The sequence below is a fragment of the Alkalispirochaeta alkalica DSM 8900 genome, from assembly GCF_000373545.1.
GTDB classification, from domain to species: Bacteria; Spirochaetota; Spirochaetia; order DSM-27196; family Alkalispirochaetaceae; genus Alkalispirochaeta; species Alkalispirochaeta alkalica.
Map to the genome: position 1 here is coordinate 1 of NZ_KB891702.1, position 57671 is coordinate 57671.

The window sequence follows — 57671 nt, forward strand, 5'->3', positions numbered from 1 at the left end:
ATGGCCTCCTGCTGCTGTTGCCCTTCCGCAATTTCCTTAGCGGCTGCGGCCTCGTTCTTGCGCTTCTTTGAGGTGGCCAGGTTGGCAAAGGCAGTTTGTTCATCCAGCCGGGCGATGCGCTCCGGCGAGGCTTCAAAGTTCATGCGCAGGGGGCGCTCCACCGTAACTTTGAGGAAGCCGAACTCGCGGTTCTCGAAAATNCGNGAGACCACGCGGGTTTCACTGTCACCGTTGATTCTTACATCAGCGGTTTCACCGTCCTGGTAGTTGCCGTAGAGGCGGGTCAGGTGACGGATCTGGTCTTCTGTGATCTCGTTGCGTTTGTTGTTCAGGCTTTTCTTCATGCGCTGGAAAAAGCGCGTGCCGTCGATCAACTGGACCTTGCCGCGCCGCTCCGGGGCCTTGCGGTTGGTGACCAGCCAGACATAGGTGAAGATGCCGGTGTTGTAGAAAAGCTGGTCCGGTAGGGCGACAATGGCGTCAAGCCAGTCGTTTTCGATGATCCAGCGGCGGATGTTCGATGGGCCGGAACCGGCATCGCCGGAAAACAAGGGAGAGCCGTTGAAGACAATGGCGATCTTGGAACCTACCGCGTCCTCGTCCCCTTCCTTGTACGGATGCATCTTGGAAATCATGTGCTGCAGGAACAGCAGGGAACCATCGTTGATGGCGGGCAGCCCAGCGCCGAAGCGTCCGGCGAAGCCCATCTCCCTGTGCTCCTTCTCGACAACGGTTTTCTGATCCTTCCACTCCACGCCAAAGGGTGGATTGGCCAGCAGGTAATGAAACTGCTCGCCCTCGAACCCGTCGCGGGTCTTGCCGTCACCCAAGGTGTCGCCCAAGACGATGCTGCCAGTGTCCTCGTCCTTGATCAGCATGTCCGCACAGCAGATAGCCCAGGACTCATCGTTGTACTCCTGCCCGAACAGGGCCAGATTGGCCTGGCTGTTCTGGTCAAGGATAAATTTTTCCGACTCCGACAACATCCCTCCGGTGCCGCAGGCCGGGTCGTAAATGGTGCGATAGATGCCCGGCGTATAGACGTCCTGCTCACCGGTATAGACCAGATTGGCCATCAGACGGATGACCTCGCGCGGGGTGAAGTGATCCCCGGCCTCTTCGTTGGCCTGCTCGTTGAAGCACATCACCAGATGCTCGAAAAGGTAGCCCATTTGCAGGTTGTCGATCCGGTCCGGGTGCAGGTCTACCTCTGACATCGCCTTAATGATGGTGAACAGCCGGTTGCTGGCATCCAGCTTCTCAATCTGGTCCGAGAACTCGAAGCGCTCGAAAATAGCCCGAGCCGTGGGAGAAAATCCGTTGATGTAGGCCACCAGGTTAGGCGCGATATTCTCAGAATCGTCCAGCAGCTTTTCAAAGGTGAAGGGGCTGGTGTTGTAGAGCGGATGGGTTCGGTCAGGATCGGCCGCTTTGCCCAGCATCTTCTCCATAGCATTTTCCGCCATACCTTGAGCAGACAGCTTCTCGTATTGCTTCAGCACCGCGTCTTTGGTGGGCTCCAACACACAATCTAGTCTCCGCAGCACGACTATCGGCAGCATGACCAATCGGTACTGAGGTGGGCGGTAAGGGCCACGCAGACGTTTCGCGATTTCCCGAATGTGGCTTTTGAGCTCATCATGATGGTGCATATTCACTGTATCAATCTTCCTTCAGCTCTGCTTATTTCATCTTTATAATTCGGTTGCTACAGCGGTGTAGCGACATTCACTTCAGATAACAGGACCACAGTTTCCTGGCACGGAGTCTGCCTCAATACAGAGGCAAGATGCGTCCAGAATCCTACCACGATTCCCCCCTCGGGGCCAGATAAAACCCCCTCATGGAGAACAGTGCAGCCCCCCGCCGGATCATCCCACCTAATTATTGCAGGGAGAGCACGACAAAAACTGTACCACCCCCCGAAAGATGCCAGAAACGATTTCCTGTGTGTCCCCCTGCTCAGTCCCATAGTATGGGACGAGCCTGCAGAAAACCAGAGAGAGAACCCCGGGGAGGTCTTGATGTTCCAGGTTGATATTGGGGCAGACCAGCTTCTCCGGCACCCCGCTCCTGAACGCCGGCCTCACGGCACCGGAGGCGGGCGCGCATTGCGATGACGAGAAGCTTTCCGATTGGGCCGTTGGTGTCCGCTGGATCCACACCGTTTCCTGGGGCCAGGCCAGGACCTTTGCGGGGGCTTTCGCCAACCAGAATGTCGTGTGCAAGCTCCGGGACCGCCAGACGCTACCAGTCATCCTGCACGGCAGCAATCCGCGCGAGATCCTGGGCGTGGTAGTAGTTCATGGTCATCGCCTGGCTCTGGTGGCCAATCAGTGCCCGCACAGTCGCCTCAGGGATTCCAGCCTCGATCATCTGGGAGTTCGCAAAGTGCCGCCAGCTGTGAAAGGTGATCCCCGCAGCCTGCCGTTGCTCCTCTGACATCCCCACGTGCTCCAGGGCATGATATAGCCCCCGGGTGAGCTCCCGACCATCGTAGGGCGCGTGCGGGTTTGTGCCATGGTAGAAGACGTATCGGGAGCCCGGTGGAATCTCCCACCGGTACGGGCTGGATCGGAGCAGGTAGACTATCAAGCTGCGGATCCGACGGGAGATCGGCACGATCCTGGCCTCGCCCCCTTTGGTCGTCTCCTTGAGTTTCCAGGACACTGGCTCCCAGACGCGGGAGACATCGATGTAATCGCGGTGGCATCGGTCGGCCGTGAGCCCCAGCAGTTCGGATCTCCGGAGGCCTGTTCGAGCTGCAATCTCGGAGGCAATGCGCTCCAGATCATTCCGCCACGCTTCGGGAGTTCCCAGCAGGCTCTGGGCCTCTTCTCTTGTGAGGGAGCCCCTTTTCTTGCTTCCGCCACCAGCTCGGTAGATTCGGGGAATCGCCTGGATGATCTCGTCTTCCTCGGCTGCCTGAAGAATGACCGAAAGCGTGTTGATCACATGGTTGATCGTTGTCGCCGCCTTCCCTTCCTGGAAGAGCGTGTCCCGCAAGCGGCGGGTCTCTCGACGAGTAATCTCCGTGAGCAACATTTCCTCACCCAGGATGCGTAGCACGTGGTTCTTGCAGTCGATCCGGTGGGTTTGCGCTGATCGGTATGATACCCGGTGGCCCCCGGCTCGTCGGTCTGTGACATAACGCCCGTTAGGCCAGTCAAAAAACCCCGTGGTGTATGTGCCGAGGGAGATATCCTTTTCCTTTGTTGCTGCTGTGGTTGCTGTTGTTTTTTCTTGTTCGTCTTGCGATTTCTTGAGCTGGGCATCACACCACGCTGTCGCGTCGGCTTTGTTCCCACAGTTTGTTGATCGCAGAGGAGTCCATTTTCCATCCGGAAGTTTCCATCGGACGTACCACGTTCCGATCCATTTCTGCCCGGATTTCTTTTTTTCAAGTTCTTTTTTGTTTCGAGGTTGGCGGGTAAGGGAATAACGAAGAGTTTTCATTGTCGGATTCCTGTCGGATTTTCTCCGGCCGGCCAATGCCGGCATTTTCCAACTCATTGCATGAAAACAAAATAGGAATGAACACGGCGGGATTCGAACCCACGACCTTCGGCTCCGGAGGCCGACGCTCTATCCAGCTGAGCTACGTGTCCGTCTGGGCAGCATAGTACGCGCAGACTCAAAAAAAAGTCAACGCATGAAACGAAAATAATCCCCCGGAATCACAGTCCGTTTTCACCGGAGTACACAGGGGGACGGCAGCTCGCCTGGCCCCGCCCCTCCAGGACAAAATCTGTCTCCAGGCCTGAGNCTGCCTGCGAACCGGAAAGGGCCTGTATCCTGGGGCCGAAGCCTCCTCCGGTTGTTCTCCCCTGCTCCCTGTGGTAGCGTCCCTCCCATGAATCTTTCAATTCCCGACAATCTCTGCATAACCCTGGCCAGCGCAAGCCCCCGGCGGCAGGACCTGCTGCGACGCATCGGCGTAGAACCCCTGGTCTGTCCCGCCCAGGTTGACGAGGAATCCTGCGGCCCGGGAACGATCCGCCCCGACACCCCTCCCGACGAGGTTTGCCGCCAAATTGCCCTCGAACGGGCCAGACTCAAGGCAGCAGCCGTACACCCCCTGCCACCGACACGCCTTGCCCTGGCCTCGGACACCACCGTCGATGCCGGGGGGCGACTCCTGGACAAACCTCGCAGCCGCGAGGAGGCCCGCACGATGCTGGAACACCTCTCGGGTATCACTCACAGGGTCCATACGGCGATTATTGTGTACCAGGACCCGGCCGCTCCGGAGAGCTGGATGGAAGAGGTCGTCACAAGCCGGGTGACCTTTACCGCTCTCTCCGGGGACGAACTCGAATGGTACCTTGCCTGCGAGGAGTGGCGTGATGTCGCCGGGGGCTACCGCATCCAGGGGCGCGCCGGCGCCTTCGTGAGCCATCTCGAGGGCAGCTACGAGGCGGTAATGGGCTTGCCAATACACCAGGTATATTCTACTATCAAACGATTTTTTACCGTTTTTCGGGACGAGTCCCGGCTAATCCAGGCTAAAGAATCATAATCTTCCGGCGTGTTTTTCCCAGGGAAAACCGTACGAGACAAAAGCGAAGGGGTGGACCAGAGGTCCACAAGAGGAGGAATCGTGGCCGTAGTTACGATGAAGAACCTGTTGGAGTCGGGTGTACACTTTGGGCACCAGACCAAGCGTTGGGATCCCCGGATGAAGAAATTTATCTTCGCCGAGCGGAATGGAATTCACATCATTGACCTTCAGAAGACGATTGTGGCGATCAAGGATGCCTACGAGATGATCCGCCAGACCGTACTCGAAGGAAAAAGCGTGCTCTTCGTGGGCACAAAGAAGCAGGCGCAGCAGGCCATCGAGGCCGAAGCAACGGCCTGTGGCATGTACTATGTAAACAACCGCTGGCTGGGCGGTATGCTTACCAACTTCTCCACCATCAAGAAGTCCCTGCTCCGGCTCAAGAAGCTGGAAAAGATGGAGGTCGACGGCACCTTCGACAGCCTCACCAAAAAAGAGATCTCCCGCCTGAACAAGGAGCGCCAGAAGCTCGAGAAGAACCTGGGGGGGATCAAGGAAATGAAGGAGCTCCCGGGGGCGATCTTCATCATCGACACCCGGAACGAAGCGATCGCCATCGCCGAGGCAAAGCGCATGGGTATTCCCATCGTTGCTGTGGTAGACACCAACTGCGATCCCACCGATATTGACTACCCGATCCCCGGAAACGACGATGCAATTCGGGCGATCACCCTCTTTACCCAGATCATCTCCAAAGCGGTAATCGAGGCAGACAACGAGATCGGCCTCGAGGTCATCGAGAATCTCCAGGACGACGAGACCGAGGACGATTTCAGCGCGACNACCCAGGCAAAGGCCGAGGACGACGGCGAGGACAAGATTCGCCTGGCCGAAGCAGTGGGTTCCTCGGAGGGGGCCGACGAAGGCTTCACCACTGAAGACTACTCCGACTACGAACCTGGAAACGACCCGGAGCTTCCTGCCGACGAGACAACGCCCGAGGAAGCCGTGGCAAAAGAAGCTGGTCTGGACGAGGAAACCCTCTACCAGAGCTGATCTCCGCCGGGGGCGCCCGCCAGGGAGCCCCCCAGGAGGGGACCCGACACCGGGGGAGGGTCAACCGGGGCTTCCCCGCCTCCCCGGTCACCGAAGAAACAGACACGAACCATACCTTCAGGAGGAAGAAACAATAATGGCAATTACTGCAGCCGACGTAAAGAAGCTCCGCGACAAGACGGGAGCCGGCATGATGGATTGTAAGAACGCTCTCACCGAGGCCGAGGGAGACTTCGCCAAGGCTGAACGCATTCTCAAGGAGCTGGGCAAGGCAGCCGCGGCGAAGCGGAGCGGCCGGGCCACCAACGAGGGCCGGATTTTCACCCACACCTCAGGAAACACCGGCCTGGTGATGGAGCTTGCCTGCGAAACCGACTTCGTCGCCCGTAACGAGACCTTCGTCGCCCTGGGCGAGAGCCTGGCCCGGGAGATCCTCGAGCGGAACCTCACCGAGGCCGATGAGGCCCTGGAAAACCGCATCAAGGAAGCGATCAGCACCATCAAGGAAAACATGAGCCTTCGCCGCTTCAGCCGGATCGAGAAGAAGGACAACGAGATTTTTGCTTCCTACATTCACGGCGATTCCGGACGCCTGGGCTGCATCGTAGCCCTCGGAGCCGAGGACCCCGCCGCTCTCGAGCGCCAGGATGTGAAGGACTTCGCCTTCGACTGCGCCCTTCATGCCGTGGCCTTCCGGCCCTCCTACCTCTCGGAAGAGTCGGTGGACCCGNCCTATCTGACGGAGCAGAAAGAGATCTTCATGACCCAGGCCAAGAACATGGACAAGCCCGAGAAAGTGCTCCAGGGCATCGTCCAGGGGAAACTCAAGAAGCATATGGCCGAGATCTGTTTCCTCGATCAGGGTTTTGTAAAGGACGAGAAAAAGAGCGTCGCTGCCGTGGCACAGGAGCTCTCCAAAGCAGCAGGAACCACCCTCTCCCTGAGCGGATACGTGGTATACGCCGTAGGGGAAGAGGCCTAAATAGTCCCAGCCATTGCCAAGGAGGAACGAGCTATGGAAGCAATTATCACGAATGCACAGGAACGGATGAAAAAAAGCGTCAGCGCCCTGGAAGAGGAGCTGGCGGGATTGCGCACAGGCCGGGCCTCCGCCGCGATGTTTGACAAGATCAAGGTCCAGTACTACGGGACGCCCACGCCGCTGAATCAGGTGGCGAGCGTGAGCGTCCCCGAACCCAGGCTGGTAGTTATCCAGCCCTGGGACAAGGGAGCCCTGAGCGATATCGAAAAAGCGATCTACGCATCGGAGCTCTCCCTGAATCCCAGCAATGACGGCAAGGTGATCCGTATCAGCATCCCCCCCATGACGGAAGAGCGCCGCAAAGAGGTGGTCAAGCTCGCAAAGAACGCCGCAGAACAGGGTCGGGTTGCGGTGCGGAACATCCGCCGCGACGCCAACGACGAGCTCAAGAAGCTGGAGAAAAACGGCGAGATCAGCGAGGATGACCTCAAACGGGGCGAGGAAAAGATCCAGAAGCTGACCGATCAGCGCATCGAGGAGATAAACACGGTGCTGGCAGCCAAGGAGACCGAGATCCTGGAGATCTGATGGGCAGCGGAGCGAAACCCCTGGCGGCCGTACCGCGGCATATCGGCATCATCATGGACGGCAACGGTCGCTGGGCAACCCGCCGAAAACTTCGTCGCACCCTGGGTCACACCCGGGGGATCGAGGCGGCAAAGCGGATCGTCCGCGAGGCGATCGCCCAAAAGATCGAGTACCTCTCACTTTACGCCTTTTCCACCGAGAACTGGCGCCGAACCGAGGAGGAGGTCTCCTTCATTCTCGCTCTGGTGGCCAAGAACCTGCGCAGCCAGTATTCCTTTTACCGGGAAAACAACGTCTGCGTCAGGCACAGCGGGAACCTGGAAGGGCTCCCCAGCCAGGTCCGGGATGAAATCCACCGCGTTACCGAGGAAACCCGGGCAAATACAGCGATCACCGTAAACCTGGCGGTAAATTACGGGGGCCGGGACGAGATCGTCCGCGCGGCAAACCGGGCGTTACAATCCCGTCAGGCCTCGTGCGACAGGCCCCCGACACAGGATGACCTTCTCCTGACGGAGGAAACCATTCAAAGCCATCTGGATCTGCCGGACCTTCCCGATCCTGACCTGATCATCAGGACAGGGGGCCATCGGCGCCTGAGCAACTTCCTCATCTGGGAGAGCGCCTACGCAGAACTCTATTTCAGCAACCGTTTCTGGCCCGAGTGGACAGGAAAGGATCTCCGCAAGGCGATTCACGACTTTGGGTCGCGCAAACGAAACTTCGGCGGTACAGGATGACACAAAACACACTTTTTCGGCTTCTGGTCTTCTTTATTGGCATTCCCCTTCTGGTAGCGAGCGCCCTGGTCCTTCCCGAGGCGGGGCTCCCCGCCTTCGCTTTCCTGGCGATCGGAGCGTCGGCTCTGGGGGCCAGAGAGACGGCCGGCTTCTTCCCCGGCCATACCTGCTCCTATCGCTGCAACAGGCTGATCATTCCCCTCCTGGGAATTCTTGTGCCCGCAGCCGGATACGGCGCGTACTGGCTGCCCGGAGACTGCACCCCCTCCTTCGCCGTGATAGGCGCAATTCTTCTGGGGCTCTCCCTGGTTATGATCATTCAGGTCTTTCGGGATCATCGGGGCGATTTTTCGGGAATCATTCCCGCCATAACGACCCATACCTTCGTTATCCTCTACCCCGGGCTCTTTCTCTGGCACGCCCTCCGGCTGACAGAGCTTCCCAACCCGTCCCATCTGGTAATGCTCTTTCTCCTCTGCACCTATCTCAACGACAGCGCAGCCTGGTTTTTCGGCAGACTTCTGGGAAAGATCACCACCCCTGCCGGAACCGCTCCGCCCGTGGCAATCAGCCCGAACAAGTCCATGGCGGGCTTCGTGGGAGGGTTCTGCACCACCCCCGCCGTGGTGGCCGTGGCGGGAGCGATCTTCCCCGAGGTTTTCCCGGGCTCGTTTCTTGCCCACATCGCCTTCGGCGCCGTTATCGGGGCCGCCACGATCCTGGGCGACCTGGTAGAATCGGCCATGAAACGATCCGCCGAGATCAAGGACTCGGGGCAACTCATCCCAGGTCGCGGAGGACTCCTGGATTCGATTGACTCTCCCATCTTTGCAGCGCCATTTTTCTACTATGGCTATGTGCTGTTCTTTTTCGTCCCCTAGAAGCATCTCTTCCGGGGGGTATCCCACAGGGAAAATCTGCGAGGTTTCTTCATGATAAATGTACTTGTCGGTCTGCTGGGGCTCGGCCTGGTGGTCTTTGTCCACGAGCTCGGACACCTGATTGTTGCCAAGAAAATGGGCATAACTGTCGAGGCCTTCAGCGTTGGCTGGGGCAGGAAAATATGGTCCGTTACGCGGGGCGGGACGGAATACCGGGTGAGCTGGCTGCCCATTGGGGGCTACTGCAAAATGCAGGGAGAACACGCCCTGATGAAGGCCTGGCAGGAAAAGAGCTCCTCCATCACCGTGGAGAAGGGTGATTTCTACGCAGCCCGGCCCTGGCAGCGCATCCTGGTTCTCCTGGCGGGCCCGGTGGTCAATTTTGTCTTTGCCGTGATCGTCCTGGGAATCATTGCCATGATCGGCTACTCCTTTTTTACCTTTCCCAACAAAATTGTCCTGGTCGACGATTACCACCCCCACCGTCAGGGCCCTGCGGCCCAGGCGGGGCTCCAGACGGGCGACCGGATCGTGGAGATCAATTCCCAGGAGATTGGNTCNTTTCGCGACATCCAGTCCCTGGTGAGCCGATCACCCCGACAGGAACTGACACTGCGGTACACACGCCAGGAGGAGGAGTTCTCCGCCACCCTGACTCCCGGTCTGAATCCGTCCACGGGTGCCGGATACATAGGGATCTACCCCTGGATAGACCCGGTGGTCGCCCGGATCGTCCCCGGGTCGCCTGCCGATATAGCGGGCTTGCGACCGGGCGACAGGATCCTCTCGGTGAACGACGAAGCCATTCCCCACAGCATCGCCCTGGAGGCGATGCTCCAGGAAAGGCCCAGCGCGCCCGTGACGGCCGAGATCAGCCGCGAGGGGAGCACCATCACCCGCAGAATCGTTCCCGGCCAAACCCAGGAGGGAACCCCGACCCTGGGGATCGGTTACGAGGCTCTGGAGGTCTTCTCCGGAACCAGGGGACCCCTGGAGGGGCTCGCCACGGGCTTTGGCCAGTCTCTGGAGATTCTCCACCTCACTCTGCAGAGCATCGGCCTCCTCTTTTCCGGGATCGACCTGAATCAGGCCCTCATGGGGCCCGCCCGGATCACCTACATGGTTGGAGAGGTCGCCGCCGAGGGATTTCGGGCAGGAATAGGTGCGGGGCTCTTCTCGTTCTTTAACTTCCTCAGCCTTATCAGCATTACCCTCTTTTTCATGAATCTCCTGCCGATTCCGGCCCTCGACGGAGGCCAGATCCTCCTCTCAGGCCTGGAACTTCTTACCCGAAAGCCCCTGCACCCCCGACTGGTGTACCACTATCAGGTTGCAGGGAACATCATTATCATCGGCCTCATGTTTTTTGCCGTTTTTAATGATATCCTCTTCTTTGCCCGGAGCTAACCCATGAAGATGCACACAAAGAAATCCTGGTTGATCCTTCTCGCCCTCGCCCTGGTCCCCGCCCTCTTCCGGGCGGAGCGCCTTCAGGCCCAACCCCGTTCCCTGATCAGATCGGGCCATACCGGCGAGATCACCGCCATGGCGGCCCTTCCCGGAGAGGATCTGCTTTTCACGGCGGGGGAAGACGGAAAGCTCATGGTCTGGAACACCAGAACCGAGGCACTCCTTCAAAGCATCCGGGCCGACCGCTTTCCCGTTCAGGCCATCGCCCCCTTCCCCGACGGGAATAATGTGGCCCTCTACAGCTCCGACGGTAACCGGCTCCACCGGATATCCCTCTGGAACTGGAAGACCGGTCAGCGGCGCTATCTCCACAGCCCCGACGGGGAAGTACTCTGGATGGAGGCCTCACCCCGAGGGTCCTATCTGCTCTACTCTGTACCGGGGCTGAGGAGCATGCGAATCCTCAGGGCCTCCACGGGGAGACGCCTGCCCTTTCTCCAGCAGGCCACGAGCATCGTGAGCTGGTTTGTAACCGCCGGCAGCGAAGAGCGGGTTATGACTTACTCACCCTCGTCGGGGAATATCGTCTACCGCCACATCTCCAGCGGCAGGGCCGAGGGGGAGTTCGAGGCTCCTCCGGGGTTAACGAATCTGCACATCCTCTCGCAGCGGCGCTTNGCCGTCGCCGAGACTTCCACAGGGACCCTGGGTGTGGTGGACCTGCTCTCGGGAAATCTGGTCCACCAGACCGATGCGGGGGTTATCAGGAGGGTCCACTACGATTCCTCGCGTGACGAGATTCTGGTCCTCTCCCGCCCCTCGGGAAGAGCCCCCGAGGTACGGCGGTTCCGCTTTCACCAGGGGCGGCTCGAGGAGACCTCCCCCGTCACGAGATTCCCCCACCACGAGATCGTGAACATTGTGGCTCTGGGGAGCCAGCTCTACGGCTCTGACCCCAGGGGGAGAATCTTTCTCCTCCCCCACCACGGCGACGCCCCCCACCGGCCGGACTCGCCCCGCCCCGGCGACGACCCCCAGCTCTTTGCCGAGTCGATCATAGAACCCATCACAACGATCGCCACCACCAGTGACGAGAGACTCTGGATCTTCACGCAGGACGGGCTGATCACCCTGCCTGCAGGGTTCCTCGCCGATATGCGAAGAGCCCGGGCGGGGCACGCCATTTCTCCCCTGGGTGAGACGGAACTTCCCGCGTCCCTGGGGGACCAGGCCCTGATTGTGCCGGGAAACCCCGACGGTGAGGATCTGCTCATCTGGACACCCGATGATTCCCGGGCTCCCCTGAAGCAGGTTAATACCACCACGGGGGAGGTCACTGCGCTCTCGGTGCGTATTTCTCCGGGCATCCGTTCGGTATACGTCCAGGGCCGGGATATCCTGACGCTCTCGCGGGCGGGAGAGCTGGCTATGGTCAACCTGGACACCGGAATGGAGACCTTCTCTTACCGGGGAACGGGTTTCCAGACGACCCTCGGCACGGACCGCGATATCTTCCTGGGGAAGGCTTACACGGGTGGGTTCCTGGACTCGGCCCTCCTCCGAATCGATCCCCGCACGGGACAGACTGTACCGATGGAGACCGAGTCCCGGCTGATCTTCTCTCTTACCTACGACCCCCGCCGGGGGAGGCTCTTTGCCATCGGTATCAGCACCGACCGGAACGGGGATACCTCAACGGTGATCGAGATCTTCGATGGCCCTAACTATGGCCGTCGCCGAACGATCCTGGAGATTCCCGGAGAGTATCTCGATGCCCGTATAACGGTAGACCCCCTGCGAGGGGCCGTCTACACAACCCTGGACGATCGGGGGGGCGTGCTCCGCTGGGACGGCTCCCGGGTAAGCGAGCTTTCCCGAAATCAGGCCCATATGCCGCGTCGCCTGGTACTGAACGACCATTACGTCTTCTCGGTGAACTGGGATGGAACACTTTCGCTGATCAGTCGCTTCTCCGAAGAACCGGTCCTGGATATCACGGTGATCCGCACCGCCTCGGGGTCAGCCTGGATAGCCCAGCGACCGGACGGGATGTTCTACGCATCGAACCCCATTCTGGCCGACAGCTACGTGATCAGCGTGAACGATTCGAGAACAGACCTGGCGGGCCTCATGATCCTGGAGGAAGAGCCCGAAGAGGAGATCGAGGAATCTGCGGAAGAAGAGGGTGAAGAGAGTCGGTTCGAAAGCGGAGGATTCCACGACTCCCTGATCGACGAAGAAACGGACTCCTACGATCAGGAGTCGGGGGCGCCCGCCCCCTCGTCCTGATCCGGCTCCTGAGTAGCGGGTCAACTGATACCGGCCAGGTGCGGGGAAAAGATCCCCCAGCCTTTGCGCAGGTGTTTCAGGAGATGCGCTGTGTAGAGGGAAAAGTGAAACGATCCCTCCGGGAAGAACCCTGCCGCCCGGAGGGCCCTGTTGGCAAGAAACCCTGACTATCCCAGAATCTTTGCTATCGCTTCGGCCACGGCCTCGCGGATTGTCTCCCGGTGTTCGTCCTTCAGGGAATCAGCGTACAATCGACCGAGCAGATTTGCCCGATACAGAGGAGGAACCCTGTTCAGGGCGTAGGCGGCGATGTCCAGAACGACTCCCTCGGGGTCTTCTCCGAGGTCGGGTGCGTCGGGCCCTTCCAGCTGTCGCGCCAGCTCCTCAATCACAAGCCGCTCGGCTTCGTTCGTCAGCTCATCAAAGGCGTAGAGATCTCTGAAAGCCATGTTCGTCCCCTCTTCTCTCCTGTCGGTGCTGTGACGCGGAACCCCCTGCCCCGTCACCCTACTTCATATCATCGGCCAGATTTTCGAACTTGGTATAGCGGGGCACAAAGGCGATCTCTATGGTCCCGACGGGACCGTTTCGCTGCTTTGCCACGATCAGCTCCGTCTTGATCACGTTCATGTTCTCCGTGGAGGATTCCTCAAGATTCCTCTCGCGATGGAGAAAAATGACCACGTCGGCATCCTGCTCGATGCTCCCCGATTCACGAATGCTCGAAAGCATGGGCCGCTTCCCTTCAGTGTCGCGGGAAACCTGGGAAAGTGCAATAACCGGGACGTCCAGCTCGCGCGCCAGAGCCTTCAGGGAGCGCGAGATCTCGGCGATCTGCTCGTGCCGCGCCAGCTCCCGGTTNTCGTTGGTGATGAGGGTGATATAGTCCACGAAGATNGCCTTCACTCCGTGCTGCCCCACCATCCGTCGCGCCTGGGCCCGCAGATCGAGCAAACGCATACCNGGAGAGTCCGAAATCCATAACGGGGCATCGTAGAGCCGCCCCGCCGCGTGGGTAAGATTTGCAAAGTCCGAGGANCGAAGCATGCCCGTCCGGATAGTCTGGCTCCCGATACGAGCCTCGCTGGCCACAAGGCGCTGCATGAGCGCCATATCACTCATTTCGAGGGTAAAGAACCCCACGGGAATATTTTGGCCGATCGACATGTGGGCAGCCATGGAGAGGGCGAGAGCGGTCTTTCCCACCGAGGGGCGAGCGCCGATGACGATAAATTCGCTCGCCTGGAACCCGCTGGTCATGCTATCCAGATCGGAAAGGCCCGAGGGAATGCCCGTGTAGGCATCCTGATTGTGATAGAGCTTCTCGATCGCGCTGATCGTCCGGCGGACCACCTCTTTGGCGGGCTGAAAAGACTGGGTCTGGTTTGTCTCGGCAAGCTCGAAGATCCGCCGTTCTGCATCTTCAAGAAGCTGACGCGTAGGAATGGTATCGTCGAAACAGCTCTCGGTGAGTTCTGCCGCGATGGTGATGAGCCGTCGGCGCAACGCCGTCTGCCGAACGATTTGCGCGTAGTACTCGACGTTGGCGCTGGTAGGGACCGCTGTTGTCAGCGAGGAGATATACGAGGCCCCGCCCACGCGCTCGAGGATTCCCCCGGACTGGAGCTCGTTGGTGAGGGTAATGAGATCGATGCTCTCCCCGCGGTCCCACAGGCTCAGGACAGCGTCGAAGATAGAGCCGTGGGCCTTTCGATAAAAATCGTCGGGCCGGACGAACTCCATTACCTTGGGAACCGTCGAGGCATCGAGAAGAACCGAGCCGAGGGTTGCTACCTCGGCCTCGAGATTGTGCGGGGGCAAACGCCCTTCCATGNCAGGATTACTCCGGACTCGACCGGTCCGCGTCCTCCTGCTGTGCAGCCTCCTCTTCAAGAGCCTGCTGCATGGCGATCACCTCGGGATCAAGAGAGGTCTCGTCTGCACTCTCCTGGTCAGCATCGGAGGGGTCAGCCTGCTCTCCGGCTTGCTCCTGCTCATCCTGGGCGGGCGTGATCTGGGCTGCGGCCCCGACCAGACGTGACCGTTTTTCTTCCAGTTCCCGGGCGTTGCTCGCCACAACCTGAACCACCAGAAGCGCTTCTTCATCGGCGTAGAGCTTTACCCGGACCTTATAGGTTCCCACGGCCTTCAGGCTGTGCTCGGGGACATCGATACGCTTGCGCTCGACCTCGATTCCCTGGGCAGCCAGCTGCTCCGCGATGGTGGCATTTGTCACGGAACCAAAGAGCTTTCCGTTGATTCCTGCCGTCATGGAAACAACCAGGGGCTCCGCCTCGAGGCGCTCCTTGACTCCTGCTGCGTCCTTGCGCTTCTGCTCACGCCGNGCCTCGATCTCGGAACGCCGTTCCTCAATCTTCGCCAGGTTCTGCTTGTTGAACTCCATCACCAGCCCCTTGGGCAGGAGGTAGTTTCGGGCGTACCCCGGAGCTACGGTGCAGACATCACCTTCTTCACCAAGATTCGTAACATCACTGTTCAGTATGACCTTCATATCGATCTCCCCTTCTATAATCTATCCACAATTCACTCATGCCGAGCAAGGGCAATCCTCCCGCAACGAGTACATTCATTCCGGGAATAAAGAACGCGATCAGCGCGACCGTCAAAACCCAGCGCTCACCCTGGGGAGAGACCCCCCGCAGATGAAGCAGATGCTGAATCAAACCGATCCCCTGAATCGAATAGAGGAACCCCCCTACAAGGGCAAGGTTCCAGCCTGCCGGAGCGTAGGTACCGACACCAGACACCCAGGAAGCCACGATGATCGCNAGCCCGGTGATGACCATCCAGATCAGCCGGTCGGGAACGCGGGCGTAGCGCAGGGTCTGAACGGCCCCGGCCCCCCGCAAAACGATACCATTCCCCAACCACCAGTTTGCAGCGATTCCTGCCGTGAGAGCCAACCCTACCGAACTGAGAACAACCCGGGTGATCAGATCGACCCAGAGCTCCCAATCCTGATTCACCCCCATCATGGCAAACATCGAACGAAACTGCTCGCCCAACTCCCCCTCGCCGGCACCGGCCATCAGGAGCGCCCGAAGACCGGGAAGGGCTGCAACCAAGGCTATCCCCCCTCCAGCGATCAGACGCAACCACCAGGGGTAGCGTCGGGCAAGGTTAAAGAACGCGAGCCCCGCCAGCATCCCCACAGGAGTAAGGACGTCCAGCAAGACGTATCCTGCAGGACCGGAAAACCGCAGGGCCTGCACGGTATGAACCGCCAGAACGAGCAGCACCGTTATTCCCGCTGCCAGGAGACCACGTTCGGCCCCCCGCCGCGAAAACACCACCTGCACCGGCACGGCGAACAAAAAGGTGAAAAAGCCGGAGTAAAACAGCACCGCGCTCACCAGAGCTGCCGCGAGAAGGGNCAGCCATTGCTCCCGCTTGCCCCGGACGAGCATCGTCACGAAGGCGGATCAACCCATCTTCAGCATGCCCAGATAACGGGCACGCTGAATCTCGCGAACCAGCTTTCTCTGATTTTTTGCGGATGTACCGGTTATCCGCCTGGGCAGAATCTTTCCGTTTTCCGTCAGAAAACGACGCAGAACGTCGGGCCGCTTGTAGTCGACAACAAGGTTATGAACCTTGATCTTGTCGACCTTTTTCCGGAAATGGCTTCGCCCACGGGGGCGAAATCCCCGTCCTCCGTCGCGGTCATCCCGTCCGTCTCGTCCATCGCGACCTCTTCCGTCGCCGCTTCTTTTCATTTCGTCAGACACATGGTCCTCCTGGTTTCCTGTTTCACTCGTTCCCTGGCTCGATATACAAGCAGGATCGATCAAGAATACCCCCCGAGAGGGCTAAAAGGGAATATTATCAGGGAAATCATCGCCGCCGAAGCCGTCGTCCCCGCCTTGGGGAGCGCCTCCGCGAGACCCGCCGGGCCCGGAGGAACCGCCGCGGTCAGACCGGGAAGGACCAAATCCACCCCCGTCGCCCGCTCCGGCACCACCCAGAAGCATTACGTTATTGGCAATAACCACCACTTTGCTGCGGTTCTGCCCTTCCGGCGTCTGCCACCGATCCTGGCGAAGCTGGCCGTCAACACCGACCTGCTTTCCCTGCGTGAGATAGCGCTGAATCGCCTCACCCTGCCGACCGAACAACGTCACGTCAAAAAAACTGGGTTCGTCCACCCACTGCTCGCCCTGCTTCCGGCGATTATTGATAGCCAGAGAGAACTCGCAAATGGCAAGGCCCCCATTGGTATATTTCAGTTGAGCATCCCGAACAAGACGCCCCACCAGAACGACGTGGTTGATATCAGCCATGTTTCCTCAATCCCCTGGTTTGACCCTTTCGGGTCGATCCTTAATCGTCCCGCCGCACCATCAAAAACCGCAAAAGCTCATCGCGCAAGCGCATGGGGCGCTCGATCTGCCTGGCCTTGTCGGGCTCCATCTTGCAGACGTAATAGAAATAGTGCGCCTGAATCTGGTTCTTGATAGGATACGCCAAGGTTCTCAGGCCCATATCTTCTTCTTTCTCGATCTGGGCACCCAGCTTTTCCAACTCTTCCCGTACCGCCACGACCCCGGCATTGAATGTTTCCTGGTCGGAGCGGAACACACACATCGCTTCGTATGTTCGCAAATTATTCCTCCTTCTGGACTTGCGACTACCATTTTGATACCATCAAAGGCAGCAAGAAGGTCGAAGGACGTTACCACGCTCCACGGTCTGTGTCAACATCGGAGGAATACCTTGCCCGCAAAAATACATTACCAAGACAATCTCTTCTTTCTCCATTCTATCATCCGAACGATCGAGTCAGGCCTTCGCCTGGACATTGACCCCGAGTATTTCCGCGACAAAATCCTGGAGGACATTTTCTTTGTCCACGCCGTGCTCCAGCGCAAGCACCGCATGCTCAAGGAACAGGAGCAGCTCATACACCGGACAACCTATCTGCGCGCGCTCCGCAGGACTGCAGCTTTTTTCCGAACCTTCCTCTCCCGGCTTCTCGAGAGCGAGACCTCCTTCCAGGACGCTTTCACACCCTACCTGGAGCGGCTCAAGACGATAACGGCCGAGCAGGAGGCCCTGGTGCGCGACGTTGAGGCGATCCTGGACAGGGTAGAACCCGAAGAAGACACGGCTTCATCCATTGTTTCCTCCGAGGAGTTCAGTTTTCTCCTGGCAGAGGACAAGGAGGAACCCGACGGGGACGAAGGCGATCGCTGAAACAGAGCNACAACGAAGACATCGAGANTTCCTACAGGATTGTATCGAACATCCCGAAAAACCTCTCTTGTGTATAACCCTACAATGATGTAGGTTATTCGAGGGAGTATGCTATGAACACCACAGGCGCCGATAACCACGTACGGGGAAAGCTGGAAGAACTCTCGCTCTTCTTCGAAATAAGCCAGATCCTGGACCAGAGCCTCGACCTCAAGCAAGTGATCCAGCCCGTCCTTACGGCCGTGACCGATCACCTGGGGATGCTCCGCGGCACGATCACCCTCCTGAACCGCAAGAGCGGCGAAATTCTCATCGAGGCAGCCTACGGTCTCTCCCCGACGGAGCGGAAACGGGGCCGATACAAGCTCGGCGAAGGAATCACCGGAAAGGTTGTCCAGAGCGGACAATCGAAGGTCATCCCCCGAATCGACGAGGAACCGGAGTTTCTGAATCGCACCGGAGCCCGCCGGGGAAAGCCCTCCGAGGCGGTATCCTTCATCTGCGTCCCTGTAAAGATCGGCTCCGAGACGATCGGGGCCTTGAGCGTGGATCGCAGCTTCCCCGGTGAAGAAGCGCTCCAGGAGGACCTGCGCATTCTCACCGTTGTGGCCTCCCTGATCGCCCAGGCCGTGAAGATCCGTCAGACCGTGATGGAAGAGCGCGAGCAGCTTCTGGCAGAAAACTCCCGTCTCCACAAGGAGCTTGAGGAAAAGTTCCGCCCCTCCAATATCATCGGCAACAGTAAAGCCATGCAGCACGTTTTTGACATGATGGCCCAGGTCTCGCGCAGCGACGCCACCGTCCTGATTCGGGGAGAGAGCGGCACGGGCAAGGAACTGGTAGCCCAGGCGATTCACTACAACAGCGCCCGGGCAGCAAAACCCCTTATTAAGGTAAACTGTGCGGCCCTGCCCGAGACGGTGATCGAGAGCGAACTCTTTGGCCACGAAAAAGGAGCCTTCACCGGCGCCATCAGCACCCGGAAGGGGCGCTTCGAGATGGCAAACGGAGGAACGATCTTCCTCGACGAGATCGGCGACCTCTCGGCCATGACCCAGGTCAAGCTTCTGCGCGTACTCCAGGAAAAGGAGTTCGAACGCGTGGGAGGGAACGAGACGATCCGCACCAACGTACGCGTTATCGCAGCCACAAACCGCGATCTGGAACGGGCCATGGAGGAAGGCCTCTTTCGGGAGGACCTCTATTACCGCCTCAACGTCTTCCCCATCCACCTCCCGCCCCTGCGGGAGCGGCGAAACGATATCCTCCTTTTGGCGGATCACTTTATCGCCACATACCGGGAAGAGAACCACAAGCCGATCCAGCGCATCTCTACNCCGGCTATCGACCTGCTCAGCAACTACCACTGGCCCGGCAACGTGCGGGAGCTGGAAAACTGCATCGAACGAGCCGTCCTGCTGAGTGCCGACGGGGTGATCCACTCGCATCACCTTCCCCCGAGCCTTCAGTCCGCCGAGAGCACCAACACCCAGATTCACGGGTCGCTCCAGGATTCCCTGGACAACCTGGAGAGGGAGCTGCTTATGGACGCCCTGAAATCGACCAAAGGCAATATGGCCAAGGCAGCGCGTATGCTCGATATAACAGAGCGCATCATGGGACTCCGCGTCAAGAAACACGGCATCGACCCGAGAAATTACAGAACACGAATGTAGGATGATTCTTTAAAAATTACAAAAATGTAGCCCGAAACCAGAANATCCCCCAGTTTGTCACCAAACCCTCACCGATGAGGTATATTTCTATCTCCTTGCAAGGCCACGAGATCCTTCGGCCCACCTTCTTTTTCCCACAGGATGGCACGACTTTTGCTTTCAAAATACGTGACATACCCATCCTGTGAGGAGGAATACACTATGGGACGACGGATTTTTGTACTGGCTCTCTTGATGACTGCGGTCTCCCTGGGACAGGCAACAGCGCACGATGTGGAGGCGGTACTGGAACTGCACCGGCAGGCCTTCGACATGATCTGGCTTACCCTGGCTGGAGCTCTGGTCTTCCTGATGCAAGCCGGTTTCGCCATGGTTGAAACAGGGCTCACGCGCGCCAAGAACGCCGGAAATATCATCATGAAGAACCTGATGGATTTTTCCATGGGGGCGGTGGCCTACTTTGCTGTGGGCTGGGCGATCATGTACGGGGCCAGTGCCGCCGGCTTGGTGGGAACGGATCAGTTCTTTCTCGCTGGGGCAGATTCGGCAGACTTTCGGGACTGGTTTTTCCAGGTGGTCTTTGCCGCTACGGCAGCAACCATCGTGAGCGGGGCCATGGCGGAACGAACCAAATATTCAGGCTACCTTCTCTACTCGGCGGTTGTGTCGGGGCTGATATACCCTGTCAGCGGCCACTGGATCTGGGCTGACGCGGGGTGGCTGACCGAAATGGGGTTCCACGATTTTGCCGGATCTACCGTGGTCCATTCTGTAGGCGCCTGGGCAGCCCTGGCGGGGGCCGTGATGATCGGGGCCCGACGCGGGAAGTACGTCAAGGTTGGAGACACCGTCACAGTGAAGGCCATCCAGGGCCACAACATGCCCCTGGCGGCGCTGGGTGTCTTTATCCTCTGGTTTGGATGGTACGGGTTCAACGCGGGGAGCACGCTTTCCGGAACAGATCTTGATATTGCCTACGTGGCCACTACCACCACCCTGGCCGCCTCGGCCGGTGCCATCGCCGCCATGGCAACCAGCTGGAAGTGGTTCGGGAAACCCGATCCTTCCATGTCCCTCAACGGAGCCCTGGCGGGGCTTGTGGCGATCACCGCAGGAACCTGGGTGATAAGCCCCGGAATGTCGCTTCTGGTGGGTGCCGTGGGAGGAATAATTGTGGTCTTCTCGGTCGAGATAATCGATAAGATCCTCCACATAGACGATCCCGTGGGTGCAATCAGTGTCCACGGAATCACGGGGATATGGGGAACGCTGGCGGTGGGACTCTTCGGCGATCTTGAACTGATCGGGAGCGGCCTTACCCGGGGGGGCCAGATAGGGGTCCAGGCNATCGGCGTTGGGGCTGTCCTTGTGTGGGTCCTGGGCACCTCGTTCGCGCTCTTTTATCTGCTGAAAAAATTGGGACTCCTGCGGGTATCACCGGAAGAAGAACTCCTGGGACTCGATATTTCCGAGCACGGGAGCGAATCCTACGCNGGGTTCCAGGTTTTTTCCAACGTTTGAGTTCTGTGCTGCAGGGCTCCATGGCCCCGGATCACTCCATGGCCCCGGATTATATGACACCTAACTACCGCTATATCAGCGAAAGGAGATGAGGATCATGAAACTGATCGTTGCCTACATACAGCCTCACAAGCTGAACGATGTAAAGGAAGAGCTCTACAAAGCCAAGGTTTTTAAACTCTCCGTCACCAACGCCCTGGGAGCAGGCCAGCAAAAGGGGTATCACGAGGTCTATCGGGGGGTAGACATCGAGGTAAACCTCCTGAAAAAGGTCCGTCTGGAGATCGCCGTGAACGACGAGTTTGCCGAAACCACCATCGAAGCGATCCTGCGCGGCGCAGAAACGGGCAAAATAGGTGATGGCAAGATTTTTGTCGTTCCCCTGGATGAGGTAATTCGCATCCGCACCGGGGAGACGGGCAACCAGGCTATCGGGTGAGGTCTGCGGGGCCACCCCTCTGCAGAAGAAATCAGCAGAGGGGCNCCCGCACAACCCGACGGACCAGGCGGACCGGGCAGGCCCGGCAGGGCTGGTCCTCACCCGGTCAGCACTCTGCCAGCGCCTCCTGAAACCGCTGGAACCGCGCCTGGTACCGGTGATGTTGCTCGGCGTAGCGGAGNACACCGGCAGGATCGGGCTGATAGGTGTGAACAATATGTACGGTCCGCGCCGCCGCCTCTTCCAGAGAGGCGGCCTCTCCCAGCGCAACCATGCCGCAGCAGAGATTCCCGATTAACTCGGCGTCGGCCACGGCGGGAACACTCACGGGAACCCCCGTCATGTCGGCCTTCATCTGGGTCCATAGTCCGTTCCGGGCCTGCCCGCCGCACGCCACGAGCCCCTCCACGGAGCACCCTGCCCCTCCAAGCAGCTCCAGAGCCTCCCGCACGGCAAAGCCGATGGAGAGAACCACGGCCCGGCCCATCTCNGCNCGGCTGTGCTGCGCGCCCAGACCGATGAACATTCCCCGCCNAAACTGCCACGCCCCGGGTTGCTGGAGCGAGGGAAAAAACCAGGGCAGATCGGCATCGTCGGAGAGCCGCATGATCTCCAGCATCATGTCCCCGTAATCGCGTCCCCGCTGACCGCTGATCTCGCGAAACCACTCGAAGAGCAGCCCCGTGGAAGAGAGTATCCCCGCAACGTTATAGAGGCCGGGGATAACATGGGGCAGAGTCCTCAGGCGTTCCGCCTGCCGGGGCCGGTCCGAGCAGTAGTTGATACCCTCGGAGGTCCCGGCCCGGTCGCAGGTCATTCCCGGTTTCAGACAGTTCGTACCAATCAGGCTCATGAGAAAGTCCGACCCGGCCGCCACGACCGGGGTGCCTGCGGGGAGCCCCAGCTCNGCGCTGCGGTGACGCAGCACCTCCCCCACAACGGATCCCACNCCGGCGAAGGGAGGGAGCTTCCGGGGGTCGAGCCCCACCGNGGCGGCCTCGTCGGGCTCCCAGATGTAGGGACAGAATTCGCTCCCCGGAGTCACCGCCACGGCCCGGCCGGTAAGATAAAAGAGGAGATACTCCGGGAAGGGAAGGTACCACCGCACCTGTTCCGCGTGGGGGTCGTTNCGATGGAACCAGAGGATCTTGGGCAGGTAGAAGGAGCNACTTTCCGGGAGGGNCTCGGCCCGGGGGTCCAGCCAGAGCAGGGGTTGCCCCANGATTCGCCCNTCCTCGTCGCAGGCAACCACGGTGGGGCCGTTTCCGCTTATCACCACGGCGTCGATCCTGTACTGCCCGGCCACGACGGGAATGGTCTCGCGCAGCGCCTCGATCCAGCGGTATCCGTCAAAGGAGGCCGTTGAATCGGCGGGTCCCATGACGGGCCGCCGGATGGAGGAGAGCAACTCCCCCGTGCTGGTTACCACAGCCGCTTTCAGGCTGGAAGTTCCGATGTCTATTACCAGGTATCGTCTGTGATCCACCATCGCTGTTGCCATACACCCAGAAGCTACCAAGAGGATCACCGGCGGTCAACGGCACCCCCTTCCGTGGGGGCCGACACGACCCCGGAGGACTGACGCCACCCCCACCGGAAAGAAGGAAAGAAAGGAAAAGAAGGAACTGCCTCGAGCCGATTGAGAAAGGCCGGCCCTTCCCGGTAGAATGAATCCATGAAGTCCGTAAAAACCGTACAAGCCGCCCTCGCGGGAGCCCTGGTGCTCCTGATCCTGACAGGCCTCCTCTCCTGCGGAGGCGAATCATCGGGCGATTCCCGAAAACCCGACACCGGAGACTCCNCTTCCGAAGGCATGTCNATTGGCGTTTTTGTNCCCGGCGTGGTCGATGGGAGCCCNACCTACGAGATGCTCGTCGCGGGGGTTCGCAAAGCCGTNGCGGAGTTCCCCCAGGCCTCGGTCAGGGTGGTCGAGGGCGGATTCAACCAGGCGGGGTGGCTCGAGGGGGTTATNTCCATGGCCGCGTCGGNGCGCTACGATCTCATCGTGACCTCCAACCCCAGCATGCCCGAGATCGTTCTGGAGGTTGCCCGGGCGGTCCCCGATGTGCGGTTTCTTCTGATGGACGCCTATCTCCCCGACCACGAGCGGATTCACTCGATTCTCTTCAACCAGCGCGAACAGGCCTACCTCTCGGGATATTTTGCAGGGNTGGTCACTACCAGCGACCTTCCCGGNGCCACCCCCCGTCTGCGCCTGGGGCTTCTGGCCGGCCAGGAGTTTCCCATCATGAACGAGGTGATTCTCCCGGGGTATCGCGAGGGGGCTCACGGCGTCTCTCCCGAGATCACCGTGGATTTCCGCGTTCTGGGCAACTGGTTCGATGCGGGCAGGGCTCAGGAGATCGCTGCGGACATGATTCGCGGCGGAAGCGATACGATCCTGACCATCGCAGGGGGAGGGAACCAGGGTGTTCTCTCGGCAGCGCGGGAACGGGGCACCTACGTTCTCTGGTACGACGACTCCGGCTACGACGAGGGGCCGGGCGTGGTAGCGGGGTCCTCGCTGGTTCACCAGGACACCATGACCTACCAGGCCACCAGGGCCGCCCTCCGGGGAGAGACTCCCTGGGGGAGCGCCCTCATTCTGGGGGTCGCCGACGGGGCTGTGGGCTTCGATACGGAGCACCCCGCTTTCCGGGAAATGATTCCTCCGGAGCTGATCCAGGCTGTGGAGGCCAAGCTGGAGCGACTGCGTCAGGGAGATCTCCGCCTGGACATGATCCCTCCCGGGACCTGAATGTGAGGAACTGCGGGAAACCCGGCCCCGACACAGCAGATCAGACAGCGAACCACCAGCGACCGCCCCTGGAGCCGGTTCTCGTGGCGTCGCAGGTGGAGAAATACTACGGCGCGGTCCGGGCGTTGCAGGACGCATCGATAGCGCTCTTTCCGGGAGAGGTTCACGGCCTGGCAGGCGAAAACGGTGCGGGCAAGTCCACTCTCGTGAGGGTTCTGGCGGGAATCGAACCACCCGACCGGGGCACCGTCCGGGGAGACGACCCCCGATCCTGCGCGGTGGTACCCCAGTATCCCCGCATGGCCCCCTCCCTGACGGTGATGGAAAATCTCATCCTCGGCAGGGAACCGGCAGCGGGCAGATTTCCGGGAGCATCGCTCGTCCTGAACAGGCGCGAGGCGAAGCGGATCATCTCGCACCGGGCCAGCGCCTTCGACATCGATCTGGATACGGGGAAGTCGGCGGGCTCCCTGAACGGAACGGAGCTGCGCCTGGCCTCGCTCCTGGCTGCTCTTGCCCGGAATCCCCGGGCACTCATCCTGGACGAGCCCACGGTGGGGCTCGCGCGACCCGACCAGGAGCGAATCCTCCGGGCCGTGGGGGCGCTTCGGAAACAGGGGGTAGCCCTTCTCTACATCTCCCACGATCTGGGGGAGATCAGCCGACTGGCAGACCGGGTGACCCTGCTTCGCCAGGGCCGAACCGCCCCATCCTGCAGCCCCCCTCCCCCGGCGGAGGAACTGGCGGCACAGCTCTTCGACCACCATCGGGAGGCGGCTCCCCCGGCGCAGCATCACCAGGAAGAACCTCGCGATTCCGGATCGGCCGACCTGACGGGGCTGGTCTGCGAAGAGTTGCTCCTTCACGACCCTCTCACGGGACGAACCGTGGGCCCCCTCTCTTTCGACGCTCCCCGGGGGACGATAACGGCGCTCACGGGGGTACGCGAATCGGGGCTCGATCTTCTGGAGCAGTATCTGGGAGGGCAGACCGTCCTGGCCGCGGGGTCGCTCTCCACGGAGGGCCACCGCGTGCCGGCCCGAATTGTGCCGGGCCTCCTGCGGCAGCGGGGAATCGCCTTCGTTCCCTCGGACCGGTTCCAACGGGCCGCAGCCCTGGAGGGGAGCGTGGAGGAGAACGCCACGGTGATCGACAGAAACCAGGTGTACCAGCGGGGGTTCCGCACCCCCGGCGAGGCACGCCACGTGACGAACCGCCTCCTGAAGCGCTTCGACATCCGCACTAACCGGCATATGCCGCTGGGTTCGCTCTCGGGGGGGACGATCCAGAAGCTCATTCTGGCCAGGGAGCTCGATACGAATCCGCGGATATGCATCATCGCCGAACCCACGGCGGGGCTGGATCTCCAGAGCCAGCAAATTTTGCTGGCGTCACTGCGAGAGGTCGCGGCTGCAGGGGCAGCGGTGCTGTTGCTGAGTTCCAGCATCGATGCCGTGACATCCCTGGCGAGCCGGGTGGTGGTTCTCCACGACGGGCTGGTGCAGGGCTCGTTTCTGCCCCACCAGGAGGGCGCCATCGCCCGGGCCTTCGCGGGGATATCCTCGTGACCGGCGCGGCCCGGGCCTCCCGAAGGGGTCCCCTCCTGGCTGCTCTGGCAGCGGTAGCCACCGTTCTGGCGGTGATTCTCCTCTCCTCGCCCTACCCCGTCCGAACGGTCACGACCTTTCTGGTCGGCCCCTGGGCAAATTCCTACGCCCTGGGTAATACCCTGGCCCGGGCTTCGCTCCTGACCCTGACGGGAACGGGGGTTATCTGGGCGTTCCGGGCGGGGATCTTCAATCTGGGTGGCGAGGGGCAGACCTATCTGGGCGCGATCGTTCTGACCGCCGTTCTCACGGCAACCCCGCTCTCGGGCTGGGCCGGGGAGCCCGGTCTTTCCGCCGGTGTGGCGGCCCTGGCGGGGGTAGGCGCCGCAGCCGCTGCCGCAGGGGCGTTGGCGGGCCTCTCGGGATGGCTGCGCCACCGNACCGGTGCCGATGAGTTGATCACCACCTTTCTCCTGGCCTCGGCGGTTGTGCCCGTGGGGGATTATCTGATTCTTGGCCCGCTGAGAGACCAGACGAGCAATCTTCTGGCCACGCCCTTCGTGCCGGCCCCGGTGCGGCTGACAGGACTTCTNCCCCCATCGATGCTCAATACCAGCACGGNCTGGGCGATCCTGGCAGCGGCGATCCTGGCGGTTGTCCTGCGATGGACCCTCTTCGGGTACGAGATGCGTATTACCTCCTACAACCGGGATCTGGCGAGGTACGCAGGCATACCGGTTGGACGGTACACGGTGATCCCCCTGGCGATCTCGGGGGCGCTCCACGGGGTCGCCGGGAGCGCCCTGGTCNTGGGNCTTCACGGCAGGAGTATCATCGGGTTCTCGGGGAACTTGGGGTGGAACGGGATAGCCGTGGCCCTGATCGCCCGGAACAATCCCCTCCTGGTGGTCCCGGCAGCGCTCTTTTTTGCCTTTCTCGACGGGGGCGCCCGGGCTGCGGTGCTGCAGGATCAGACAACNTGGGAGCTGGGGTCCCTCNTCCAGGGGGTTATCTTCCTCTTTGTAACGGCCCGGATCGCCGGTTTCACCCGAAACAGGCCCGGGCGNGANAACTCTCCCGGGAATCAGGGGAAGACACCATGATCGCACACCTTCTTCAAAGCAGCTCCTTCCTCCTGATAGCGGCNCTGGGGGGGCTTGTGGCCGAGCGGAGCGGCATCCTGAATATCGGCCTTGAGGGAATGATCGCCCTGGGGGCCTTCACGGCCGTGGCGGCGCGCCTGGCCGGGCTCTCTCCCACGGGGGCCATCGTGGCGGCTGCCCTGGCGGGGGTGGTGCCGGCCCTGATCTTCGGCCAGTTTGTCCTCCGCTGGCGGGCAAATCCCTTCATCGTGGGCCTTGCCATCAACCTTCTCTCGGCGGGCACGATCCCCTTTCTGGCCGAGACGATTCTGGGGACGCGCGGGTCGGTCCGGCTCCCCCCCGGGAGCGGCGTACCAATCCAGGCGGTGCCCTTCTGGGCCCTGGGGGTTCTCCTTCTTGTCTGGGGAGGCCTGTTCCACACCATTCCCGGTTTGCGTTTACGCGTGGCCGGAGAAGAGCCCCGCTGGCTCCAGGAAAACCACGTCGCCGTGGCTCCCTACCGGCTCCTGGGGCTGCTCGCCAGCGGAATCTTCTGTGGTCTCGCCGGGGCTCTGCTGGCGCTGCGGATCGGGGCCTACCTTCCGGGGATCAGCGCCGGTCGGGGATGGATCGCCCTGGTAATCATCTATCTGGGATACCGGCGCCCCTGGGGGCTGGCCGTGGCGGCCCTTTTCTTCGGGCTTGTGGAAGCCCTGGCGGTGCGGGCCCAGGCGACGGCGGTGATCTCCCCTACCATCATTCTGGCCCTGCCCTATCTTCTGACGGTGATCGCCTTCGTGGCCTACTCCGCCCTGTTCCGGCGTCGGGCCTGAGACCCCGGGAGGAGCACCCCCGGCCTTACCGGGGGGCTTCCCGCGAGGAATCTTCCCCTGGGGGATCCTGCCGGCCCAGAAGGGAGATTTCCTCGCCCAGGAGGTTCTTCAACGCCTGCTGATGCCGCGCGAAGCCATCACCGACACGCTTCCGGTGCCCGGCCAGACGCTGGATCGGGTCCTCCAGATTGAGGTTGCCGGGAGTTCCCGTGCTCGTCCGCCGGGCCAGGGCCTCCCCGGGATCGGGCAGATCCCGCTGGGTATAATCCCCGGCAGCCCGCTGATAGGCCTCCCGGAAGGGGACGCCCTCCAGAACCAGCTGATAGGCGTAGTCCGTGGCAAAGACCTCGGCGTTCAGGGCCTCGAGCATCCGCTCCCGCTGGGGCTCGAGCCGATCCACCAGAACCAGGGCAACAGCCAGCTCCTCGCGCAGCGTGGCCAGGGCCCTTAGGAGGGGCTCCTTGGTATCCTGGAGATCGCGATTGTAACCCGAGGGCAACCCTCTCACCACGCCTCGACACTGGGAGGCCCACCCCTCCACCAGCGACGCCCGGGACCGCAGGAGCTCCAGCGCATCGGGGTTCTGCTTCTGGGGCATGATGCTGGAACCGCTGCAGAGGGCCGAGGGAAGGCGCACATAGCCCACCTCGGGGAGAGAGAAGAGGATCAGATCCTGGGCCATGCGCCCCAGGGTTGCTGCGATCGCGGCCAGGGCTCCCGCGATATGCCCGTCCAGGGTCCCCCGGGAATGCTGGACGGCCAGAACGTTGTTCTGGATTCCCTGAAACCCCAGAAGGTCGGCCACCATCTCCCGGTCCAAAGGCAGGGGCACGCCGTAACTCGCCGCCGAGCCCAGGGGCGAACGATCGTTCAGACGCTCCGCCGCCTGGAGCAGCTCCAGATCGTCCAGGAGCTGTTCAGCCCAGGAGGCGAGCCAGAGGCCGAAGGTGGAGAGCATGGCAATTTGCAGGTGGGTTCTGCCGGGCATGACGGTGGCACGCTCCTGGCGAGCCCGATCGAGCAGGCGCTCCACCAGGGTCAGGGTGTCTCCCGTGATCGCCAGAAGCGCTTCCCGCGAGTAGAGGCGGGTTGCAGCCGTGACCTGGTCGTTGCGACTGCGCCCGGTATGAACGCGTTTCCCCGCGTCTCCCAGCCGCTCTGTCAGGAGCGCCTCCAGGACGGTGTGACAGTCTTCGTCTTCCCGGGATATCTTCACCCTTCCGGCGGCACCCTCACGGGCGATCCGCCGGAGCTCCTCCTCCAGGGCGCGGGCCTGATCGTCCTCGAGCAGTCCCCTGGAGGCGAGCATCCGCACGTGGGCGATACTCGCCACAGCGTCGGCGGGTATCAAGTTCAAATCCAGAATATAGTCCCGTCCCACGGTGAACCGCTCCACCGCTTCGTCAAGGCTGTAGCCTTTTTCCCAGAGTTTTGCCATGGGTCGAGAGTACTCCAGCAACGCCGGGCGGGTCAAACTCCCGAGGGCCGGAGGGTGAAGGTAAAGACCTCCTCCCCCGAGGCAGGGACGCTCCCGCCCCCCTCGCCCTCAGGGGCCTCCACCAGAACAACCCCGCCCTGGGCAAAGGATTCCTGGAGGAGCCGCCGGGCCAGGGGATTCTGGACATACTGCTGGACTGCCCGCTTCAGGGGCCGGGCCCCGTAGGCGGGATCGTAGCCGATACCGGCAAGACGGTTCAGTGCCTGGGGGGTAAACTCCAGGGTGATTCCCCTGTCGGCCACACGGCGGTTCAGACGATCCACCTCGAGCGAGACGATCCGGCGGATGTGGTCCTGATCGAGTCTGCGGAAGGTGATAACCTCGTCGAGACGGTTGAGAAACTCGGGCTTGAACACCTCCCGGAGCCGGTCCCGGACCTGGCCGGTAACGGAATCGAGGTCCTGGGCGGCAAGAATAAGATCACTGCCGACGTTGCTGGTCATGATCACGATGGTGTGGCGAAAATCTACCAGCCGCCCCTGACCGTCGGTGAGCCGCCCCTCGTCAAGAAGCTGCAGAAAGATATTGAACACGTCGGGGTGCGCCTTCTCGACCTCGTCGAAGAGCAGCACCGAGTAGGGCCTGCGCCGCACCACCTCGGTGAGCTGCCCCCCCTGGTCGTACCCCACGTAGCCCGGGGGCGCTCCAATCAGGCGGCTCACGGCGTGGCGTTCCATGTACTCGCTCATATCGATCCGGGTAAGAGCCCGCTCGTCATCGAAGAGGAAGGAGGCGATCGTCTTGGCCAGCTCGGTCTTGCCCACCCCCGTGGGCCCCAGAAAGAGGAAGGTCCCCGTGGGGCGGTTCTCGTCGCCGATACCGCTCTTGTTTCGCCGGATCGCATCGCTCACGGCCTCTATGGCCCGGGGCTGTCCCACAACACGCTCTTCCAGAATCGCTTCGAGGTCCAACAGCTTCTGGACCTCGCTGGACATCATCTTGCTTACGGGAATTCCCGTCCAGGAAGATACAACCCGGGCGATGTCCTCGTGGGTGACCTCCTCCCGCAGGAGCGACTCCTCGTTCTGGAGCTCGCGCAGGCGGTCGCTGAGGCGCTGGATCTCCTGATTGAGCTGAGGGATCGTGCCGTGCTTGATCTCGGCAGCCCGGGCAAGATTTCCTTCCCGTTCCTGCTGGGCTTCCTCGATGGAGAGTTGCTCCAGGCGGACCTTCAGATCGCGGATCCGGTCGATCACGTCCTTCTCGTTTTTCCACCGCAGGTGCATCTCGTCCCGGCGATGGCGCAATTCGGCCACCTCTTCCTGTACTTTTGCGAGCCGGTCCCGACCGCTCTCGCTGGTCTCGGTCTTGAGGGCCTGGGCCTCGATATCCAGTTGCAGTATCCGCCGGTCCAGCTGATCCAGCTCCGTGGGCTGACTCTCGATCTCCATTTTCATGCGGCTCGCCGCCTCGTCCACCAGATCGATCGCCTTGTCCGGGAGAAAGCGGTTTGTGATGTAACGATCCGAGAGAGTCGCCGCCGCCACCAGGGCATCGTCCAGGATCCGCACTCCGTGATGAACTTCGTAGCGTTCCTTGAGGCCCCGCAGGATCGCCACGGCATTCTCCACGCTGGGTTCTTCGGTATAGACCGTCTGAAACCGCCGTTCGAAGGCGGCGTCTTTCTCGATATGCTTGCGGTATTCGTCCAGAGTGGTGGCTCCGATGGTTCGAAGCTCCCCCCGGGCGAGGGCCGGTTTCAGGAGGTTACTCGCATCCATGGAGCCCTCGGCGGCACCGGCCCCCATGAGGGTGTGAAGCTCGTCGATAAAGAGGATAATCTGTCCCCTGGATTTGGAGATCTCCTCGATCACTCCCTTCAGGCGTTCCTCAAACTCGCCCCGGAACTTGGTGCCCGCAAGAAGAGCACCCAGATCAAGAGCAAGAATCTTCTTGTTCCGCAACGACTCGGGAACATCACCCGCTACGATCCGCCGCGCCAGCCCCTCGGCGATCGCCGTCTTTCCTACCCCGGGCTCGCCGATCAAAACGGGGTTGTTCTTCGTGCGTCGCGAGAGAACCTGCATGACCCGGCGGATTTCCTCGTCGCGGCCGATAACGGGGTCGAGCTTCTCCTGACGCGCCAGAGCCGTAAGATCCTTGCAGTATTTTTCCAGGACCTGCATCTTCCCCTCGGGGTCCTGGGTGTCCACGGTCTCGCCTCCACGAAGATCCTGGAGGACCTCCCGGACCGCTTCGGCCGTCACCCCGGCGGAGGTAAAGAGCGCAGCCGCCCTGTCGGAAGACTCCAAAATCGCGATGAGAAAATGTTCGGTCGAGACGAAGCGGTCCCCCATCTCGCGGGGCATCGCCTCGGCCTTGGCAAAGATGCGCCCCAGGGCCGGCGAGGGATGAAGCTGACCGTGATCCCCCGTCACGCGGGGCATGTTCTGGATCTCCTCGTCGATCTGCCGGATGAAGGGCCCCAGGGGCACCTCGAGACGCTGCAGGATCGCGCCCACCATGCCCTGTTCCTGGGCAGCCAAAGCTCGGGCGAGGTGAAGAGCCTCGAGGGCTCCGTGATCGTTCCGGTTCGCGATGGCGGCAGCATCCTGCACCGCCGCCTGGGCTTTCAGGGTCATTCCATCGTAGTTCATATCGGGTAAAAAGATATATCTGACCCCGGGGAAAGACAAGATACGGAAGATTTGCAAAAAACCCCTGTCGCGGCGATACTGAAGTGATAAGAGTACCAAGAGGGACCAGAACGAGGCTCTGCCGGGGGCGGGGCCGGTCTGGTTGTGCCGGGACGGGACAGCACCGCTCTGCCGGGCTTCTTCAGGAAGCTGGTCAGCACCACCAGCAGGGCGTGCCAAAACAGCTCGTTCCGGAGGAGGCACTGGATGACACTGCAGACGGCGAACGAAACCTGGGACGAAACTACTCCCGAACTGATACGGGAGGTCTTCGAGCAGACCATGGCGGGATCCAACACGCTGATAATGCTCTACGACGATACCCATTTCGTTCAGACCTCCCTGATCGAGGGCGGTTTCTTTCTGGAATACGGTGATGACACGGGCATGTACGCCGCCACCAACGAGCGACTTCCCCGGGACACGGCGGAGCGGATATTTCTCTCCTTCCTGGACAACACCGACACCCAGTGGAAAGGGATGACCAGCTACGTCCGGACGGGAAACTCCCAGTTCCAGACGGACCTTCCCGAGGAAGATCAGTCCGGTCCGGCCTCATCAGGAACAGGATCGGGAGGCCTGCGGTCACCTGCATCGGGAGCCCGGCAGGATCTCTTCGGGAACCCCTACGGGCGCCGCCGGCGAGGCCGGGGCTACGGTTCCCCCCAGCAGATGCTCCGGCGGGGCATGGAGCGGGAAATCAGCTACGGGGTGAGCCGCATCGTGATGCGACTCATCCGATCACTCTTCAGGGGTGGCCGCCGCTAGACGGGTATTGTCCCGGGNAGGCAGAACCGGNTTCCCGGGCGGGCGGGTTGTGAAGCTCTCTCGCTCCGGGCTACCATCGGGGGGTGGCACAAACATTTCTCTGGTACGACCTGGAAACCTTTGGCCGGGACCCGCGGTGGGANCGGATCGCCCAGTTTGCCGCGATCCGTACCGACAGCGATCTCCGGGAGATCGGGGAGCCCCTGGTCCTCTACGGGCGCATCAGCCCCGATTATCTCCCCGATCCCGAGGCCTGTCTCATCACGGGGATAACTCCCAGGCAGACCGCCGAAAACGGNCTGGTNGAGGCCGAGCTTGCCCGGGAAATCAACCGTATCCTGAGCGTCCCCGGCACCTGCGCGGCGGGGTATAATTCGCTTCGCTTTGACGACGAGTTCCTCCGCAACCTCTTCTACCGAACCTTCCACGATCCCTACCGCCGGGAGTACGCCCAAGGGAACAGTCGCTGGGATCTCCTCCCCCTGGTACGGCTGGCCCACGATCTGCGCCCCGAGGGGNTCCAGTGGAAAACCGACGCGGACGGGAAGCCCCTCTTCAAGCTGGAAGAGCTCACCCAGGCAAACGGGATTTCCCACGACGAGGCCCACGACGCCCTGAGCGATGTGAGGGCCACCATCGCTCTGGCCAGGCTGATCAGGGAAAAGCAGCCNCGCCTCTTCTCCTATTACCTGACACTTCGCAAAAAAGACCGGGTCCGGCGTGTTCTGAATCTGGAGCACCCCGAGCCGCTCGTNCTGGCCGATCCCCTCCTGACACGCCCCGGAGGCTGCTCATCCGTGGTGTGGCCCCTCACGGTGAGTCCCGACAACCCGAACCAGATTATCCTCTTTGATCTGCGTCATGACCCGGCACCGCTCTGGGATCTGCCCCGGGAGGAAATCCGGCGCAGNGTCTTTTCCAGTCGCGAGGAGCTGGCCGGGGAGGAACGGGTTCCCCTGCTGGGCGTACAGATCAACCGGGTTCCGGCGATCGCGCCTGTCTCTACCCTCACCCCGGAGAGAGCCCGGGCTCTGGGCCTCTCCCTGGAAGAGATAGAGCGCNACGCTTCGGCCCTGGCGGGCAGAGAGGACCTGGCCACAAAGATCCGGGCNGTTTACCAGAGAGACCCCTCCGGTAGCGATACCCCGGGCGAACAGGGCTATACCGACCCGGATCTGGGCATCTACAGCGGCGGGTTCTTCGGTGATGCCGACCAGGAAACGTTCCGCCAGATACACCTCACCCCGCCATCGGAACTGGCCGCTGCCCCGCCCTCCTTCACGGACCCCCGGGGCCCCGAGATGCTGCGGCGATTCCTGGGAAGAAACTACCCCCGGGAACTCGCCCCGGAAGAACTCCAGCGCTGGCAGAGTTACTGCGCCCGAAGGCTTCTGGCCCCGGAATACCGCAATGCCCTGGATTTTGGCAGCTTCAGGAAAAAGCTCCACAACCTCATGGCCCTGCCCGACCTCCCGGCAGGAAAGCGCAGGACCCTGAAGGACCTTCTGGACTACGCCCGCTGGCTGGACGAGCATATTCTCTCGGTCTGACCCATCGCAGAGAGACACGGAATACATCAACGGCCATGGAGAATCTCGGNTNTACCCTGCAGCGCGCTGCACCCGGCCGATATGTCGGCCTGAGCGCCATCACTGACCGAAGCAGGCTACACAAAACCGATTAAATTCATCATAATACAGGTATGCGTGACGACCTGACTCCGATCATCTCGGCCATCGTCGATTCCTACGATACCGTGGGGGCGATCAACCATATGGACGGCCCCAACCTGCCCTCCCGCCCCAGCATCCGCCGCATCCTGAACGATCTCCAGGCCCTGATCTTCCCGGGCTTTCAGAGCGAGGAGCATATCGCCCGGCACAACGCGCGGTTCCTCGTGGCCGAACGGGTGGGATCCCTAGCGGGACGCCTCTCGGAAGAGATCTTCCGCAGTCTCTGCTTCCACCACGGCATCTGCCGCGAGACAGAAGACACCGAACCCTACCGGGAAGAATCCCGGAAGATCACCTTCTCCTTCCTTGAAGAAATCCCCGAAATCCGCCGGCGCCTTCGCCTGGACGTTCAGGCAGCCCTGGAAGGAGATCCGGCGGCGCGTTCCACGGAGGAGATCATCCTGGCCTACCCGGGGCTGGAGGCGATCATGGCCCACCGCCTGGCCCACGAACTCTGGATTCGGGAGGTCCCCCTGATTCCCCGCATGATGAGCGAGGAAATTCACGGTCGTACGGGGATCGACATTCACCCCGGAGCGACCATCGGAGACTCCTTTTTCATCGACCACGCCACGGGCGTGGTGGTGGGAGAGAGCACCATCATCGGAGCCCACGTAAAGGTCTACCAGGGCGTGACCATCGGTGCCTTGAGCGTCCACAAGCGGGACGCCAACAAGAAACGCCACCCCACCATCGAGGACAACGTGACAATCTACGCGGGAGCAACGATCCTCGGCGGAGAAACCACCATCGGCCACAACTCGATCATCGGTGGTAACGTCTGGATCACCAGCTCGGTGCCCCCCTTCAGCAGAATCTACAGCCGGGCCGGGGAGTTCCAGGCCCGACGGGACAAACCCCGGACGGGAGACTTCCAGATATAACAGTCCCCGAGGAATCTCCCGGGGAACGGGTGATATCTTTTCCATCCTGGGGTAGACTGGAGGGAGTATGAAGACACTCTTCCGTCTCCGCCATGGAGCACTCGTGACCCTGGTTGCCGGTTTATTTCTCCTTCCCCAGGCGCCGCTCCCGGCCTATGATCCTTCCCCGGGGAGCGAAGCGATGCAGCGCCTCTGGTCTCCCCTCTTTCTTGCCGGGGGAGCCAGCACCGCCACCGATCAATCGGGTAGTGGCGACGTGATCAACCCCGCCGTGTCGGCCCTGAAACAGCGGATACACCTCGATGCAAGCCACACCACCCTGGCAGACGGTGGTTCCCTCGAGGGCGGAGCCCTCCATCTGGGCCTGACGGTCCCCACCCCCTTTGCCGTCTTCACAGGCTCCCTGCAGTATCTCTCTATCGAGGCAGAAGACCTCCACCTGGGGCAGCGGGGTGCNCTGAACTTCAGCGCCGCCAAGGAACTCTACCCCGGCCTGCAGGCAGGGCTGGGAATAAGCGGCCAGATCGCCCACCAGCGAAACAGCACCGCCTTCGGAGGGGGGCTGAGCCTGGGCATGATCCACCACCTGGGCGACCACGGGCCCCTGAAGGACCTGCGCTGGGGGGCGGCCCTCACCCAGATCGGTCTGAGCCCCGAGCCGGATTCAGACTACTCGGGCGCGCCCGCACCCTTTACCCCCGCAGCAGATATCCACGGGACCCTCTATCGCGACGATGATATNCGTCTGGAGGCTCACACGGGCTTTCAGGCGCCTTCCTTTCAGAACCTGATCTACCGGGTTGGCTCGCGCGTTACCTTCCGGGACCACCTTGCCCTCACCCTGGGATGGGAGATAGACNTGGAGGAGCACAACGACAGCGACCGGACCTCGGGCTCCCTGCTCCCGTCGGTGGGCATCACGGCGCGTTTCCAGACCGGGAGGAACCCCTCGGGCTCCATACCCGCCGGAAGCGAGNNGCCTCCCCTGTGGCAGCAGAGCGAGATCGCAGCTCACGCCGCCTGGGCCTCTCTCTACGATGACCTCTGGGCCGCTTCGGCGGGCGTGAACGTGGCCTTCGGCGTGGTGGACAGNACCCCTCCAAAGATCGTCCTGGACTACCCCGAAACGCAGTACATCTCCCCCAATAACGACGGGCTGGCCGACGAGCTCCTCCTGCCCGTGACGATCACCGACGAACGCTACGTCATGTCCTGGGCCTTCCTGGTCCGCGACGATCAGGGGCGGGTGGTCCGCACCATCGAGAACGCCGAGGCCCGGCCGGAGAACGTGGGGTTTCAGTCCTTCCTGGATCGCCTGCTCTACGTCAGGACCGGCGTGGATGTCCCGGCCCGCATACGCTGGGACGGGCGAACCGACGCGGGCGGGGTCGCTCCCGATGGTGAGTACACCTTCACCGTGGAGGCCACGGACGACAACAACAACCGGGCCGTATCGCGGGAAAAGACGATCGTGGTAGACACGACCCCTCCCGANGTAACGATCNTTCCCCCGGAGCACACGGACGAACTCATTTTTGCCCCCGGAGGAATCGGGGGCCAGGATACCATCACGATCAACCAGACCAGCTCCCGGGAAGATCTCTGGAACGTGCGCATTCTCGACGCATCGGACCAGGTTGTGCTGGAAAAAGAATTTCATGACACGGAGCTGGAACCCTTCGTCTGGGATGGCCGGGATTCCTCGGGAGCGATCGTTCCCGATGGCGTCTACTGGTACCAGGCGANCGCCACAGACCGGGCCCTGAACACCGGCAGCGGGACGCTGGAAAACATCATCGTCGATACCGTGCCGACCCCCGTGGGGCTCACGGTGAACCTGGGTCACTTCTCGCCCAACGCCAACGGCCGCCAGGACGAGATCATTCTTGCCCCCGATATCCCCATCCGCGAGGGAATCCGCACCCATACCCTGGAGATCCTCGACGAGGCAGGTCGTCCGCGACGGACCTTTGCAGGGGGTGAGGACCCTCCCGCGCGGTGGACCTTCGACGGACTGGACGACCGGGGCCGCGCCCTGGAAGAGGGCACCTATCAGGCCCGGCTTACCCTGCTCTACCGGAACGGCAGCGAGCCTCGCGCAACATCACCCTCCTTCGTCCTCGATATCACCCCGCCCAGGCTCTCCGTGGTGGCCGAAGACACGATCTTCTCGCCCAACGGCGACGGGCGGAAAGACACAATCGCCTTCATTCAGGACACCGAAGAGGCCCTGTGGTGGGAGGGCCGTATCGAAAACGCCTTTGGCGAGGTAACACGGACCTTCCGTTGGGAGGGTCGACCCGCAGAACGGCTCCTCTGGGACGGCCGCAGCGGCCAGGGAACTCCCCTCCCCGACGGCGAGTACCGCTATGTCCTCACCGGTCAGGACCGCGCGGGNAACCGCGCCAGCAGCCGCCCCATCACCTTTACCCTGGANACGCGGGAAACCCCCGTCTTTGTCTCGTCCTCGCGCGAGGCCTTTGCCCCGGGCACCCGGGGGCCCCACCGGACAATCGACCTGCTTCCCCAGATTGAGGACCCCCGTGGCGCAGAGCGCTTCTCCCTGGAGATCCTCGACGAGGACGGAACCCTGGTGGCTCGCATCGACGGTGCCGGCGCCCCCGACGAGAGCTATCGCTGGGACGGTCGCGGGACCACGGGCGAGATCGTGCCCGACGGCACCTACCGGGTGCGTCTGGTGGTGGAGTACCGCCACGGCAACCGCCCCACAGCCCTGAGCGCTCCCTTCGGGGTCGACACCGTTCCCCCCCGGGCCACAATCACCCTGGACGACGATGAGCGAGCCTTCTCTCCCGGAGGCGGAGAGGGCGTAAAAAGCACCATGCCGATTCTCCAGACCTCTTCCCGGGAACACCTCTGGACCCGGTGGATCGAAGACAGCCGGGGCGAGATCGTGCGAACCTGGGAGACCTCGGGCGAACTCCAGGACTTCTCCTGGGACGGCACCGACCAGGACGGCCAGGTTGTGCCCGATGGCACCTACCGCTACGGCGTGAGCGCCACCGATGCGGCCGGCAACTCCCTGACCCTGCGTACTCCCCCCTTCCGCACAGACACCAGGGACGTGGAAATTCAGCTTCGCCTGAGCCACCCCGCCTTCAGCCCCAACGGGCGCGGCGGACGCGAGACCGTCACCTTTCTGCCCCGCTCCAATATCGAGGAGGGCATCACCGAATGGACCCTGGAGATCATCCCCGACGGGGAGCACACTGACGGGGCGCAAACTGACGGGGAAGAGCCCGACCAGACCGAACCGGTCCGNACCCTGACCGGCACGGGCTCCCTGGAACCCTTTGTCTGGGACGGCCGGAATAACCAGGGCAACCCCGTTCCCGACGGCGAGTACCGGGGCAGCCTGGCGGTACGCTTTGCTACCGGCGCCCATCCCCGGGTCCGATCAATCCGTACAGTCCTGGTGGACAGGGTTCCGCCCGAGGCAACAGCGCGACTCTCGTCGGATATCATCTCTCCCGACGGGGACGGGCGTCTGGACGAGCTCACGATCTCCCAGGAGACCTCCCGGGAAGAGCGGTGGACGGGAATCCTCCGCGACGAAGAGGACCGGATCATCCGGCAGTGGGANTGGAGTGGCCAGGCACCGGAGGAGCTGGTCTTCTCCGGTCTGGACCAGGAGCGCCGCCGGGTTCCCGACGGGCTCTACACCTACGAACTTGTCGCCACCGACCTCGCCGGAAACACCGGGGGAACGGGCCGGATCCCCTTCGAGGTCTACACCGCCGAGACCCCCCTTGATCTGTACGCAGACCGGCACGCCTTCAGCCCCAACGGGAACGGCCTCCACGACACCGTTACCTTCCATTACCGGAGGGGCGATGCCCGGGGACTGGAACGCTACACCTTCACCATTACCGACACTGCCACGGGCAGCACCGTGGTAGAGCGCACCGGCACGACCCTGCCGGAAGCCTTCCTCTGGGACGGCACAACCCCCGAGGGCCCCGCCCGGGAGAGCACCTACCAGGCAGCGCTCACCCTCCACTATCGTCACGGCAACCGGCCCCAGGCCCGGAGCGAGACCGTAACCCTGGACATCACTCCGCCCGAACTCGCCCTCGCTATCGACCACACCATCTTTGCACCCGGCCAGGGGAGCCAGCGCGATCGGGTCACCATCACCCAGGAGAGCGATCCCGCCGAGGGCTGGGAGGGACGTATCCTCGACACCCGGGGCGAACAGGTCCGGCGACTTTCCTGGGCTGACCGGGCCGGTTCTTTCACCTGGGACGGGACCGACGAGGCGGGCAACCAGGTTCCCGACGGCACCTACCGCTACGAGATCGTCGGCACCGACGCGGCCGGGAACACTACCCGGGGTGAGATTCCCCTGATCGAGGTAGACACCGTACCGGCACGCCTCTTTGTCACCCTGGACCGGCGCATCTTCGCCCCCCGGGGCCCACGGGAGGAGTCCCGGGAACTCGCCATCAGCACCATAACGAGCCGCGTCGAAGGGGCCGGGTACCGGCTGGTGGAAATCCTTGACGAGGAAGACCGGGTCGTGCGCACCCTTCGTTCCGACCAGGTTCTTCCCCGGGAAACCCTCCGCTGGGATGGAACCCGCGATGACGGCTCGATCCAGGACGGAACCTACCGGATCCGGTACCGCCTGGCCCTGCGAAACGGCACCTTTCCCCAGGTGATCTCACCCACGGTGGTGGTGGATACCACACCACCCGAGATCGGCGTGGAACTTGAGGGGCTCCCCTTCTCCCCCGACAACGACGGGATAAACGACGAGCTCACGATCCGCCTGGCCGCCCGCGACGCCAGCGGGATCGAATCCTGGCGGTTTGAGATCCTGGACCGCAACCAGCGGCCCTTCCAGGAGTTCCGTGGCACCGGGGCTCCCCGGGAACGACTGATCTGGGACGGCCGCAGCGCCTCGGGCGAGCTGGTCCGCAGCGCCGAGGACTATCCCTACCGCTTTTCCGCCACCGACCGTGCCGGAAACGAGAGCACCGTCACGGGAATTATTCCCGTGGATATTCTGGTGGTCCGCGACGGCGACCGTTTGCTTATCCAGATCGCCAATATTACCTTTGAGCCCAACAGCCCGAGGTTACAGATCAACCCCGCCACGGACACGGGGGCAAAAAACATCGAGGTCCTGGACCGGCTGGTGGAGATCTTCGATCGCTACCAGACCTACCGTATCCAGGTGGAGGGCCACGCCGTGAACATCACCGGTACGGAGCGGGAGGAGCGCGAGACCCTGACACCGCTCTCCCGTTCCCGGGCTGCTTCGGTGCGGGACGCCCTGGTCAGCCGGGGCATGGACTCCGACCGCATCACCATCGTGGGCAGGGGAGGAACCGAACCGGTGGTCCCCCACAGTGATCTGGAGAACCGCTGGCAGAACCGTCGGGTCGATTTTGTGCTCCTTCGCTAGAGCACCGGAGCATCAAGAATACCGAGGTGGTGAGAGCACCAGGGTAGTGAGAGCACCAGGGTAGTGAGAGCACCAGGGTAGTGAGAGCACCAGGGTAGTGAGAGCACCAGGGTAGTGAGAGCACCAGAACAAGGAGCGCCTGTGAGACATCGTGTTGTATCGCTTTTCCTCCGAAGCCGGGGCGGCACCGCCCCGGGAGAGATCGTCCCGGCCCGCAGCAGAACCCTTCGGCCCGGCTGGAAGGTTCGTGCCTCCAGGGCCGCCCTGACCTGGGCGGTCCTGGCCAGCCTGCCCCTTGCACCGGCCTTCGGTGAAACCGCGCCACCCCTGCTGGAGGAGATCATCCTGGAGGGGCTCAGGAAAACCCGGGAAACGGCGGTTCTCCAGGCGATCCCTCTGGAGCAGGGCGACCCCGTAACGGCCAGGACCCTCACCGATCTTGAGGAAATCCTCCTCGACACGGGCATCTTTTCCGAAGTCACCCTCACCACCCGCCCGGCCGCCGGGGAACCCTCACCCGCACCAGCGACACCCTCCGGGACCGGCCAGGCCGATCCGGCACGAGTCGATCTGGTGATCACCCTGCGCGAGAAGGTCACCCTGGTACCGATTCCCTTTTTTGCCACCGATGGCTCCGCCGCCACGGGGGGGCTCATCCTCCTGGAGAGCAACCTCCTGGGGCTCAACAAGCAACTCATCACGGTGGCCATCGCCGGAACCGAGGGGTTCAACGGCATGGTCATTTACACCGACCCCTCCATCGCCGGGAGCAACTGGTTCGGCTCGTTCAACACCGGCCTGCGGGAAACCGAAGAGGACCACCGCCTGCCCGACGACACCCGTATCAGGGACTACACCCTGAAAGAGCAGAGCCTCTCGGGGCGCCTGGGCTACCGCTTTACCCGGGACATCCGGGCCGGAGCGGGCCTGCGCCTGACCAACCGGGAGATATCGTCCTTTCGGGGCTGGGCAGGGGCCGAAGTTCCCGAGGAGGGACTCTTTGTGGTCCCCTCGGCCTTTCTGGACTACGACGCAACCCGCCCCAGGGGAGTCCTGCGCCTGGGCCCCAAGGCCGGCCTGAGAGCATCACTGGCAACCGGGGAGAATCACTCGGGCGATATCGACGATGTGGGGTGGGAGACCTCGGCCCGGGCCGAACTGGCCCTTCCCCTCGTACCGTCCCGGGGCGGACGCCTGCGGCTCCTCCTCTCGGGGGGGATCGGTGATATGCCCCTGGGAGAGCAGCAGGATATCTCTGCCCGCGACGGCTACCGAACCCTGCCCTACCAGAAAACCGTGGCCGACGAATGGGCCGGAACGGCGATTTTTGCCGAAGTTCCCCTGATAAACCGCTCCTGGGGAGCCTTTGTCGTCTCTCACTACTGGGAAGCGGGCACCTTCGACGCCTCGGGACACAGCCGCCAGTACTTTGCCGGGCCCGGGGGCGGGTTCCGGGTCTACCTCCGGGAGGTGGCGATTCCTGCCATGGGGTTCGACGTGGCGGCCAACCTGATCGATCCCGACGTGGTCTTCAGTTTCACCATCGGCGCCCAGATGTAACCTTCCCCGGACGGACTCGTCCTGATCGGCCATCGGCCCGGGCTGGCCTATCGTCCCGGGTCGTCTGTCGTTCCGGGCGTCTCTCGCCTCGGGTCGTCCATCATTCGGCCCGGGCCCTTCGTTGACAAGACGCCCGGGAGCGCCTAGTCTGTAAGAGAAGATCATAACCAGCGCATCTGCCGAGAGAGCGCACTCCTGGTGCCGCCGAAGGGGCAAGGGTCGGGCCAGCCGGAGCCGACACCGAAACTCTCAGGCAGAAAGGATCGGCAGAGGCGCATCAACCGCTCTGGAGAGCCGCCCCCGCAACCTGCCGGGGCGCACCGAAGGGGACCCGTCACGGGGGGCACCACAGCCTTCCCGGGCAGGATAATCTCTCAGGTTACGGGACAGGGTTTTCGGCGCAGCGGAGGATCTATGCGCACAGAAAAAACCAGTCTCCATGAAGAACACCGGAAAGCCGGAGCCCGTTTTGCCCCCTTCGCGGGATGGGACATGCCCCTCCATTACACCGCCGGGGCGATCGAAGAACACCAGACCACCCGCTCCTCGGCGGGCCTCTTCGACATCTCCCACATGACCCGTTTTGTCGTGACCGGGCNCCGGGCCGAACAGGACCTGGACCAGCTTCTCACGGCCCGGGTCTCCTCTCTTTCACCGGGGTCCAGCACCTACGCCTTACTCTGCGACGAAGAAGGCGGGATCATCGACGACCTCTTTGTCTACCGCCAGAGCGGGAAAGAGGAACCAGCCTTTCTCCTGGTGGGCAACGCCTCGCGCCGTAGCGAGGACACAGCCTGGCTGAACCGCCACCTGGACTCCTGGGAGGACCAGTCGGACCAGACGGGAATGATCGCNCTCCAGGGCCCCCGGGCCGAAGCAATCCTGGCCCGTTTTCTGCCCCGGGTTGATGTAACCGGCATACCCCGTTTCGGATGCGTCCCCGCGGGAGACCTCTGGATCGCCCGCACGGGATACACCGGCGAAGACGGCTTCGAGATCATCCTGCCCCGGGACCGGNCCCCCTCGCTCTGGAGGGACCTCCTGGAAACGGCCCGGGGCGGNGGCATCCGGCTCCTCCCGGCGGGTCTGGCAGCCCGGGACAGCCTGCGGCTGGAGGTGGGGTTTCCCCTCTACGGACAGGAGCTCACCCGGGAGATCACTCCCGTGGAGGCCCGGCTGCTCTGGGCCTGCGATCTGGACCACTCCTTCGCGGGCCGGGACGCGATCCTCCGTCGCCGGGAAGAAGGCCCTGCCCGCACCCTGCGGAGGCTCATTCTGGAAGACCCCGGAGTTCCCCGCCCGGGGTGNCCCATCCTGGACGGGGAAGGAACACCCCGGGGAACCGTCACCTCCGGCGGGAAAGCCCCCTCTCTGGGGGTCTTCATCGCCAACGCCCTGGTGGACCGGGACGTTCCCGACGGAGTCCCCCTCTTTCTGGANATCCGCGGCCGTTCCCTGAAGGCTCGCCAGCACCGGGGGCCCTTCTACCGCCCCTCCTACCAGCCACAACCGGCCGCANCTGACCTGCTGGAACGGAGCCAGGAGTTTTCCCGACGCCACCTGGGCCCCACCCGGAGCGATCAGCACACCATGCTCACCCGGATCGGCGCCGCCTCGATGGAGGAGCTCCTGAAGGAGACGATCCCCGCCGGGATCCGCCTCGCAAGACCCCTCAACCTTCCCCGGGCCCTCACGGAGGACCAGGTTCTGGCCCGACTCCGGGAGATCGCCTCGCGGAACCGCCCCCTGCGGAGCCTCATAGGCCAGGGCTACGCCGACACCATCACCCCCCCGGTGATCCAGCGGAACGTTCTGGAAGATCCGGGATGGTACACCCAGTACACCCCCTACCAGGCCGAGATATCCCAGGGTCGCCTGGAAGCNCTCATGAATTACCAGACCATGATCGTCAGTCTCACCGAGATGGACATCTCCAACGCCTCGCTCCTGGACGAGGCCACGGCGGCCGCCGAGGCGATGACCATGGCCCTGCGNCACCATCGGGGGCCCCTGCGCCGCGGAGNCACAGCAGGACGCAAAACCCTGCTGGCAGACCCGGCGCTCCATCCCCAGACGATCGCCCACCTGCGCTCGCGGGCGGAACCCCTGGGAGTTGAGGTCCGGGAAACTCCCCCGGCCGAATGGACCCCCGGGGAGGAGACCTTCGCGGGNATCCTTCAGTATCCCGACACCCTGGGCATAGCCCGGGAAGGGGGCTCCCTGGCAGAAAAACTCCACCAGGCGGGAGCGCTCCTGATCGTTGCGACGGACCTTCTGGCCCTCACCATCCTGGCTCCTCCCGGTTCCTGGGGAGCCGACATCGTCCTGGGAAACACCCAGCGCTTCGGCGTACCCCCGGGGTTCGGGGGACCCCACGCGGCGTTCCTGGCCACCCGGGANGCCCTGAAACGCCTCATGCCGGGCCGACTGGTGGGNGAGAGCCTCGATCGGGGNGGGAACCCCGCCCTCCGGCTTGCTCTCCAGACCCGGGAGCAGCACATCCGGCGCGACAAGGCAACCAGCAATATCTGCACCGCCCAGGTTCTCCCGGCGATCCTGGCGGCCTTCTACGCGATCTACCACGGCCCGGAGGGACTCACCNCAATCGCCCGNCGGGTCTCCCTTCTNGCCAACGCCCTGCGGGANGCTGCGAGCCGCGCAGGGCTTCCCGTCCTGCCCGGCACCATCTTTGACACCGTGACCCTTCTGGTGGAGGGCCCTGCCCGAAGGGCCCTCCTCGCCTCGGCAGAAGCGGCGGGGTTCAACCTGCGGAAACACTCCCGGGGAATCGGCATAACCCTGGACGAACGCAGCACCCNCGAAGAAGTGCTGCGACTCCTCCGGGCTCTGGGAGTATCCCTCGGCGAAGAACGCCTGGAGGTGCTCCTGGGAGAAACCTCGTGGCGCCCCCACCCCTGGCTCGAACGGCGCACGCCCTTTCTGCAGCAGGAGGTCTTCCGGCAGCACCGCAGCGAGACGGCCCTTCTGCGCTACCTGACCCGACTGCGCAGCCGGGATCTCTCCCTGGCTCACTCCATGATCCCCCTGGGCAGCTGCACCATGAAACTGAACCCCACGGCAGCGATGATGCCCATCACCTGGCAGGATTTTTCCTCGCTCCACCCCTACGCCCCCCCGGGACAAGCCGAGGGATACCGGCTGCTCACGGAGGAACTCTCGGCCTGGCTCTGCGAGATCACGGGCTTTGCGGGCTGTACCCTGCAACCCAACAGCGGAGCTCACGGGGAGTTCACGGGGCTCATGATTATCCGCTCCTGGCACCTCAGCCGAGGCGACGCGAACCGCAGGGTTTGCCTGGTCCCCGACTCCGCCCACGGCACCAACCCCGCCAGCGCAGCCATGGCAGGCATGGAGGTGGTGGTGGTAAAAAGCACCCCCCAGGGGCGAATCGATCTCACGGACCTGGAAGAGAAGGCCCGGCTCCACGAGAAGAACCTGGCCGCTCTCATGGTGACCTACCCCTCCACCTGCGGAATCTTTGAGGAAGACATCACCACCGCCCTGGAGATCGTCCATCGCCGGGGGGGGCAGGTCTATCTGGACGGAGCCAACATGAACGCCCAGGTGGGGCTTACCAGCCCCGGGGCGATCGGAGCCGACGTGTGCCACCTGAACCTCCACAAGACCTTCGCCATTCCCCACGGAGGAGGCGGTCCCGGAGTCGGACCGGTCCTCGTGGCGGCACACCTCACGCCCTTTCTGCCCGGCACCCTGGACGATCCGGGACCGACGGGCGTCATGGTGGCAGCTCCCGCAGGAAGCGCCTCGATCCTGCCCATCCCCTACGCCTACATCGCCATGCTGGGCGGAGAGGGCCTCCGGGCGGCCACGGAGCAGGCCATCCTGAGCGCCAACTACATCGCCTCACGGCTGGCTCCGCACCTCGATCTGGCCTATACCGGACCGGGAGGGCGTGTGGCCCACGAGTGTATCCTTGATTTCAGAAGGCTGGAGCGCGAGACGGGCGTCACCGTAGAAGACGTGGCAAAGCGGCTGGCCGATTACGGCTTCCACGCCCCCACCATGTCCTGGCCCGTCCAGGGAACCCTCATGGTGGAACCCACCGAGAGCGAGTCCCTGGAGGAGCTGGACCGTTTCTGCGACGCCATGATCGGAATCACCCGGGAGATCGGGGCGATCGCCCGGGGAGAGATCGCCCTCGACGAGAGCCCCCTGCGCAACGCCCCCCACACGGCGGCAGATATCACAGGGCCCTGGGAACGGCCCTACACAAGGGAAGAAGCGGTCTACCCCGCCCCCTGGTGCCGGGAGCACAAGTTCTGGCCCCCCGTGGGGCGGGTAGACAACGTCCAGGGGGACCGGCACCTGATCTGCAGTTGCCAGTAACACCAACGCCCCCGCTCCGGAGCGGGGGCGTTGCCACACCCCTCCAGCGCCCCTCCGGCGCCGGGGAGTCCAGGAGCACCACCGCGATCAGACCGGTGCCGTACCCGGGGAATCATCCAAGCAACTATCGGCTTCTCTCGCCAGAATCGCCATGAGCCGCTCGAAGCGGGGGCGCATCTCCGGCACCACCTGACAGAGATCGTTGTGAGCGGCCAGGACAAAACAGCTGTCCACGTCGGTGGTTGCCCGGCGCGGCATCCGGTCAAAGAGCTCGTGCTCCAGATTACGCAGCTCCTCATCCTGGAGAACCTGGAAATACCCCAGAAGCTTTGTCTTGCGGATGATATCCTCCACAGGCGGCGAGAGGTTACAAAGGATGAAGGCCCCGCCCCCCCGTTTCATTTCCTTGTGCAGGCGGATCAGGGTCCCGATAGTTGTACTGTCGATGTAGCTGGTGCCGTCCATATCGGCCACCAGAACGCTGCCGGGGTGCTCGGCAAGCCAGGGCTCGATATGTTGATAGAGGGAGAAGGCCTCGTTGGCCCGTACCCGACCGGTGAGAAAAAGCACCAGCCGGTTCCCGTCGTGCCAGTAGTACAACCCCGTTTCGTCGTGCATGGTGAAATCCTTCCCTTGTACAAGCATAGCGATTCCGGAGCAATCAGGCAACCGCAGAAACACCACAGAAGACGCACCGAAGGAAGATGTTCTGCTCCCCGGGGCCCGCATGACCCGGAGCGAGGCCCTCATATCGCACTTCGGGGTGCCCTCCAAGGGGTTGCCAGAACGGAAAAAAGCGTATATCTTCGGAGTACGGAACGGAAAGCAGCCTGCCGGGCACGGCACCATTCCGGCACGGGCGATTAACTCAGTGGGAGAGTGCTACCTTCACACGGTAGAAGTCACTGGTTCAAATCCAGTATCGCCCATCAATAACTTCTTGTAATACAAGAAGTTAGAGAGCCACCGGAAAACCGGCGTTCTCAAATCATTCCAACTGTTACCACGATTGTTACCACGGTCGTGAGGGGAGAATGGTATGAGTACAATAGCCGGTTATCGATCCTATCGCCTGTTCAAACGAAAAGTCGGAAAAACGCACCGCTTCTACGCCAGGTTACTCTGCCCGGACACCGGGAAAGTCCTGAAAACGATCTCTACCGGAGAGACAACCCCGCCTCGAGCCGTACACGCGGTGGAGGCGTACCTCGAGCGGGAACAGCAGCGTCCGATGCAAACGCAATCCGCCGCGCCACTCTCCCCGCCGACCCTCGCGGAAATCGCCGATGGGTTCTGGGAGTGGGACGGAGAATACGCCCGCAGCCGACGCGCCCGCGGCTACAGCGTCAGTCACGGACACCTGGAAATATCGGAAGGGTACACCCGAAACCATCTGCTCCCGGTCTGGGGAAACCACCCGGTACAGGATATCTCGATCGGTGCAATTGATCGGTGGATACTGGATCTGCACGCGGAGCAGGCCCTTGCCCCCGCGACGATCAACAAGCTCCTGTCGACACTCCGCGCACTCCTCGATTACGCGGCACGCCACCGATATATCGAGACCAATCCGGCTGCGCTGGTCAAACCCCTGAAACCGAACCACCGGCTACGTGGTGTCCTCACGGACGAGGAAGTGACACAGCTCTTCTCAAATCCCGATCACTTCACCGATTACCGGCAGTTCGCAATAAATCTCTTCGCTTTTACAACAGGTGCCAGAATCGGCGAAGTCCGCGGCCTACTGGTGGAAGACGTATTCCCAGACCACATACTCATACGGCATGCATGGGAAGAGGGACATGGACTGAAGGATCCAAAGTACGGCAGTATCCGGCCAGTACCGATCCCACCTATGGTGTATTCGGTCCTCCAGGAGGTAATCCGACGAACCCAACCCTCGTCCCTGGTATTCTACGGGGGGAAGAGCAAAGATCGACCCATGAGCAAATCTCACATCGAGAAATCACTCATGAAAGCGCTGTTGAAAATGAACGAGCCGAAAACGCGGAAGCTCACTACAGACGAGGCGGACACCATCCTGGAGGATTATCGGACTCGGGGGATTACCTTTCATTCCTGGCGACACAAGCTGAACAGTCTTCTCAGAAGCCGCGGCGTACCGGATTCCAAGATACGCATCCTCACCGGTCACCGGTCGGAAGCCATGACCAACTGGTATACACGGTACACGATGGAGGATTTCGGTGACGTCCTGACCGCTCACGTACCGTTGTTGCCCGTCATACTGGATGCAGTATGATCGACTTGAAACCAGTCTTCAACGAGTGGGATCACACCTATCGCGATCATACCGGTACCGTGTATCCAAGTGTCACGCAGATACTGCGCCGACGCGGTCTGATCAATACACGCTTCTATAACCGGGCCGGTCGCAACCGCGGTACTCGGGTACACCAGCTCACCGCCGCAGTAGATACCGGGCAGGGTCTGCCTTCCGTGGATTTCACCCGCTTCGATATTCCACTCCTACCCTACGTCGCAGGCTGGGAGGAGTTCAAACAACGACATGTATCGCAGTTCACCTGGGTGGAACAGCAGTTCATTCACACCACCGGCGGGTATGCCGGCACGATCGACCGCGTTCTGATCACCCCGGAGGGTGAGGTAATGCTCGTGGATATCAAGACAGGACGCGACGAGCCCTGGCACGTTCTGCAGCTGGGTGGGTATGCGATGGCCGCCAGAGATTCCGGCATGGAGATTCAACAGGTTGCGGTTGTCAGAGTTACCAGGAACGGCGGGTACCTGGTGTCGCTGTTTTATGTGGAGAATGCGATTCGGCGGTGGATGAGGGTGATTGCGTAAAGCGTTAGAACTGACCCGGAAGAAAGGCATGAAGAAAAGAAAGAAGCCGGAAGATACTTACGATTACTGCGATTACAGTAAACCTACTGGTTATACCGTGATACCTTGTTATCGGGAACTGGAGGTCTTATGAATACATCACATATTGAAGCAAGTTCGTTATGTCGATCTGGCGCTCCCGTATGCGCTGTTTTTTCTGGGGCTGATGGTTCCGTTGATCCATGACGGAATCCTGTCTATCACGGTGACCCCGGTTCACGAGATGGGGCAATGTGTTGGCGGCATTCGCTACCGGCGGGTACGGAGCTTGGGATATCGGGCGGTGGAATGAAGCGGTAACCTACGGAGGTAACCACGCGATTATTGCCCATGCCGGTGTGTTCTTCGCACTGATCTTCAACACGGCTGTTCCGATGGTTCTGGTGGTGTATCGGAAGCTGACGTTCGTAGCAGGGGCGCTGTTCTTTTCCGGATACATCCACGCAATGTTTGCAAACAGCCACAGTGACTGGCGAAGAACTCGGCAGGTGGGGAATATACTTGGCCCCATCGCCGAATTTGTGGGGATTATGCCTGGCCCGCGACACAGGGTGATATTGTCGGGGAAGGAATTTCTTAAACCGGTCGAAAATCCTGTCTTGACGACTGGGCCCATTCCAACCTATCAACATAACCCCAACGGCTTACGGCAACAATAACAATAGCTCTTTCTCTATCAGCGTGCGGAAATGTGCAGTAATGCTTTTCGCGAGTGCTCGGTCGCATAAGTGAAGCCCGAGTTCGATATTCCGATCGAAAGCAGCCTCCGTCAGGTTTGCGGAGGTCACCAGTACCGCTTCATCATCAGCAACAACTGCTTTGGCATGAAACACGGCACCAGGACCACTCTCGTCCAGCGAACGGGGGTCATAGAATATTCGGGGCCGGACACTGCCAGGCCAGTCGTATTTCCAGAATCGTTCTGAAAATCGTGATACCACCTCCCAGGGGGGGCTTGCATCACCTTTTTTTCGAGAAATATTCAAAAGGATGGTAGTATTGAGTTGCGGCTGCGCATCCATACGTCTGGAAAGGACCTCAAACGCCTTGGGTCCGTCAAAGAATGCATATGTGCTGATCCAAAGACTCTGCTTTGCAGCACCCAATATTTCATCAAAGACCTGTCTCGTATCCCGGGCATGGAGGCCCGGAACCGACGGTCCCGACCAGACCATACCCGGCATGTTCTGCGTTGCCGTTGCACGATCAACAGTTCGTATCCAGGCTGCGGCACCGCGCCCGGAGATTCCATGTTGAGCGAGTTCTTCCAATGCATCTAGGACCGCTTCATCGTTCTCTACTGGGCCGACTGCTGCGCGAAGAGACACAAGTGATAACGGCGGATTCAATAGCCCCGTTTCGAGCGCTCCCGATAAGCGTGCACGGAGGTACGGCGGTAAGAGGAGAATATCCTCAATCACAGAGTCCTCGAGAAGAACGCAGCTTCAGGTTGACTCAATGTCGGCATGACAAGAGCTCGATCGAGATAGTCGTTGTGGTACTCACAGGAAGTTTCTGAGATCAACGTACAACCGTGGCACGCAGCTCCGTGAAGATACCGTTGTTCCAGCACATCATCTGACAAGTGGTGGGCGCAGATCGGGTCGTTTGAGCAGAGAGACCCGAGTTGTAGTGCGTAACGCAGGTGGTCTTCGACATATCGGGCCTGTTGGACTAACCCACCCAACGTGCCAGAGGCATCAGTGCTACTTGTGTAGAATAGAACACCATACCGACCGTTTTCTGTATCAACGTAGACACGCTCCCTAATCGAGCTGATCGGATAGCCACAGCGCATGGACAGGGACTGGATAAACAGATGGGAGAATGTATGCAGGAGCACGAAGGCTCCTCCGGGAAACTCACGCTTAGACTCACGCTCTTCTGCCCACGCGGCGTGTCCTCTCTCCAACGCTTTCAGACGATCAAGAACAGCATCCCGTTGCAACCATTCCGCAACTTCATCGGAGTTAAACTGCAAGAAAATGCCCTCTCCCCGGTTCTCCACCGCTGGAAACCAATTAGGGTCTTCCGCAAGATCCGCGCGTCTCACATCCTTGTCGTATTCGCCGTTAATGTCCGGCGTGACGGGCTTGAGTCGCGTAAACCCGATGAGAGCCATGACCTCTCGAAGCCGATGTAATTGGTAGACAGCCTTGATATGCCGCCCATCACTCAACTTTCGCCACGCGTGATCCGGGTAGCGCCGGGCGTGAAAGTTTTCATCTATCGGGACGTCATCACCATAGCCCTCGGATGCGGCTAGAATAGCTTCGAGCTCGGAGATCTTCACCGGCCGGTCGTCATTATCCCCGTGTTTCAAGGCGCTTATTGCCTCCAGGACCTTGTCGTTATCAAAAGCGGCCAGGGCCTGTGCAAGCTTGGGCTTCTTTCTGAGGAAAAAAAGCTCTGCCGAGCTCTCCACAATCTGCAGGTCATCCCAGTGAGCCTTCACTGCCTGACGAACGACATCCCCCACATCGGGGAGTGAGAGAGCCGTCACCAATTGCGGGAAATACGCGTTCGAGGCCGTCCTGATCAGGAGGACGCTGGGAAGACCGCACGCTTCGAATGACGATCCTCCAAGCCACGGGCGGCGACCGGTACACGGTCCCAAGGGGTTGGAAATCTCCGATTCGCCTCGTGCGGAATCAGCACCCTGAGCATCAGGATCAGCGGCAACCTCATCAGCCTCTGCCTCAAGAGCTCTCTTTGAAGCACTTGCTTCGTACAGACTGCGTTTTTTTCCACATTCGCAACGGACTACAAGGTTCGCAAGATCACCGCTCGTGCCGTGCTCGTCGAGCCATAACGGACGCACGCAGGAGGGATCGTCGCCGTGAACAAAGGCGTGCCAATCGATGTCATCGATGTGACCGTGCGCGCAGGTCTGCACGAATCTGATCGGCGTTACCGGGAGTCCATCATACTTGTTGTGGACCAGTTCCTTCCGTCTAACCAGCCGCCGGGATGTACGGTCTTCTTTCGCTCCCTCGCCCACAGAGAAGGCGTTTTTCTCGTTTACCAGAAACCACTCCGGGAACTGCCAGATCGTGATACCACCGTGATAGTTCTCATCGAAGAAGCTCTCCGCGCCACGCGGTGGTGCAAAGAGCTTTGGCTGCTGAACACCGGTAACTTCACCGATTTTGAAACTCAGTCGCGGTTCAACGATCTCTTCCAGATCAGTTGTTTTGGGCCATGCGTCGAGACCACCCACAATCGCGGAGTGCTTTGGCAGGTCGATCAACGATCCGGGCCCGTAGGTTGTAATGATTTGCGCCCGCCGCGCTTCACCGGTTGCTTTCCTGTGCATAGTTAAACCACATCCTTCCCATTCAAGGTCTTCAGGAAAAGATCGACATTGGGCTCCACATCGCGGAGGGAACGATTCACCCTGAAAAGGCCCTCTGCATCGATATTAAATGCGGTGTCGCTTTCAAGTACTTCACGAAGCAGATACTTCCCTCCATCACGTTTTCCCTCGTGTTTCTGATACCGGAGGGATATTCCATCACCCTCGTAGTATTCAACGATAGCAACCCACGCATCCAAGAGCTCCCCAACTCGATTCTTGACGGTCCGACGGCGTTCCGCAACCTCATCTCCATCCACATTGGGTTGCGCGTCTATACGGAGGAAAAACCGACGGAGGAGAATCTCTTCCAACTTTACCCGCAGGTCCCGTATACGCAAGACGCCGTCTGGTGGCACCATCTCGCTGGCAACATGCCGTGCGAGGGTGACGAGAGCCCCCGCGAACCCCCGGTCCAGAGCGCGGGCCGAAAAGGGTGTGACACTCCCTACTTCCACAGAGCGGTAGAATGTTTCGTGGTAGTGGCGATAGCGTTCGTAATGCGAACGGTCACGCGGTTTGTGGATATTGAGCACATCGATTACGATACCCGGTTTCTTGTCGTCGCGTCCTACCCGACTTGTCGCCTGGATGTACTCAGAATGTGTTTTGGGCTGACCAAATACCACCATGGTTCCGAGGCGCGGTATATCAAGACCGACAGAAATCATATTGGTGGCGATCGCAGAATCAACATAGTCAGTCTGTTTGATGAAGGGCTTGTTGAGACGCTCTCGCGCTTTAGAAACATCAGACGTGGACACCCGAGATGTGAGCTCGACGACCTCCGAGAATCGAGGGCGGTCCTGCATGACACTGTACTCCTCGCCCAGTCGCCGACGACTTCCAACCTTCTTGAGCGTGTTCTGCACTTCCTCTTCGAGAATTCTCCGGGCGCCGCCAAGCTCCCGAAGGCTGTTGAAATAGCCCAGAACGGTCATATACGGATCTGCTGGGTTATCCCCTTTCTTTTCGAATCCTCCGGCGTCAAGGAAGATGCGCTGGGTAATACCCATGAGAGAAAGCCAAGTCTTCCGGAAAATAACCTTGGGATTAACGCCCTGAGCGGCGACACCGAGATAGAGCCGCGCAGGAATTTCTTCCGCGGGGCGAGTACGAGCAAAGAACGAATCACGCCGATCAGGTCCTGGCGGCGGAAAGATCTGGGTAACCGCACGTCCAAACAGTGCCTGAATCTGGTCATTCGCCTTCCGGACGGTGGCGGTAGATGCCACGATTTTTGGGCCCACCTCCTGATGACCAATCTCTCGAAAGCAAAGTGCTTCGATTGCTGTTTCATAGAGGCCCGCCATCGTACCGAGAGGGCCGGATATCAGGTGAAGTTCGTCCTGAATGATCAGATCCGGTGGAAGCAGCGACGCAGAGAGCTTTCTGCCCTTTCCCGGCTCGGCTGGACCATAGAAGCCAACACCTTCCTCATACCGATCAGCACCACCAAGGAGTGTGCCGGACTGTCCCGTCCAGGGCAAAGAGGCAAATTTGTCCACCGTGGCGATGAGAAACGCCGGGAGTCGTCGATATAACGGTTCATCCACAGTGACCACCGGGAGGCCCCCCTGGGAGCTGAACTCGCAGTCCAGATTCATACAGGACACCTGCATGGAGGAGGGTTTATCGGTATTCGGCAAGAGCTCAAAAGAGTGGCTCCCGAAGGGCGTACCGCACCATGGGCACACCTCGAGGGGTATCGGGGAAGGCTTGTTTTTGGGATCGCTCTTAAACTGGATCACCTTCTTTCGGGCGGAACTATCACCTTTCTCGCCTTTATGGCCGAGGACGTTTGGTGTTGCCGCCTTACCCACCCAGAGTCCGATCTCGAAGGGCCACTCGCCGTATCGTTCCGGTGCTTCACGACGTTCGAGTTCCAGGGCGCACACAAGGCCGGCAGCGCGGGAGTACTGATCAAGCGTCAAGAGGCGCAAGGTATACCGCATGATCACGCTGACTCCTGCTCCAGCGTACGCGTTGTCCACAGGGTTCTGCAGGCGCCGCAAGACCATCGTGAAAGCCGAGAGGCCAAGATATGCCTCGGTCTTTCCTCCGCCGGTGGGAAAGAAAAGGAGGTCGACGATCTGCCGATCCGGATCGGATGGATCAGCAAGACCGGGTAGATTTAGAAGGATGAACGCTAGCTGGAAGACGCGCCACCTCGGTGTAATTTCGCTACCAAGACGTTGACGGAGCGCCTTGGCAACAGCTCGGTTGGCAACCCTGAACGCATCCAGGGCATCCAGGTTTTTTTCGAGCGTGACGATACCTTTCTCGATCCGGTTGGCTGCCAACTTGGCATAACAGAGAAGCTCCCGTGCTGTCTCCTTACGCTTCTCCGGAAGATTGCTGATTTTCTCCTGGTACTCATCAATCCATCCGCGGTACTGAGCTACCAGATTGTCCAGCGCTACGTGAACGGCGGCGCCATCGGCCAACTCGCCCAGCGTATCCAGCGATAGTTCAACACCGGGGACATCAACGGTGATTGTTTTTTCCACCCCGGCCAGGGGCATCCACACCGTCCGGACAACGTGACACTCTCCATCAATCTGATCCCAATCCGCGGAGACGCCGTGACCAGTGGCAAACTCCGGAGTATCGGCGTAGTGCAGATCGGACACGCGGTCGTCCCACTCATCGGCGTTGGCGCCGCGGAGATCGGGACGAGCCATGAAGGGCCGATCTGAGCGCACCTCGATCTCCGCCTGAAACGCAAAGCTCTCATCGGGAGCCTCATCACGGTAATGGGGTGATCGCTCGTTTACCAGAAACACCGACACAGAACGGACGCCGGCGGGAAGAAAGTCCTGGTAGTCTCCAGTTTCTACCACCCGCTCCACAACGTGGATCATGAGGCCGCCAGAATCGGGAACCGGTTTACGGTAGGTTGCTTTTCCGGTGGGAACAGTTATGTGTTCTTCCCGGGGATAGCGCTGCCAGTAGTTGGTGGGCCCTTCCTCTTCGGTTGAGGCTTCTTTTTTGTAGTCTCCCCACCGGACGGTGATGGTGAGCTCTCGCGCCTCCGGCGGCAGGAGAAAACTCAACCCCATCGATGAGGGGAAGTACCCTCGCTTGGAAGCACGGCGTTCCTCAACGGACTCTTCCGGGTTGGTCCCGTCGGAATCGAGATCCGCAAAGTCGTCTTCCTCGTCATCATCGGAGCGATGCTCCGGAGGAGTATCGGTAGGCACGAGAAAGCCGGTGAGGTACCATGTTGTAGGCCGGTACCACGGGGGTATCCGCTCGTGGGCAAAGGGGTGGCCGGAAGACGGACCGACCAGTTCCACCTGGAGCGCGTCCACCAGACGCGATCGTGCTTCAAGAGAGGTGGCGGGTCCAGCGGGTATATCACTCATGAGAACAGTTCTCCCTCAGTAAACAGGTTGCCTACGGACGGCTCGCTTGGCGGCACCGAATCGCCGGTGCGTTTCCCGGCACCGGCCAACGACTCCTCCCGGGCGCGCCGGGCGTTCAGTTCAAGGAGACGCGCCAGAACCTCGTCACGGACATCATCGGGCCAGCGGTAGCGCCATGGCTTTTTTTTCTTGCCGGAGTCATCGTCGTCCTCGTAGTCCGGGATAAAGTCGCAGTGGGTAGGGATATCATTCCACCCGTAGGTATCCAGAACAGCCCGGTCCATGGCGGTGTGCAGTTCCCGCATTTTCAGGATCTCCGGATCGGTCTCGTCGGGATCGTGAAAGCGATTGTACGTCTTGGTAAGGCCCAGATTAGTCCGAACCATCAGATCCGCACGGTACTCGTAGTACGCCTTGCCGGCAGCCTCTAAATCAGGGTTGGTCTCCCAGTCCGGGGGAAACGGGAAGGGATCGAACGAGGCCGTGATGTTATAACGAGGTCGGTCTTCGAGTGTTCCACTTTGGAAGTCTGACCAGATGTTGTGGACTGAAGATGAGAGCGTGCAAAACGGAGCGTACGCGTCGAAGGCAAAGACAATGAGGGTCTGGTCGTAGACCATACCCTTTGGTAGAAAAGCGAAGGCGAAGTTTTTGCTTGTCAGGGAACGTGCCAGTACGCGGTCGAGCCCTGAAATCGCGTTTTGCAGTTCAATGCGAGGATTCCAAAATTTCCAATATTCATACACCATTCTAGGATACTTTTTGGCATCCTTCTTCGATCGTTCTGGTCTCACTTTCTCTTCGATAATTTGCCACAGACTAGGCCAGTTCTGGCGGCAAACATCGGCGTCCCGCTCCCAAAAATTAATCACATATCGATGATGCTCATGAGTCGGACTGGTATTGATCTCCTGGCCGCCAATGTACGGAAAAATCACCGCCTGGTTCCTGGGGTTCTCCGCGATCAGCCGCTCCATCTCCGCGATGGGCGTCGCAACACCTTTCTTGTCGGTATCGTCAAAGGTGAATCCCATGCCAAGAACAATGCTTCCCTGGAAGCTCTTACCCGAATTCGCTGCAAGCCGCGCCGGGTCATCATTCCCACCGCGAGGCACCAGATACGCCGTAATCCGGTCTACATCAGTTCCATCCAGATCCCGCGGGCCGTTCCACTGCCCTTTAGAAAGGTGAACAACGCTGACCACCACCGCAGCCTCGCCGGGCCATTTGAGGCGCTTGGTGACGGAAAAGATCTCGCCGCCGTTGTTGCAGATCCAGCGCAAACCCGTAGAGCGGGTATCGCCCTGGGCGATCGTATTGGTAGCGATGAGACCCATCGTGCCCTTAGGTCGCAAAAGATCAAAAGATCGTCGGAAAAAGTACGCTGTCAAATCTGCGCCGCCGTTCGCGTCAGTGAAAACCGATGCAAGCCATTCCAAATAGCGAGAACCTTGCAGTGCACTAAGGTTTCTACCACCGAGGAACGGCGGATTGCCCACAATAGCATCAAATCCCGGGTTCTCCCGATCAAACACCTCGGGAAACTCGATCTCCCAGTGAAACGGTGCCAGCGGCGTCTCTTCCTGACGCATCTCTTCCAGCCAGGAACGGTACTGTTCACCCTTCCCGTCCATGAGCTGGCCCGCAAAGGTAAAGCGCTTCGCCTTCCGCTCTTTCGGTTTGTC

At 61.2% G+C, this 57671-nt stretch carries 41 protein-coding genes, 2 tRNA genes and 2 riboswitches (1 of these 45 running past the window's edge); of the genes, 25 read left to right on the top strand and 18 right to left on the bottom strand.

Annotated features, from left to right (window positions below):
* The 3 genes from B071_RS0106245 to B071_RS0106260 form a co-directional block, all read right to left on the bottom strand.
* Positions 1 to 1652: type I restriction-modification system subunit M (locus B071_RS0106245; protein ID WP_215730280.1), on the bottom strand; the 1652-nt coding region annotated here is incomplete at its 3' end.
* 595 nt (positions 1653 to 2247) lie between these two features.
* The gene (locus B071_RS0106255; protein WP_245534064.1) at positions 2248 to 3069 is read right to left on the bottom strand and encodes a tyrosine-type recombinase/integrase; all 822 of its coding nucleotides are present in this window, start codon (positions 3067 to 3069) and stop codon (positions 2248 to 2250) included.
* Between the two features lie 465 nt (positions 3070 to 3534).
* A tRNA-Arg gene (locus B071_RS0106260) sits at positions 3535 to 3608 on the bottom strand.
* A 245-nt stretch (positions 3609 to 3853) separates the two neighbouring features.
* Here B071_RS0106260 and B071_RS16255 point away from each other — a divergent pair.
* The 8 genes from B071_RS16255 (at position 3854) to B071_RS20260 (ending at position 12447) form a co-directional block, all read left to right on the top strand.
* On the top strand, positions 3854 to 4519 hold the full coding sequence (locus tag B071_RS16255) for a Maf family protein (protein ID WP_018526251.1): 666 nt from the start codon (positions 3854 to 3856) through the stop codon (positions 4517 to 4519).
* An 81-nt stretch (positions 4520 to 4600) separates the two neighbouring features.
* Positions 4601 to 5557: a 30S ribosomal protein S2 gene (gene rpsB, locus B071_RS0106270; protein WP_018526252.1), complete on the top strand. Its 957-nt coding sequence runs from the start codon at positions 4601 to 4603 to the stop codon at positions 5555 to 5557.
* A gap of 136 nt (positions 5558 to 5693) precedes the next feature.
* A complete protein-coding gene (gene tsf / locus B071_RS0106280; RefSeq protein WP_018526254.1) occupies positions 5694 to 6539 on the top strand; it encodes a translation elongation factor Ts in 846 nt (281 codons plus the stop codon).
* A 33-nt stretch (positions 6540 to 6572) separates the two neighbouring features.
* Positions 6573 to 7127: a ribosome recycling factor gene (gene frr / locus B071_RS0106285; RefSeq protein ID WP_018526255.1), complete on the top strand. Its 555-nt coding sequence runs from the start codon at positions 6573 to 6575 to the stop codon at positions 7125 to 7127.
* Positions 7127 to 7867: a polyprenyl diphosphate synthase gene (gene uppS, locus B071_RS0106290; protein WP_018526256.1), complete on the top strand. Its 741-nt coding sequence runs from the start codon at positions 7127 to 7129 to the stop codon at positions 7865 to 7867. The genes frr and uppS overlap by 1 nt, the downstream gene beginning before the upstream one ends.
* On the top strand, positions 7864 to 8748 hold the full coding sequence (locus B071_RS18345) for a phosphatidate cytidylyltransferase (protein WP_018526257.1): 885 nt from the start codon (positions 7864 to 7866) through the stop codon (positions 8746 to 8748). The genes uppS and B071_RS18345 overlap by 4 nt, the downstream gene beginning before the upstream one ends.
* Positions 8749 to 8799: 51 nt before the next feature.
* Positions 8800 to 10155: an RIP metalloprotease RseP gene (gene rseP, locus B071_RS0106300; RefSeq protein WP_018526258.1), complete on the top strand. Its 1356-nt coding sequence runs from the start codon at positions 8800 to 8802 to the stop codon at positions 10153 to 10155.
* A gap of 9 nt (positions 10156 to 10164) precedes the next feature.
* A complete protein-coding gene (locus B071_RS20260; RefSeq protein WP_438829606.1) occupies positions 10165 to 12447 on the top strand; it encodes a WD40 repeat domain-containing protein in 2283 nt (760 codons plus the stop codon).
* A gap of 167 nt (positions 12448 to 12614) precedes the next feature.
* Here B071_RS20260 and B071_RS0106315 read toward each other — a convergent pair whose 3' ends face one another.
* The 7 genes from B071_RS0106315 to rpsF form a co-directional block, all read right to left on the bottom strand.
* Positions 12615 to 12896, bottom strand: a complete 282-nt coding sequence (locus B071_RS0106315) for a late competence development ComFB family protein (RefSeq protein ID WP_018526261.1) — start codon at positions 12894 to 12896, stop codon at positions 12615 to 12617.
* A gap of 58 nt (positions 12897 to 12954) precedes the next feature.
* Positions 12955 to 14280, bottom strand: coding sequence for a replicative DNA helicase (gene dnaB / locus B071_RS0106320; protein ID WP_018526262.1), 1326 nt, complete (start codon positions 14278 to 14280; stop codon positions 12955 to 12957).
* Between the two features lie 7 nt (positions 14281 to 14287).
* Positions 14288 to 14959 carry a 50S ribosomal protein L9 gene (rplI, locus tag B071_RS19000; protein ID WP_018526263.1) on the bottom strand — a complete coding sequence of 224 codons (672 nt, stop codon included), beginning with the start codon at positions 14957 to 14959 and terminating at the stop codon, positions 14288 to 14290.
* Positions 14937 to 15875, bottom strand: coding sequence for a DUF2232 domain-containing protein (locus B071_RS0106330; RefSeq protein ID WP_018526264.1), 939 nt, complete (start codon positions 15873 to 15875; stop codon positions 14937 to 14939). Before B071_RS0106330 ends, rplI begins: the two co-directional genes overlap by 23 nt.
* 15 nt (positions 15876 to 15890) lie before the next feature.
* Entirely contained in the window at positions 15891 to 16184 is a 294-nt protein-coding gene (gene rpsR / locus B071_RS0106335) for a 30S ribosomal protein S18 (protein ID WP_181015644.1), read from the bottom strand.
* Between the two features lie 93 nt (positions 16185 to 16277).
* Positions 16278 to 16748 (bottom strand): single-stranded DNA-binding protein, encoded by a 471-nt coding sequence (locus B071_RS0106340; RefSeq protein ID WP_018526266.1) that lies wholly within the window; start codon positions 16746 to 16748, stop codon positions 16278 to 16280.
* A 40-nt stretch (positions 16749 to 16788) separates the two neighbouring features.
* Complete coding sequence (gene rpsF, locus B071_RS0106345) at positions 16789 to 17070, bottom strand: 30S ribosomal protein S6 (RefSeq protein WP_026245038.1); 282 nt, start codon at positions 17068 to 17070, stop codon at positions 16789 to 16791.
* Positions 17071 to 17181: 111 nt separating this feature from the next.
* On the opposite strand from rpsF, the gene B071_RS0106350 reads away from it, so the two are divergent.
* The 4 genes from B071_RS0106350 (at position 17182) to B071_RS0106365 (ending at position 21297) form a co-directional block, all read left to right on the top strand.
* Positions 17182 to 17661 (top strand): hypothetical protein, encoded by a 480-nt coding sequence (locus B071_RS0106350; protein WP_018526268.1) that lies wholly within the window; start codon positions 17182 to 17184, stop codon positions 17659 to 17661.
* Between the two features lie 113 nt (positions 17662 to 17774).
* A complete protein-coding gene (gene nifA, locus B071_RS0106355; protein WP_018526269.1) occupies positions 17775 to 19337 on the top strand; it encodes a nif-specific transcriptional activator NifA in 1563 nt (520 codons plus the stop codon).
* 369 nt (positions 19338 to 19706) lie between these two features.
* Positions 19707 to 20858, top strand: coding sequence for an ammonium transporter (locus B071_RS0106360; protein WP_498365798.1), 1152 nt, complete (start codon positions 19707 to 19709; stop codon positions 20856 to 20858).
* A 97-nt stretch (positions 20859 to 20955) separates the two neighbouring features.
* Positions 20956 to 21297 (top strand): P-II family nitrogen regulator, encoded by a 342-nt coding sequence (locus B071_RS0106365; RefSeq protein WP_018526271.1) that lies wholly within the window; start codon positions 20956 to 20958, stop codon positions 21295 to 21297.
* Between the two features lie 106 nt (positions 21298 to 21403).
* Here B071_RS0106365 and B071_RS16270 read toward each other — a convergent pair whose 3' ends face one another.
* Entirely contained in the window at positions 21404 to 22798 is a 1395-nt protein-coding gene (locus B071_RS16270; protein ID WP_018526272.1) for a xylulokinase, read from the bottom strand.
* A 312-nt stretch (positions 22799 to 23110) separates the two neighbouring features.
* On the opposite strand from B071_RS16270, the gene B071_RS0106380 reads away from it, so the two are divergent.
* The 4 genes from B071_RS0106380 (at position 23111) to B071_RS0106395 (ending at position 27517) form a co-directional block, all read left to right on the top strand.
* Positions 23111 to 24055: a BMP family ABC transporter substrate-binding protein gene (locus B071_RS0106380; protein WP_438829607.1), complete on the top strand. Its 945-nt coding sequence runs from the start codon at positions 23111 to 23113 to the stop codon at positions 24053 to 24055.
* 2 nt (positions 24056 to 24057) lie between these two features.
* Positions 24058 to 25623: an ATP-binding cassette domain-containing protein gene (locus tag B071_RS19855; protein WP_018526275.1), complete on the top strand. Its 1566-nt coding sequence runs from the start codon at positions 24058 to 24060 to the stop codon at positions 25621 to 25623.
* 71 nt (positions 25624 to 25694) lie between these two features.
* The gene (locus B071_RS16275; protein ID WP_438829608.1) at positions 25695 to 26705 is read left to right on the top strand and encodes an ABC transporter permease; all 1011 of its coding nucleotides are present in this window, start codon (positions 25695 to 25697) and stop codon (positions 26703 to 26705) included.
* Positions 26702 to 27517 (top strand): ABC transporter permease, encoded by an 816-nt coding sequence (locus B071_RS0106395; protein WP_018526277.1) that lies wholly within the window; start codon positions 26702 to 26704, stop codon positions 27515 to 27517. The genes B071_RS16275 and B071_RS0106395 overlap by 4 nt, the downstream gene beginning before the upstream one ends.
* 25 nt (positions 27518 to 27542) lie before the next feature.
* Here the strand turns inward: B071_RS0106395 and argH are convergent, their stop codons facing one another.
* Positions 27543 to 28955, bottom strand: a complete 1413-nt coding sequence (gene argH / locus B071_RS16280) for an argininosuccinate lyase (RefSeq protein WP_018526278.1) — start codon at positions 28953 to 28955, stop codon at positions 27543 to 27545.
* Between the two features lie 32 nt (positions 28956 to 28987).
* Positions 28988 to 31612, bottom strand: a complete 2625-nt coding sequence (clpB, locus tag B071_RS0106405) for an ATP-dependent chaperone ClpB (RefSeq protein WP_051075270.1) — start codon at positions 31610 to 31612, stop codon at positions 28988 to 28990.
* Between the two features lie 246 nt (positions 31613 to 31858).
* On the opposite strand from clpB, the gene B071_RS0106410 reads away from it, so the two are divergent.
* The 6 genes from B071_RS0106410 to gcvP all read left to right on the top strand — a co-directional run bounded on the left by B071_RS0106410 (position 31859) and on the right by gcvP (position 46395).
* Positions 31859 to 32419, top strand: coding sequence for a hypothetical protein (locus B071_RS0106410; RefSeq protein WP_018526280.1), 561 nt, complete (start codon positions 31859 to 31861; stop codon positions 32417 to 32419).
* Positions 32420 to 32502: 83 nt separating this feature from the next.
* A complete protein-coding gene (gene sbcB / locus B071_RS0106415) occupies positions 32503 to 33969 on the top strand; it encodes an exodeoxyribonuclease I (protein ID WP_018526281.1) in 1467 nt (488 codons plus the stop codon).
* Positions 33970 to 34121: 152 nt separating this feature from the next.
* On the top strand, positions 34122 to 35036 hold the full coding sequence (gene epsC / locus B071_RS0106420; RefSeq protein WP_018526282.1) for a serine O-acetyltransferase EpsC: 915 nt from the start codon (positions 34122 to 34124) through the stop codon (positions 35034 to 35036).
* 1207 nt (positions 35037 to 36243) lie between these two features.
* Positions 36244 to 40467: a FlgD immunoglobulin-like domain containing protein gene (locus B071_RS18350; RefSeq protein ID WP_438829609.1), complete on the top strand. Its 4224-nt coding sequence runs from the start codon at positions 36244 to 36246 to the stop codon at positions 40465 to 40467.
* A 141-nt stretch (positions 40468 to 40608) separates the two neighbouring features.
* Positions 40609 to 42027: a POTRA domain-containing protein gene (locus B071_RS0106430; RefSeq protein ID WP_018526284.1), complete on the top strand. Its 1419-nt coding sequence runs from the start codon at positions 40609 to 40611 to the stop codon at positions 42025 to 42027.
* A 170-nt stretch (positions 42028 to 42197) separates the two neighbouring features.
* A riboswitch (glycine riboswitch) is annotated at positions 42198 to 42303 on the top strand.
* Positions 42304 to 42427, top strand: a riboswitch (glycine riboswitch).
* Positions 42428 to 42441: 14 nt separating this feature from the next.
* Positions 42442 to 46395, top strand: coding sequence for an aminomethyl-transferring glycine dehydrogenase (gcvP, locus tag B071_RS0106435; RefSeq protein WP_018526285.1), 3954 nt, complete (start codon positions 42442 to 42444; stop codon positions 46393 to 46395).
* Between the two features lie 87 nt (positions 46396 to 46482).
* Here the strand turns inward: gcvP and B071_RS18355 are convergent, their stop codons facing one another.
* Positions 46483 to 47013 (bottom strand): STAS domain-containing protein, encoded by a 531-nt coding sequence (locus B071_RS18355; RefSeq protein WP_157703058.1) that lies wholly within the window; start codon positions 47011 to 47013, stop codon positions 46483 to 46485.
* A gap of 239 nt (positions 47014 to 47252) precedes the next feature.
* Between B071_RS18355 and B071_RS0106445 the strand changes: the two genes are divergently transcribed.
* The 3 genes from B071_RS0106445 (at position 47253) to B071_RS0106455 (ending at position 49224) form a co-directional block, all read left to right on the top strand.
* Positions 47253 to 47324: transfer RNA gene (locus B071_RS0106445), tRNA-Val, on the top strand.
* 110 nt (positions 47325 to 47434) lie between these two features.
* Positions 47435 to 48658 carry a tyrosine-type recombinase/integrase gene (locus B071_RS0106450; protein ID WP_083914572.1) on the top strand — a complete coding sequence of 408 codons (1224 nt, stop codon included), beginning with the start codon at positions 47435 to 47437 and terminating at the stop codon, positions 48656 to 48658.
* Positions 48655 to 49224 (top strand): PD-(D/E)XK nuclease family protein, encoded by a 570-nt coding sequence (locus B071_RS0106455; RefSeq protein ID WP_018526288.1) that lies wholly within the window; start codon positions 48655 to 48657, stop codon positions 49222 to 49224. The genes B071_RS0106450 and B071_RS0106455 overlap by 4 nt, the downstream gene beginning before the upstream one ends.
* Before the next feature lie 683 nt (positions 49225 to 49907).
* Here B071_RS0106455 and drmC read toward each other — a convergent pair.
* The 4 genes in view from drmC to B071_RS16295 are tightly spaced (at most 2 nt apart) and all read right to left on the bottom strand, a layout consistent with a single transcriptional unit that may run on beyond the window.
* On the bottom strand, positions 49908 to 50684 hold the full coding sequence (drmC, locus tag B071_RS19015; RefSeq protein WP_157703059.1) for a DISARM system phospholipase D-like protein DrmC: 777 nt from the start codon (positions 50682 to 50684) through the stop codon (positions 49908 to 49910).
* Positions 50681 to 52579, bottom strand: a complete 1899-nt coding sequence (gene drmB, locus B071_RS0106470) for a DUF1998 domain-containing protein (RefSeq protein WP_018526291.1) — start codon at positions 52577 to 52579, stop codon at positions 50681 to 50683. Before drmB ends, drmC begins: the two co-directional genes overlap by 4 nt.
* A gap of 2 nt (positions 52580 to 52581) precedes the next feature.
* Positions 52582 to 55986 carry a DISARM system helicase DrmA gene (drmA, locus tag B071_RS0106475; protein WP_018526292.1) on the bottom strand — a complete coding sequence of 1135 codons (3405 nt, stop codon included), beginning with the start codon at positions 55984 to 55986 and terminating at the stop codon, positions 52582 to 52584.
* On the bottom strand, positions 55983 to 57671 hold the 3' portion of the coding sequence (locus B071_RS16295) for an Eco57I restriction-modification methylase domain-containing protein (RefSeq protein ID WP_018526293.1). 2271 nt of this gene lie beyond the right edge of the window; the window shows 1689 of its 3960 coding nt (coding positions 2272-3960); its start codon lies off the right edge, out of view — the gene reads right to left on this strand; it ends in the stop codon at positions 55983 to 55985. Before B071_RS16295 ends, drmA begins: the two co-directional genes overlap by 4 nt.

Excerpts from the sequence above, each read along its gene's own strand:
- B071_RS16255 (WP_018526251.1), top strand. The coding sequence starts at position 3,854 with ATGAATCTTTCAATTCCCGACAATCTCTGCATAACCCTGGCCAGCGCA.
- frr (WP_018526255.1), top strand. The coding sequence starts at position 6,573 with ATGGAAGCAATTATCACGAATGCACAGGAACGGATGAAAAAAAGCGTC.
- uppS (WP_018526256.1), top strand. The coding sequence starts at position 7,127 with ATGGGCAGCGGAGCGAAACCCCTGGCGGCCGTACCGCGGCATATCGGC.
- B071_RS18345 (WP_018526257.1), top strand. The coding sequence starts at position 7,864 with ATGACACAAAACACACTTTTTCGGCTTCTGGTCTTCTTTATTGGCATT.
- B071_RS0106315 (WP_018526261.1), bottom strand. The coding sequence starts at position 12,896 with ATGGCTTTCAGAGATCTCTACGCCTTTGATGAGCTGACGAACGAAGCC.
- rpsR (WP_181015644.1), bottom strand. The coding sequence starts at position 16,184 with ATGAAAAGAAGCGGCGACGGAAGAGGTCGCGATGGACGAGACGGACGG.
- B071_RS0106340 (WP_018526266.1), bottom strand. The coding sequence starts at position 16,748 with ATGGCTGATATCAACCACGTCGTTCTGGTGGGGCGTCTTGTTCGGGAT.
- B071_RS0106365 (WP_018526271.1), top strand. The coding sequence starts at position 20,956 with ATGAAACTGATCGTTGCCTACATACAGCCTCACAAGCTGAACGATGTA.
- argH (WP_018526278.1), bottom strand. The coding sequence starts at position 28,955 with ATGGCAAAACTCTGGGAAAAAGGCTACAGCCTTGACGAAGCGGTGGAG.
- clpB (WP_051075270.1), bottom strand. The coding sequence starts at position 31,612 with ATGAACTACGATGGAATGACCCTGAAAGCCCAGGCGGCGGTGCAGGAT.
- B071_RS0106410 (WP_018526280.1), top strand. The coding sequence starts at position 31,859 with ATGACACTGCAGACGGCGAACGAAACCTGGGACGAAACTACTCCCGAA.
- epsC (WP_018526282.1), top strand. The coding sequence starts at position 34,122 with ATGCGTGACGACCTGACTCCGATCATCTCGGCCATCGTCGATTCCTAC.
- B071_RS18355 (WP_157703058.1), bottom strand. The coding sequence starts at position 47,013 with ATGCACGACGAAACGGGGTTGTACTACTGGCACGACGGGAACCGGCTG.
- B071_RS0106450 (WP_083914572.1), top strand. The coding sequence starts at position 47,435 with ATGAGTACAATAGCCGGTTATCGATCCTATCGCCTGTTCAAACGAAAA.
- B071_RS0106455 (WP_018526288.1), top strand. The coding sequence starts at position 48,655 with ATGATCGACTTGAAACCAGTCTTCAACGAGTGGGATCACACCTATCGC.
- drmB (WP_018526291.1), bottom strand. The coding sequence starts at position 52,579 with ATGCACAGGAAAGCAACCGGTGAAGCGCGGCGGGCGCAAATCATTACA.
- drmA (WP_018526292.1), bottom strand. The coding sequence starts at position 55,986 with ATGAGTGATATACCCGCTGGACCCGCCACCTCTCTTGAAGCACGATCG.